The 57,671-nt window shown below is 39.3% G+C and carries 51 protein-coding genes (2 of these 51 running past the window's edge); 27 read left to right on the top strand and 24 right to left on the bottom strand.

What is annotated here, in order from left to right; translation table 11 throughout:
* Positions 1–155, bottom strand: the 5' portion of a protein-coding gene (locus WAX86_RS15785) for a divalent metal cation transporter (protein WP_331434048.1). 1,114 nt of this gene lie to the left of the window's left edge; only the first 155 of its 1,269 coding nucleotides appear in the window; it begins with the start codon at positions 153–155; the stop codon falls past the left edge of the window.
* A gap of 270 nt (positions 156–425) precedes the next feature.
* Complete coding sequence (locus WAX86_RS15780; protein WP_341489650.1) at positions 426–1,184, bottom strand: DmsC/YnfH family molybdoenzyme membrane anchor subunit; 759 nt, start codon at positions 1,182–1,184, stop codon at positions 426–428.
* 329 nt (positions 1,185–1,513) lie between these two features.
* Here WAX86_RS15780 and rihA point away from each other — a divergent pair, with 329 nt between their 5' ends.
* Complete coding sequence (gene rihA / locus WAX86_RS15775; protein ID WP_138241425.1) at positions 1,514–2,452, top strand: pyrimidine-specific ribonucleoside hydrolase RihA; 939 nt, start codon at positions 1,514–1,516, stop codon at positions 2,450–2,452.
* Positions 2,453–2,559: 107 nt separating this feature from the next.
* On the opposite strand, the gene WAX86_RS15770 is transcribed toward rihA, so the two are convergent.
* Complete coding sequence (locus WAX86_RS15770; protein WP_148109198.1) at positions 2,560–4,275, bottom strand: NAD-dependent malic enzyme; 1,716 nt, start codon at positions 4,273–4,275, stop codon at positions 2,560–2,562.
* A 299-nt stretch (positions 4,276–4,574) separates the two neighbouring features.
* Here WAX86_RS15770 and WAX86_RS15765 point away from each other — a divergent pair, with 299 nt between their 5' ends.
* Positions 4,575–5,378, top strand: a complete 804-nt coding sequence (locus WAX86_RS15765; RefSeq protein ID WP_341489649.1) for a TOBE domain-containing protein — start codon at positions 4,575–4,577, stop codon at positions 5,376–5,378.
* Between the two features lie 10 nt (positions 5,379–5,388).
* Here the strand turns inward: WAX86_RS15765 and WAX86_RS15760 are convergent, their stop codons facing one another.
* Entirely contained in the window at positions 5,389–5,601 is a 213-nt protein-coding gene (locus WAX86_RS15760) for a hypothetical protein (RefSeq protein ID WP_141705720.1), read from the bottom strand.
* 399 nt (positions 5,602–6,000) lie between these two features.
* On the opposite strand from WAX86_RS15760, the gene rbsD reads away from it, so the two are divergent.
* The 6 genes from rbsD to WAX86_RS15730 all read left to right on the top strand — a co-directional run bounded on the left by rbsD (position 6,001) and on the right by WAX86_RS15730 (position 12,210).
* Complete coding sequence (rbsD, locus tag WAX86_RS15755; protein WP_341489648.1) at positions 6,001–6,420, top strand: D-ribose pyranase; 420 nt, start codon at positions 6,001–6,003, stop codon at positions 6,418–6,420.
* 58 nt (positions 6,421–6,478) lie between these two features.
* On the top strand, positions 6,479–7,984 hold the full coding sequence (rbsA, locus tag WAX86_RS15750; protein ID WP_341489647.1) for a ribose ABC transporter ATP-binding protein RbsA: 1,506 nt from the start codon (positions 6,479–6,481) through the stop codon (positions 7,982–7,984).
* Positions 7,981–8,967, top strand: a complete 987-nt coding sequence (rbsC, locus tag WAX86_RS15745) for a ribose ABC transporter permease (RefSeq protein ID WP_005304582.1) — start codon at positions 7,981–7,983, stop codon at positions 8,965–8,967. Before rbsA ends, rbsC begins: the two co-directional genes overlap by 4 nt.
* Positions 8,968–9,040: 73 nt before the next feature.
* Positions 9,041–9,919, top strand: coding sequence for a ribose ABC transporter substrate-binding protein RbsB (rbsB, locus tag WAX86_RS15740; protein ID WP_341489646.1), 879 nt, complete (start codon positions 9,041–9,043; stop codon positions 9,917–9,919).
* A gap of 179 nt (positions 9,920–10,098) precedes the next feature.
* Complete coding sequence (gene rbsK, locus WAX86_RS15735; protein ID WP_065171923.1) at positions 10,099–11,019, top strand: ribokinase; 921 nt, start codon at positions 10,099–10,101, stop codon at positions 11,017–11,019.
* Between the two features lie 186 nt (positions 11,020–11,205).
* Positions 11,206–12,210 (top strand): substrate-binding domain-containing protein, encoded by a 1,005-nt coding sequence (locus WAX86_RS15730; RefSeq protein WP_341489645.1) that lies wholly within the window; start codon positions 11,206–11,208, stop codon positions 12,208–12,210.
* A gap of 331 nt (positions 12,211–12,541) precedes the next feature.
* Here the strand turns inward: WAX86_RS15730 and WAX86_RS15725 are convergent, their stop codons facing one another.
* Positions 12,542–13,240, bottom strand: coding sequence for a GntR family transcriptional regulator (locus WAX86_RS15725; protein ID WP_081327227.1), 699 nt, complete (start codon positions 13,238–13,240; stop codon positions 12,542–12,544).
* Positions 13,241–13,613: 373 nt separating this feature from the next.
* Positions 13,614–14,732 carry a glycine cleavage system aminomethyltransferase GcvT gene (gene gcvT / locus WAX86_RS15720; RefSeq protein ID WP_341489644.1) on the bottom strand — a complete coding sequence of 373 codons (1,119 nt, stop codon included), beginning with the start codon at positions 14,730–14,732 and terminating at the stop codon, positions 13,614–13,616.
* 281 nt (positions 14,733–15,013) lie between these two features.
* Between gcvT and gcvH the strand changes: the two genes are divergently transcribed.
* Complete coding sequence (gene gcvH, locus WAX86_RS15715; RefSeq protein WP_036765525.1) at positions 15,014–15,397, top strand: glycine cleavage system protein GcvH; 384 nt, start codon at positions 15,014–15,016, stop codon at positions 15,395–15,397.
* 120 nt (positions 15,398–15,517) lie between these two features.
* On the top strand, positions 15,518–18,391 hold the full coding sequence (gene gcvP / locus WAX86_RS15710; RefSeq protein ID WP_341489643.1) for an aminomethyl-transferring glycine dehydrogenase: 2,874 nt from the start codon (positions 15,518–15,520) through the stop codon (positions 18,389–18,391).
* A 293-nt stretch (positions 18,392–18,684) separates the two neighbouring features.
* On the opposite strand, the gene WAX86_RS15705 is transcribed toward gcvP, so the two are convergent.
* Positions 18,685–20,334, bottom strand: coding sequence for an AAA family ATPase (locus WAX86_RS15705; protein WP_341489642.1), 1,650 nt, complete (start codon positions 20,332–20,334; stop codon positions 18,685–18,687).
* On the bottom strand, positions 20,331–21,419 hold the full coding sequence (locus WAX86_RS15700) for a DUF4297 domain-containing protein (RefSeq protein ID WP_341489641.1): 1,089 nt from the start codon (positions 21,417–21,419) through the stop codon (positions 20,331–20,333). The genes WAX86_RS15705 and WAX86_RS15700 overlap by 4 nt, the downstream gene beginning before the upstream one ends.
* Before the next feature lie 482 nt (positions 21,420–21,901).
* On the opposite strand from WAX86_RS15700, the gene WAX86_RS15695 reads away from it, so the two are divergent.
* A complete protein-coding gene (locus WAX86_RS15695) occupies positions 21,902–22,240 on the top strand; it encodes a cytosolic protein (RefSeq protein WP_341489640.1) in 339 nt (112 codons plus the stop codon).
* Positions 22,241–22,502: 262 nt separating this feature from the next.
* A complete protein-coding gene (locus tag WAX86_RS15690) occupies positions 22,503–22,769 on the top strand; it encodes a hypothetical protein (RefSeq protein ID WP_036765517.1) in 267 nt (88 codons plus the stop codon).
* A gap of 38 nt (positions 22,770–22,807) precedes the next feature.
* On the opposite strand, the gene WAX86_RS15685 is transcribed toward WAX86_RS15690, so the two are convergent.
* Entirely contained in the window at positions 22,808–23,179 is a 372-nt protein-coding gene (locus WAX86_RS15685) for an MmcQ/YjbR family DNA-binding protein (protein ID WP_138243026.1), read from the bottom strand.
* A 125-nt stretch (positions 23,180–23,304) separates the two neighbouring features.
* On the opposite strand from WAX86_RS15685, the gene ltaE reads away from it, so the two are divergent.
* Positions 23,305–24,309: a low-specificity L-threonine aldolase gene (ltaE, locus tag WAX86_RS15680; protein ID WP_341489639.1), complete on the top strand. Its 1,005-nt coding sequence runs from the start codon at positions 23,305–23,307 to the stop codon at positions 24,307–24,309.
* A gap of 93 nt (positions 24,310–24,402) precedes the next feature.
* Here the strand turns inward: ltaE and WAX86_RS15675 are convergent, their stop codons facing one another.
* Both WAX86_RS15675 and WAX86_RS15670 read right to left on the bottom strand, forming a co-directional pair.
* Complete coding sequence (locus WAX86_RS15675; RefSeq protein WP_115425978.1) at positions 24,403–24,852, bottom strand: NfeD family protein; 450 nt, start codon at positions 24,850–24,852, stop codon at positions 24,403–24,405.
* A 2-nt stretch (positions 24,853–24,854) separates the two neighbouring features.
* Positions 24,855–25,775 (bottom strand): SPFH domain-containing protein, encoded by a 921-nt coding sequence (locus WAX86_RS15670; protein ID WP_065171410.1) that lies wholly within the window; start codon positions 25,773–25,775, stop codon positions 24,855–24,857.
* 283 nt (positions 25,776–26,058) lie between these two features.
* Here WAX86_RS15670 and WAX86_RS15665 point away from each other — a divergent pair, with 283 nt between their 5' ends.
* From WAX86_RS15665 to WAX86_RS15655, 3 genes are all read left to right on the top strand, one after another.
* Positions 26,059–27,039, top strand: a complete 981-nt coding sequence (locus tag WAX86_RS15665) for an ElyC/SanA/YdcF family protein (protein WP_168443811.1) — start codon at positions 26,059–26,061, stop codon at positions 27,037–27,039.
* Positions 27,040–27,158: 119 nt separating this feature from the next.
* The gene (locus WAX86_RS15660) at positions 27,159–29,114 is read left to right on the top strand and encodes an alkyl/aryl-sulfatase (protein ID WP_272469336.1); all 1,956 of its coding nucleotides are present in this window, start codon (positions 27,159–27,161) and stop codon (positions 29,112–29,114) included.
* Positions 29,115–29,221: 107 nt separating this feature from the next.
* A complete protein-coding gene (locus WAX86_RS15655) occupies positions 29,222–30,127 on the top strand; it encodes a LysR family transcriptional regulator (protein ID WP_081282965.1) in 906 nt (301 codons plus the stop codon).
* A 145-nt stretch (positions 30,128–30,272) separates the two neighbouring features.
* Here the strand turns inward: WAX86_RS15655 and WAX86_RS15650 are convergent, their stop codons facing one another.
* On the bottom strand, positions 30,273–32,252 hold the full coding sequence (locus WAX86_RS15650) for an alkyl/aryl-sulfatase (RefSeq protein WP_106340588.1): 1,980 nt from the start codon (positions 32,250–32,252) through the stop codon (positions 30,273–30,275).
* A 287-nt stretch (positions 32,253–32,539) separates the two neighbouring features.
* Between WAX86_RS15650 and WAX86_RS15645 the strand changes: the two genes are divergently transcribed.
* From WAX86_RS15645 to WAX86_RS15635, 3 genes are all read left to right on the top strand, one after another.
* A complete protein-coding gene (locus WAX86_RS15645; RefSeq protein WP_068968664.1) occupies positions 32,540–32,857 on the top strand; it encodes a hypothetical protein in 318 nt (105 codons plus the stop codon).
* A 29-nt stretch (positions 32,858–32,886) separates the two neighbouring features.
* On the top strand, positions 32,887–33,216 hold the full coding sequence (locus tag WAX86_RS15640) for a hypothetical protein (RefSeq protein ID WP_138243057.1): 330 nt from the start codon (positions 32,887–32,889) through the stop codon (positions 33,214–33,216).
* Positions 33,217–33,286: 70 nt separating this feature from the next.
* Entirely contained in the window at positions 33,287–34,597 is a 1,311-nt protein-coding gene (locus tag WAX86_RS15635) for a DASH family cryptochrome (RefSeq protein ID WP_341489638.1), read from the top strand.
* 85 nt (positions 34,598–34,682) lie between these two features.
* On the opposite strand, the gene WAX86_RS15630 is transcribed toward WAX86_RS15635, so the two are convergent.
* Positions 34,683–36,086 carry a glycoside hydrolase family 1 protein gene (locus WAX86_RS15630; protein ID WP_115060492.1) on the bottom strand — a complete coding sequence of 468 codons (1,404 nt, stop codon included), beginning with the start codon at positions 36,084–36,086 and terminating at the stop codon, positions 34,683–34,685.
* A gap of 247 nt (positions 36,087–36,333) precedes the next feature.
* Here WAX86_RS15630 and WAX86_RS15625 point away from each other — a divergent pair, with 247 nt between their 5' ends.
* Complete coding sequence (locus tag WAX86_RS15625) at positions 36,334–37,932, top strand: sensor domain-containing diguanylate cyclase (protein ID WP_115060490.1); 1,599 nt, start codon at positions 36,334–36,336, stop codon at positions 37,930–37,932.
* 80 nt (positions 37,933–38,012) lie between these two features.
* On the opposite strand, the gene WAX86_RS15620 is transcribed toward WAX86_RS15625, so the two are convergent.
* Positions 38,013–39,701 carry a chitinase gene (locus WAX86_RS15620; RefSeq protein ID WP_341489637.1) on the bottom strand — a complete coding sequence of 563 codons (1,689 nt, stop codon included), beginning with the start codon at positions 39,699–39,701 and terminating at the stop codon, positions 38,013–38,015.
* A 282-nt stretch (positions 39,702–39,983) separates the two neighbouring features.
* Here WAX86_RS15620 and WAX86_RS15615 point away from each other — a divergent pair, with 282 nt between their 5' ends.
* Genes WAX86_RS15615 through ccoP form a run of 4 tightly spaced genes read left to right on the top strand, consistent with a single transcriptional unit; the run spans position 39,984 to position 44,571 of the window.
* A complete protein-coding gene (locus WAX86_RS15615; protein ID WP_341489636.1) occupies positions 39,984–40,307 on the top strand; it encodes a c-type cytochrome in 324 nt (107 codons plus the stop codon).
* Positions 40,308–40,342: 35 nt separating this feature from the next.
* Positions 40,343–41,755, top strand: coding sequence for a cytochrome-c oxidase, cbb3-type subunit I (gene ccoN / locus WAX86_RS15610; RefSeq protein ID WP_065171400.1), 1,413 nt, complete (start codon positions 40,343–40,345; stop codon positions 41,753–41,755).
* Between the two features lies 1 nt (position 41,756).
* On the top strand, positions 41,757–42,356 hold the full coding sequence (gene ccoO, locus WAX86_RS15605; RefSeq protein ID WP_065171399.1) for a cytochrome-c oxidase, cbb3-type subunit II: 600 nt from the start codon (positions 41,757–41,759) through the stop codon (positions 42,354–42,356).
* A gap of 10 nt (positions 42,357–42,366) precedes the next feature.
* Positions 42,367–44,571: a cytochrome-c oxidase, cbb3-type subunit III gene (gene ccoP / locus WAX86_RS15600; RefSeq protein ID WP_138241512.1), complete on the top strand. Its 2,205-nt coding sequence runs from the start codon at positions 42,367–42,369 to the stop codon at positions 44,569–44,571.
* Between the two features lie 4 nt (positions 44,572–44,575).
* Here the strand turns inward: ccoP and WAX86_RS15595 are convergent, their stop codons facing one another.
* The 6 genes from WAX86_RS15595 to yfcC form a co-directional block, all read right to left on the bottom strand.
* Complete coding sequence (locus WAX86_RS15595) at positions 44,576–45,307, bottom strand: sulfite exporter TauE/SafE family protein (RefSeq protein ID WP_065171397.1); 732 nt, start codon at positions 45,305–45,307, stop codon at positions 44,576–44,578.
* A gap of 256 nt (positions 45,308–45,563) precedes the next feature.
* Positions 45,564–46,466, bottom strand: coding sequence for a LysR family transcriptional regulator (locus WAX86_RS15590; RefSeq protein ID WP_238070845.1), 903 nt, complete (start codon positions 46,464–46,466; stop codon positions 45,564–45,566).
* 177 nt (positions 46,467–46,643) lie between these two features.
* Complete coding sequence (locus WAX86_RS15585) at positions 46,644–47,927, bottom strand: DEAD/DEAH box helicase (RefSeq protein WP_065171395.1); 1,284 nt, start codon at positions 47,925–47,927, stop codon at positions 46,644–46,646.
* 99 nt (positions 47,928–48,026) lie between these two features.
* Positions 48,027–50,693, bottom strand: a complete 2,667-nt coding sequence (locus tag WAX86_RS15580) for a molybdopterin-dependent oxidoreductase (RefSeq protein ID WP_341489635.1) — start codon at positions 50,691–50,693, stop codon at positions 48,027–48,029.
* Positions 50,694–51,020: 327 nt separating this feature from the next.
* The gene (locus WAX86_RS15575; RefSeq protein WP_107200354.1) at positions 51,021–52,034 is read right to left on the bottom strand and encodes a succinylglutamate desuccinylase/aspartoacylase family protein; all 1,014 of its coding nucleotides are present in this window, start codon (positions 52,032–52,034) and stop codon (positions 51,021–51,023) included.
* 74 nt (positions 52,035–52,108) lie between these two features.
* Positions 52,109–53,653 carry a putative basic amino acid antiporter YfcC gene (gene yfcC / locus WAX86_RS15570; RefSeq protein ID WP_080551764.1) on the bottom strand — a complete coding sequence of 515 codons (1,545 nt, stop codon included), beginning with the start codon at positions 53,651–53,653 and terminating at the stop codon, positions 52,109–52,111.
* Positions 53,654–54,022: 369 nt separating this feature from the next.
* Between yfcC and pcp the strand changes: the two genes are divergently transcribed.
* From pcp to WAX86_RS15555, 3 genes are all read left to right on the top strand, one after another.
* Complete coding sequence (pcp, locus tag WAX86_RS15565) at positions 54,023–54,661, top strand: pyroglutamyl-peptidase I (protein WP_237030446.1); 639 nt, start codon at positions 54,023–54,025, stop codon at positions 54,659–54,661.
* 163 nt (positions 54,662–54,824) lie between these two features.
* Positions 54,825–55,586, top strand: a complete 762-nt coding sequence (locus WAX86_RS15560; protein WP_115060476.1) for a hypothetical protein — start codon at positions 54,825–54,827, stop codon at positions 55,584–55,586.
* 101 nt (positions 55,587–55,687) lie between these two features.
* Complete coding sequence (locus WAX86_RS15555; protein ID WP_068968676.1) at positions 55,688–56,077, top strand: thiol-disulfide oxidoreductase DCC family protein; 390 nt, start codon at positions 55,688–55,690, stop codon at positions 56,075–56,077.
* Positions 56,078–56,312: 235 nt separating this feature from the next.
* On the opposite strand, the gene tatA is transcribed toward WAX86_RS15555, so the two are convergent.
* From tatA to WAX86_RS15535, 4 genes are all read right to left on the bottom strand, one after another.
* Positions 56,313–56,531, bottom strand: a complete 219-nt coding sequence (tatA, locus tag WAX86_RS15550; protein WP_036765495.1) for a twin-arginine translocase TatA/TatE family subunit — start codon at positions 56,529–56,531, stop codon at positions 56,313–56,315.
* Between the two features lie 41 nt (positions 56,532–56,572).
* Positions 56,573–56,851 carry a hypothetical protein gene (locus WAX86_RS15545; RefSeq protein ID WP_036765492.1) on the bottom strand — a complete coding sequence of 93 codons (279 nt, stop codon included), beginning with the start codon at positions 56,849–56,851 and terminating at the stop codon, positions 56,573–56,575.
* Positions 56,852–56,958: 107 nt separating this feature from the next.
* Complete coding sequence (locus WAX86_RS15540; RefSeq protein WP_069530441.1) at positions 56,959–57,654, bottom strand: response regulator; 696 nt, start codon at positions 57,652–57,654, stop codon at positions 56,959–56,961.
* A protein-coding gene (locus WAX86_RS15535) for an ATP-binding protein (RefSeq protein WP_341489634.1) crosses the window boundary here: on the bottom strand, positions 57,647–57,671 show its 3' end. 1,442 nt of this gene lie beyond the right edge of the window; the window shows 25 of its 1,467 coding nt (coding positions 1,443–1,467); its start codon lies beyond the right edge, outside the window; its stop codon occupies positions 57,647–57,649. Before WAX86_RS15535 ends, WAX86_RS15540 begins: the two co-directional genes overlap by 8 nt.

The raw sequence follows: 57,671 nt of genomic DNA, 5'->3' as shown, positions 1-57,671 counted from the left end.
GCTAACTGCCATCCATATATAGCCCCCGCTTTTGTTGATGCAACTAAATGAGAACCACCTATTGCAGCGGTTGCCGCCATAATGCCTGGACCTAAAGACTGTAAAAATGATTTGAAATTACTCTCGCTTTCCACTTCTCTTGCTATCGATTGCATACTTCATCCTTGAATAGTAATTATTGCAACAGTGTGCACAAAAAAATACTTCATGAAAAGAATGTGATCTTAAGCAACAAACAATATCGCTACGCAATATTAATGGGAAAGAATAATATTTCATTTTAGGTGTAAAAAATTAGAAATATCTAAAGACACTTGCAATAAAAAAATGAGAAAATAAATCAATTACTGATAATAAAAATAAAAAAAAGCCACCTTCAATTAAAGTAGCTTTCAATATAAAAATGGAACGCTATATTTAGATATTTAATACCCTACAGCAGCGCCATAAGAAGATAAAAAGATCAGAAAAATAGCAAATGCCATGACATTCCAAACAGGCTTAGATTTGGTTAACAAAGGCATAAACCAAACACCTACAGCCGCTATCAATAACCCAAGACTGATTACTTGAGCGACAAATGGACCGAGTTCGCCTTGGTTAGCTTGTGTAGCTAAATCACCCAATTGCGGTATACCCAATACTAAACATAGCAACGCAATGCCGGCACCAATAAACGGAAGCCATGTATTAAATTCGGTAACTTTATGTTCAGCTTTCACCAAAAGAGCATGTGCTAACAAGGCTCCGCCGCATAAAGTTGTGGCCACAAAATGCATCGCAACTAATAAATGGTTACTACGAAGTATAATACCAACAACAAAGTATGCGCATCCCATAAAAATCGCATAACTTAACAATATCTTACGCGCAGTATCATTTCCCATTAGCTGCTTTTCGGCAAACCAGTACGTTAATGCCAAGGCAAAAAAAGAAATCGCAAACAGTGTTTCTGTGCCAATCGGCTTTGCTACATAGGTTTGGGAGAACATCAATGTCACTTCACGAATCACTAATGAAGCAAATAAAAGGAACCAAAGTCCAGGTAACGTACGCTGAACACGATCATTTTGCCCAAAGCAGAGCTTACCGGTTAAGATCGCGCCACCTAAAAATAAAAATGCACCTATTGCTAATTGAGCTAGCACACTCGACAACAATAACGGCCAATCAGACCATAACATAACCTAATGCTCCTAAGGTTTGTTTTCTTAATTTATGCTAATGCCATTAGCGACTTTTTAATGCGGCGTATTGTGCCCAAATTCAAGCTAAATGAGAAGTTTTACCACCAAGGAAGTATTCTGTTAATGGTGCAATCTATACTCAAGTAGTGTCGAAATACCTAATCTAGTAAGTATGAGTGGCTGGTACACCAAGCAATGAATTTAAATATAGAGTGCTCAAAAAGACGTTATAGAAATAAAACCCTATGATGGGATTAACATAATCCTCTGTTTTTAAATGCTACATTGGAGATATTTATTACCATAATGGTTTAATGGAGAACCCTATGTCGTTACCTATTATTTGCGATTGCGATCCTGGTCATGATGATGCCATTGCTCTTATTTTAGCGTTAAGCCGTCACGAATTAGATGTTAAAGCCGTGACAACCAGTGCAGGCAATCAAACTCCAGATAAAACACTTAACAATGCGTTACGAATATTAACTCTGTTAAACCGTACTGATATTGAAGTTGCAGGTGGAGCTAAAAAGCCGTTATCACGAGATTTAATCATTGCTCCTGATGTCCATGGCGAGTCAGGATTAGATGGACCAGAACTCCCTGATGCTAAATGTAAAGCTTCATCACTTACTGCATTTGAATTAATAGCAAAAACCTTACAAGAATCTTCAGAACCAATAACTCTTGTTCCCACAGGCCCTTTGACCAACATCGCGATTTTTTTAAGCGCTTACCCTCATCTACACCGTAAAATTAAACAAATTGTTTTAATGGGAGGTGCGGCAGGTGTGGGGAATTGGTCTCCAGCGGCTGAGTTTAATATTTTTGTTGATCCAGAAGCTGCTGATATCGTATTTAAGTCTGGAATTCCAATTGTAATGTGTGGCTTAGATGTCACCCACCAAGCGCAAATTATGGATCAAGATATTGAGCGAATCCGTGCCATTCCAAATTCTATAGCTCAATGTGTCGCAGAATTACTCGACTTCTTTATGATTTATCATCGGAATCCAAAATGGGGGTTTGAAGGTGCCCCTTTGCATGACCCTTGTACGATCGCTTGGCTATTAAAACCTGAATTATTTGATGCCCAAGACTGTTATGTCAGTATTGAAACCCAAGGTGAACATACCCAAGGAATGACTGTCGTTGATCGCTATAACGTAACAGGTAAAAAGCCTAACGCTAAAGTGCTATTTGGTCTTAATCGAGAAGGTTTTGTCGATCTGCTAGTTGAGTCATTAGAACATTATAATAAATAGCACTACACCTCTTTTTCCCAAAGAATAAAATAGACCGATAAAAAGAACGCCGCTGTTATATTTCTAACAGCGGCGTATTAACTTATTAAGAGTAGATTAGAAAATAATTATACTCGACGATAAGGTAAATAAACGGGTTCCCACATTTGCTCCGCCAGTAAATGTTCGATATCTTGACCGCGCAAACAACTATTTGGATCCGTTGCTTGAATATGATTTAAGATCGCTTTTGCAACGGTAATAGAAACAGATTTCAAATCTCGGATATGAGGGTAAACACTGCCTTCGGCAAGATCATCTTCTGTAACACACTCAGCTAGTGCATAAGAAGCGGTTGTAAACATATCAAGAGTGATTTTTTGTGTCTTTGAAACAATGGATGCTAAACCAACCCCAGGGAAAATAAACACGTTATTTCCTTGGCCAATACGATACTCAAAACCATTATAAGTCACATTACCAAATGGACTACCTGTTGCAACAATCGCTTGTCCATCACTCCACTGATAAATATCTTCTGGTAGCGCTTCACAATTTGCCGTTGGATTAGATAGAGGGAAAATCATCGGACGAGGTGTATATTCCATCATCTTTTGAACATGCTCAGCTTTGAACGCCCCACCGATGCCACTGGTTCCAAGTAATACGGTTACCGGATAATTATTAAGAAGTTCGGTTAAGGTTACTTTACCCAATTCTTCCGTGTGCCAACCTTCCGCGATATCACGCGATTTTGCGTAGCGTTTCTTATACTCATCTAAGCCATCACGGTCTTCAAACACTAAACCTTGTGAATCTAGAATAAAGATCTTGTCTCGTGCCGCTTGATGGGTACAGCCCTCTTTTAATAAACCCGCATAAATTTGATCGGCAACACCTACGCCACCAGCCCCAGCGCCATATACAACGAAGGTTTGATCAACCAACGACTCCTTCTTCATACGGCATGCGCCAAGAACACCCGCAAGAACAACAGAACCAGTACCTTGGATATCATCATTAAATGAAGGTAATACATCTTCATAATCGCTGAGATTATCAAAAGCATTCGATTTACTGAAATCTTCCCATTGCAAAACTGCTTTCGGGAAATGACGTTTCACCTGTTTAACAAATCGTTTAATAAAGCGTTTATATTCTTCACCGCGTAGACGTTTACGAGGGATCCCTAAATACATAGGATCATTGAGCAACTCTTGATTATCCGTTCCAACATCTAAGGCAATAGGTAAACAGTGAGCAGGATGAATACCGGCACCTAAAGTATAAAGAGATAGCTTACCAATTGGGATCCCCATTCCCCCAACGCCTTGGTCGCCAATACCTAGAATACCTTGGCTATCTGTTACAACAATAATTTTGATCTCTTTACCAGAAAAATGACGAGCCATCTCTCCCATCTGACTGACATTGTCTTCGGTAACGTAAAGACCTCTAGCTTTTTGATAACGGTGGCTAAACTCCTGACACGCCTTGCCCACCGTTGGGGTATAAATAATAGGCGTCATCTCTTCAACATGTCGAGATAGTAGCGCATAGAAAAGTGTTTCATTACGATCTTGTAAGGCACGTAAAAAGAGATACTTCTCGATATCAGTAGAGGCACTGCGAAAACCGTCATAAACACGATTAAGCTGATCTTCAAACGTTTGAACACGAGGTGGTAATAACCCGTTTAACTGAAATGCCTCACGCTCTTCGTAAGTAAATGCGGTACTCTTATTGAGGGTTCTATCATTCAGTAACTCGGTGCCAGTGAGCGAAACAGGACGAAACGCATTGCCTTGTTCATCTTTCCATCTCAGGTATTTTCCAACGGTCATAACCACTCTCCATAATAGATTTATAATGACATTGAATTATTAAGCATAAAATAAATATGAAAACAGATACTTAACTTATCAAGTGGATTCAAATATCTCATCATATCCATTGGTATCACTTTCAGTGTCAGAAAAAAATCATAGACCTCTCATTGTAATAAAAATGTGACAACGACCGATTAACTCAGTTTCTCTTAAGCAAATCTGCTAATTCTTTAACCACACCGTTATTTCATTTTGGATCATAAGGTTATTCAGTCGTATAATGTGAAGTCTGTTAAAAATAATCGTGATCTACTATGTCAATGAAGCTTGATGCCCAACTAACCTTGTTTGAAAATGGCAAAACCTTTGCTAATCCTCGTCGAATTGCACTCCTAAAAGCAATCGCTCAAACAGGCTCCATTAGCCAAGGCGCTAAAGTTGCAGGATTAAGCTATAAAGCAGCATTCGATGCAGTAAAAGATATGAACTCTCGCCCAGAAGGACCTGTCATTCATAGTGAAAAAGGTGGCAAAGGTGGTGGCGGTGCAGAATTAACACGATTAGGACAGCGTGTTATTCAAATGTATGAACTGTTAGATAAAATTCAAGATATGGGCTTAAAAGCGCTCAGTGATGATAATGCCCCTCTTGATAGCTTACTGGGTGTAATGAGCCGATTCTCACTACAAACCAGTGCTCGAAATCAACTATTTGGTCATATATCCAAAGTCGATCGCTTTGATCTACATGATGTTGTCACCATTAAGTTAGATTCTATTCATCAAGTGATCGCAACCATTACTCACGGCAGTACAATCCGCTTACAATTAATGGAAGGCAAAGATGCTGTAGCCTTGATCAAAGGCCCTTCAATTGAAGTGTGTTTACCATCAGAAATAGAAGCTAAAGGCAAAGATTTTGATAATCAGCTACTTGGAACACTCATATCCTTTAGCCAAGACAAAGAATTTACCGAATTAGAGTTGGCATTAAGCAGTGATGTTACTGTATGTGCACTGGTCAAAAACCAACAATTGCCATCAACATCATTACAGATCGATATGCCTTTGTACGCCCTGTTTGCCTCAAGCCAAGTGACCATCGCAACTCTTTGTTAAATCACATTATTCAACGCATCTGCCAGTGAATGGCTGATACGTTTTTCCTTCTTGTACACACTGCGATAAATGCTGATAATCTTGATATTGCAAGGTTATCAGTACCATTACCATAAACAGCAACACCAATATAGCTATCACAGCGATACTGTTTTTCTTTATTCTCAACCCATAGAGGAAACATACTATGGATATAGGAATTATGGATAAAGAAATAAACCATAGGCTATGCATTGATACCGCCATTCCTGTAACTACATCCCTATCCTGACTCAAACCTGAACCGATCATACTGTTTTTGTTTTTTGGTTAGCAAAGATTTCGCCTCATATTTGCGTAAATTTACAGATAACTGACAGTTCATTAATTAAACAACGTTTTCAATTTAATTAAGTCGAATTCTGTAACTATTGAACTGTGATCACCTCCAAATAATTATTCTCCTTGGCAATATTGTTACCGATATTCATCACACTTTTTCTCTCTCTTTGCTGCAAACAATAACAGAAAAGATTACATTTCAGCCATCGAAACGTTTGCGTAATCGTTTCGATGGTGTTTTCTCAAACAGAAACATTCGCTGAAAACATCAAATAATAAAAACTCTACAAAAGGTTATCTCATGAAAAAGAGTGCGCTGATTAACTCTGAATTGTCTTACTTAGTTTCAACCTTAGGCCACACAGACGAAATTACGATTTGTGATGCGGGTTTGCCAATTCCTGAACCATCGCAACGTATCGACCTTGCACTTGTACCAGGAACGCCAAGTTTTATCGAAACCGTAAAAGCAATACTCTCTGAGATGCAAATTGAAGGTGTTGTACTGGCCCAAGAATTACCGCAGATCAATCCAACCGTACACGAAGCGTTAATTGCTTTAATTCGTGAAGAAGAAGCGCTATGTGGCAAACAAATCAAGGTTAATTACATCAGCCACGAAGCATTTAAACAGCAAACTCACGAGAGCAAAGCCGTTGTTCGTTCGGGTGAATGCACCCCTTATGCCAATGTCATCTTTCAATCTGGTGTTGTGTTTTAACGCCTAGGCTTAATCACAATCCAATTAAGCTCTGCGTTCAACAAGCAAGGGAATCATTATGACACAGCCAATTCTCGCTCTTGAAGGTATCGAAAAAGCCTTCCCTGGTGTAAAAGCTCTGGATAACGCCTGCCTCAATGTCTACCCCGGCAGAGTTATGGCATTAATGGGAGAAAACGGTGCGGGAAAATCCACTCTGATGAAGGTACTAACCGGTATTTATAGTAAAGATGCAGGCGAAGTACGTTATCAAGGAGCACCCATTCATTTTCATGGACCTCGCCATTCACAGGAAGCTGGGATCAGCATTATTCACCAAGAGCTGAACTTAATTCCTGAGTTAACCATTGCTGAAAATATCTTTCTAGGTCGAGAAAAAACCAACGTCTTTGGTGGCATCAAATGGGCAGAAATGTACCGTGAAGCAGATGCGCTACTCAAGCGTTTAAACGTTAAGCACAGCTCGCGTCAACTACTTGGTGAGTTAAGTCTTGGTGAACAACAAATGGTAGAAATTGCCAAAGCGTTGTCGTTTAAATCTCAAGTGATCATCATGGACGAACCAACAGATGCACTGACAGATACCGAGACAGAGTCGCTATTTAATGTGATTAATGAATTACGCAGTGAAGGTTGCGGCATTGTTTATATCTCCCATCGACTAAAAGAGATTTTTGAAATTTGTGACGATATTACCGTGCTTCGTGACGGTAAATTCATTGGTGAATGTCGTGTTGCTGACACCGATGAAGATGGTCTGATTGAAATGATGGTTGGCCGTCGTTTAGATGAGCAATATCCCCGTATTGCAGTAAAACATGGCACTACCTGTTTAGAAGTCAAAAACTTAACTGGCTCTGGTATTAATGATGTGAGCTTTACTCTAGATCGCGGTGAAATCTTAGGAATTTCCGGCCTTATGGGAGCTGGACGTACTGAACTGATGAAAGTGATTTACGGAGCACTCACCCGAGAAAGTGGAGATGTGATCCTAGATGGCAAGATTATTAACCCAATTTCACCACAAGATGGTTTAGCCAACGGTATTGCTTATATCTCCGAAGATCGTAAAGGCGATGGCTTAATTTTGGGCCTTTCAGTCAAAGAAAATATGTCGCTCTGTGCCCTAGAGCAACTGTCAAATGGTATCAAGATCGATCAACAACAAGAAGTTATTGCGGTCGAAGATTTCATTCGCTTATTTAATATTAAAACACCAACTCGAGATCAGATCATTGGTAATTTATCTGGCGGTAATCAGCAAAAAGTCGCCATTGCCAAGGGATTAATGACCAAGCCGAAAGTCTTAATCTTAGATGAACCAACTCGCGGGGTAGATGTTGGTGCGAAAAAAGAGATTTATCAATTAATTAACCAATTTAAAGCCGATGGTATGAGTATCATTTTAGTGTCCTCAGAAATGCCAGAAGTACTTGGCATGAGCGATCGCATTTTGGTGATGCATGAAGGTCGTATTAGCGGTGAATTTACCCCAGAAGAAGCCAACCAAGAAAAACTCTTAGCCTGTGCAGTAGGCAAACGTATTGATGAGGTAGCAGCATGAGCACCAAGACAATGAAAGCAGATAACGCTCAATCTAATTCCAATAAGCTGTTTACCAAAGAGTGGCTTATTGAACAAAAGTCGTTGATCGCCCTGATCTTCCTAATTGTGGTCGTTTCGTTTTTAAACCCCAACTTTTTTACTGTCGACAACATATTAAACATTCTGCGCCAAACCTCGGTTAACGCCATTATCGCAGTTGGTATGACCCTGGTTATTTTAACCGCAGGCATTGACCTCAGTGTGGGTTCAGTATTAGCTCTGTGTGGTGCTTTTGCTGCAACCTTAATTGCGATGGAAGTACCAGTTCTCATTGCCGTGCCTACTGCCCTATTAGCGGGTGCCATCTTAGGTGCTATTAGTGGTGTCATCATCGCAAAAGGTAAAGTGCAGGCCTTTATTGCCACACTGGTTACCATGACCTTATTACGTGGTGTCACCATGGTGTATACCGATGGTCGCCCTATCTCAACAGGTTTTACTGATGTAGCCGATAGCTTTGCTTGGTTTGGTACCGGTTATGCGATGGGAATTCCTGTGCCAATTTGGCTAATGGTGATTGTGTTTGCTGCTGCTTGGTACCTACTTAATCATACTCGTTTTGGCCGCTATGTTTATGCTCTTGGTGGTAACGAATCAGCGACTCGTCTATCAGGCATCAATGTAGATCGCGTAAAAATCGGGGTCTATGCAATCTGTGGTTTCCTCTCTGCGCTTGCCGGTATCATTATTACCTCTCGCCTATCTTCAGCTCAACCAACAGCTGGTATGGGCTACGAACTAGACGCGATTGCAGCGGTTGTTCTGGGTGGTACAAGCTTAGCTGGGGGTAAAGGTCGAATTATGGGCACACTTATCGGTGCACTGATTATCGGCTTCTTGAACAACGCTCTAAACCTACTCGATGTTTCATCTTACTACCAGATGATCGCAAAAGCGGTTGTCATCCTACTTGCAGTACTGGTAGATAACAAAAATAAGTAACCCACGACGTGAACACGGTAAGTCGTTAAATATTAAAGACTAGCGACTTACCGAACAGAAAAGGAATGATGTCATGAAAAAACTAGCAACGCTTATTTCAGCCGCCCTAATTTCAGCCTCTTTTAGCTCTACAGCATCAGCACAAGATACTATGGCTATGGTGGTTTCAACTCTTAACAACCCATTTTTTGTCACCATGAAAGATGGCGCTGAAGCAAAGGCGAAAGAGTTAGGCTATGAGTTGATCGTATTGGATTCACAAAATGACCCAAGTAAAGAACTATCTAACGTTGAAGATCTTACTGTTCGTGGTGTAAAAGCCATTTTGATTAACCCAACCGATTCTGACGCGGTATCAAATGCAATCCGTATCGCAAACCGCTCTAAAATCCCAGTCCTAACACTTGACCGTGGTGCTTCTCGTGGTGATGTTGTAAGTCATATTGCCTCGGATAACGTTGCTGGTGGTGAAATGGCGGGTAAGTTCATTATGGAAAAAGTGGGACAAAAAGCCAAAGTTATTCAGCTAGAAGGTATTGCAGGTACTTCTGCTGCACGTGAACGCGGTCAAGGTTTTATGGATGCAGTTAAGAAATACGGCATGGATCTTTTAGCAAGCCAGCCTGCCGATTTTGACCGAACTAAAGGTCTTAACGTTATGGAAAACATGTTAGCGGCTAACCCTGATGTACAAGCGGTATTTGCACAAAACGATGAAATGGCTCTTGGTGCCCTTCGTGCGATTCAAGCATCAGGTAAAAACGTATTAGTGGTTGGCTTTGATGGTACAGAAGACGGTATTGCCGCAACCAAACGCGGTAAACTTGGCGCAACTATTGCTCAACAGCCGGATCTAATTGGTTCTTTGGGTGTAGAAACCGCAGCCAAAGTGCTTAAAGGCGAAACAGTTGAGAAGAATATTCCTGTTCCATTGAAAGTTATCACTCAATAATCCATTACAATTAGGGCTTGTTTATGGCAGGCCCTAATAAAATCAATTAATTAGTAAAATATATAATTTAACTTTTTCTTAATCATGAAAAACTTAACTCATATATTTTCTATACTGATCCACCTCAACCCAATTACGGCGTTAGCGTGAAGAGTAATACTTCATTAAAAGGTTTTGATATGAATAAATTAGTTGTCTTAGGTAGTGTTAATGCTGATCACGTCCTTCAAGTTGCCTCTTTTCCTCGTCCGGGTGAGACACTACACGGTAACAGTTATGCGGTGATCCCTGGTGGCAAAGGCGCAAACCAAGCCGTAGCCGCTGCTCGATTAGGTGCCGACATTGCTTTTATTGCTTGTGTTGGTGATGATAGTTTCGGTCATTCAATGCGTGAAGCTTTTGCAACTGAAGGGATGAATGTTGAAGCGGTCATGATTGAAGAGAATATGCCAACAGGAATTGCCATGATTCAAGTGGCAGCAACGGGCGAAAATAGTATCTGTATTTCTGCTGAAGCTAACGGTTGCTTAACCGCTGAAAAACTGGCTCCTCACCATCACTTAATTGAGCAAGCAGATACCCTATTAATGCAGCTTGAAACCCCTCTTTGTGCTATTGAACAAGCAGCCAAAGTAGCCAAAGCAGCTGGAACAAAAGTAGTATTAAATCCGGCACCTGCAAAAGTACTATCCGATGAACTATTAGCTTGTGTTGATTTAATTACCCCAAATGAAACTGAAGCAGAAATTCTTACTGGCATTAAAGTTGTTGATATGGACTCAGCACAACAAGCCGCAGAAGCGCTACATGCAAAAGGCATTGAGCGTGTGATGATCACATTAGGTAGTAAAGGTGTTTGGATTAGCCAAAATGGTCATGGCGAACAAGTTGAAGGCTTCCGAGTCAAGGCTATTGACACCACAGCAGCTGGTGATACCTTCAATGGCGCATTACTTACAGCATTACAAGAAGAAATGCCACTTCGTGATGCTATTCGTTTTGCTCACGCAGCTGCGGCCCTATCAGTGACGCGCTTTGGTGCTCAAACATCAATACCAACCCGAGATGAAGTTGCATTATTTTTAACTCAACAAAACTAATCTCACCCCACAATGAAAAAGTAAACTTAGTAACCAAACCTTGCAAAGACAATGGATTAGCTTTATTTGCTAGGTTTGGTAACATCTTTTCATCTTCCAATTAATCAGCCTAATCATTCTTATAAAGATTAACCACAGACTTAAAGTGACAACGTCACCAGTTAGGCTCAACAGCAGGATATCACAATGGCAACAATCAAGGATGTGGCCAAATACGCTGGAGTATCCACTTCAACTGTCAGCCACGTATTAAATAAGACACGTTTTGTTAGCGAAGAGATTTCACAGCGCGTAATGGATGCTGTTGAAATTCTCAACTATGCCCCTTCTGCCCTTGCCCGAAGTTTAAAAGTCAACCAAACCAGCACCATCGGTATGTTGGTTACCACCTCTACCAATCCTTTTTTTGGTGAAGTCGTCAAAGGCGTTGAAAGGCGCTGCTACCAAAAAGGTTATAATCTTATTTTATGCAATACGGAAGGTGATACTGAACGTATGCATTCCAATGTTGATATGCTGCTACAAAAGCGTGTTGATGGCTTATTGATTATGTGCAGTGAAGTTGAGCCAAATGATTATGATCTGTTTGGCCGCCACAAGCCGATCCCAACCGTTATCATGGACTGGGGACCAACCAACTTTCCTAGCGATAAAATTCAAGATAATTCTCATCATGGTGGCTATTTAGCAACGCAGCATTTAATTGACCAAGGGCATACAGAAATTGGCTGTATTACGGGCCCCCTAGATAAAATGACTGCCCAGCAACGCCTATCGGGGTTCGTTCAAGCCATGGAAGAGAACCACCTATCCATTAAGAAAGAGTGGATTATTGAAGGAAACTTCGAATGTGACGGTGGAGAAGAAGCATTTGATAAACTAATTGTCCAAAAAAGCATACCAAGCGCCCTTTTTATCTGTAATGATATGATGGCTATGGGAGCAATCAGTTCAGCTTTTAAACATAAAATTCAAATACCCAATGACATGTCCATTATTGGCTACGATGATATAAAGTTAGCTCAATACATGACGCCTTCTCTAACCACCATTCATCAGCCAAAATACCGATTAGGGCAACAAGCCATTGATTTATTGCTTGATAATATTATTAATAAGCGAGTAGATAACAAGATAATACAATTGGAACCTACCCTTGTAATTCGAAATAGTACAGTCAAAAACAATTAATCTCTTTGTTATATATTAACTATTCTATCAATATATGACAAAGAGAGAACAATACCATAAATGCAAATACATGTTGTCAATTAAAGCATTGTTAATCGCATTTTATTGCTATATTTTAGAATAAAACAATTGATAGAGTTGTCTATTATGAGCAAAAATCAACAGAATAAGAAAAATATACCTTGGCTTCGTCATACTGTTACTGTTCTTATTTTATTTGTTTTATTTTATGTACTTTTCTATGTGGCGGGAGAATACTTATTCTAAGTTATTCACTTTATGTCCTTCCCAATAAAAAAGGCAACCTAATTATTAATCAGGCTGCCTTTTTTTAATTGGTTGGATTTAAAGCTTGCAAACTTCCAACCTGTTTAATCACTTGATAAAGCTTTTCGGTATGCTGTCGAACTAATTCACATGCGAGATCCAAGTTCCGATCTAGTACCGCCTTCATCATAGCCTCATGTTCACCATTATCATGGTATTGCGTTTCATGGGTAAACTTAGAGCCAAGAAGAAAATGACGGTAACGCTCTTGCTGGTCATAAATAGTGCTCATTAACCCCATGACAAACTCAGCGCCTTTGCATGATATAAGCGCCATATGAAAGTCCTTATGGCGACGTTCCCACAAAGTCAGGGTAAAATCTGGCGAGTTCGGATCCAAGCGGCTTAACTTATGGTATGTCGTTAAAATATTCAGTTCCCACTTTTCATCTCCGTGTTTCATCGCTTCACATAACGCCATATTTCCGATAGCTAAACGCGCTTTAATAATGCTTTTTAATTCATCTAAAGACACATCAGCGACCCAAAATCCCTTTTGCGGTTTTAAAATAACGTATTTTTGCCAAGAAAGCTGGACCATTGCTTCCCGTAACGGTGAACCGCCAACGTTATAACGCTGTTTAAGATCACTCAATATTAGTTTTTGCCCTGCTTCAAATTCGCCATTTAAAATATCATTTCTAATTTGATGCATGACACGATCACTGATCGTAGAAAAATTATCTTTCTCAAGGCTAGCCATTATTTCCTGAGTCTCATTATAATTGGTATTAATATAATATGAACGGATGATACACCTAAACCATAATTGGAACCAGCGTCACATTTTATTCTTATATTTATTCAACACATTTTATAAATATACACCGTCACGTTCAAGAAATAAACAAGCAATAATATGCTTTTATATACACAATTACATAGAAAAAAATACTTTCATAGAAAGCTTATTAAAAAATACACATTACAAACAAGAGTATTCTTAATTATTTAATTTATAAAATACAGATGTGGATCTTGAATATCTATCAAGATTCATTAAAAAAACAAAACAACTGATAAATGATATTTTACCCATAATGAATAAAAAGGGAACGAATGCTCCCTTTTATTTATTAACCTCGATAATAGTTCTGAGCGACGAATGGCATTTTTGTCACTTGTACAGGTATTTTTTTGCCTCTAACCAATGCCCACATTTCCATACCAATATCAGTATGCGCAATATCAACAAAAGCCATTAAAACGGGTTGAGCAATCGAAGGTCCATAAGTACCACTGGTTACTGTACCTATCACCTGATCGTTTTCATCAAGCAATTCAACACCTTCACGAACAGGAGCCTTAGTTAAACCAATTAAGCCGATACGCTTTTGAGCAATTTGCTTGGTCTTAATTTGTTCAAGGATCACATCAGCACCAGGGAACCCTCCTGCTCGTTCACCGCCTAAACGACGAATCGGACTGATAGCCCACAATAGGCTGGCTTCAACTGGGGTGGTTGATGATGTCAGGTCATGACCATAGAGGCAAAGTCCACACTCTAAACGTAAAGAATCTCGCGCCCCTAACCCGATCCACTCCACTTCTTCAAACTCTACGAGATGGCGCGCAATCTCTTCTACTTTATTATTCGGCACTGAGATTTCAAATCCATCTTCTCCAGTATAACCAGAGCGACTCACAAAACACTCAACACCTAATAAATCTAAACGGCAAGCATCCATAAAGACCATATCAGAAACAGCAGGATTTAGTTGAGCCAATACTGCCGCAGCTTTTGGTCCTTGCAGAGCTAACAGAGCACGATCTTCTAAAACTTCAAGAGTGACACTTGGCGCAAGATGCTGCTTTAATCGCTCAATATCTTGATGTTTACAAGCGGCATTAACGACCAAATATAAGCAGTCGCCACAATTTGTAACCATAAGATCATCTTCGATCCCTCCTTGCTCGTTAGTAAATAAAGCGTATCGCTGCTTACCAACTGGCAGATCAATAATATCTACAGGGACTAATTTTTCTAACTCTTTCGCTGCCTCTTCACCAATTAAGCGTATTTGTCCCATATGGGAAACATCAAATAAACCCGCCTTCTCACGACAGTGCAAATGTTCTTTTTTGACACCTAAAGGATATTGAACTGGCATTTCATAACCGGCAAAAGGAACCATCTTGGCCCCTGCTTCTTTATGCATGTTATTTAATGGCGTCATTAACAAGCTTTCCGTCATCACTTTATCTCCTTTTATTTGCACTCTCTTACGAGCTATTTTTTGCTTAATTGTAAACAAACTAAGGTTCTGGTTACCGATTACGCACTATTCGATTCATCTATATTTTAAGCTTAGATAGTGATTAAACCGCTAAAGGTAAACGGTTGCTATAGTGATTTATTAGAAAAGTGCCCAACGTATCATTCTTTATATTTTTTCATTGCGCCTGATATATCCTCTCGGTATGTTACGTTGATGTTAGAACGATAATCACAGTTGTAGTCGAAAAGGAGTCATACATGGAAAAGACACTTAAGTTCACCAACAGTCATGAGTGGGTTTTAGATAATGGCGATGGAACCGTTACGATTGGAATCTCAGACCACGCCCAAGGATTACTTGGTGATGTTGTATTTGTGGACCTTCCAGAAGTCGGCGATACCATAGATGCAGGCGAAACATTTTCTCTTGTTGAATCCGTAAAAGCAGCATCAGATATTTATGCCCCTATTACTGGTGAAATCCTTGAAATTAATGAAGAACTCGGCGATAGCCCAGAGCTTGTAAATGATGAGCCCTATGAAGGCGGTTGGATTGCTAAAGTGAAACTTACTGACCCAAGTGAACTTGACGCACTGATTGATGGTGAATCTTACTTAGCAACGCTAGCAGAAGAAGCATAAATCAAATTCACGCCACTGTTCTAAATTGATTGAGCCAGTGGCGTATACCCAAGCAATCTCACATGGTTGGGTTTCGTGTTTCTTATCGATCTTTGATTATCTATCATAGGAAGAAAGTTTATGTCTCTGCTCACCACCTTCACTGATCATAATACCTTTGTAAATCGTCACAATGGCCCAACCTTAGAACAACAACAAACGATGTTAGCAGCCATTGGCGTTGATAATTTAGATCAGCTGATCGATCAAACGGTTCCAGCCAATATTCGACTTCCGCAACCGTTGCAGTTGCCTAAAGCGATAAATGAAGAAATGTTGCTGCAACAGTTAAAACATATCGCACAAAAGAATATTATTAACAAAAGCTATATCGGCCAAGGTTACTACAACACTTATACCCCAAGTGTTATTTTACGCAATATCCTCGAAAATCCAGGATGGTATACCGCTTATACCCCCTATCAGCCAGAAATATCTCAAGGTCGATTAGAATCCTTACTTAACTATCAGCAAATGGTCATGGATTTAACTGGGATGGATCTGGCCAATGCCTCTTTACTTGATGAATCCACAGCCGCTGCTGAAGCGATGATGTTGTGTAAGCGTGCGAGCAAAAATAAGAGCTCTGCGTTTTTTGTTTCCACTGAAGTGCATCCACAAACGCTTGATGTGATTCGAACCCGAGCTAAATTTGTCGGTATTGAAGTGATAACGGGTAACCTTGAACAACTTGATGACAGTGAGGTGTTCGGAGCGCTGCTGCAATACCCAGGTTCTAGTGGTGAGATCCACGATTTAACTGCCATTATAGCTAATGCTCATGCGAAGAAGACTTTAGTTGCTGTTGCCTCTGATCTATTAGCATTAACGCTATTAACGCCACCGGGAGAAATGGGGGCTGATGTAGTTGTTGGTAGTGCGCAACGTTTTGGTGTTCCAATGGGATTTGGAGGACCTCATGCGGGCTTTATGGCAACTCAAGATAAACACAAGCGCACTATGCCTGGGCGAGTTATCGGCGTATCAAAAGACAGTCAAGGTAACCAAGCGCTACGTATGGCAATGCAAACTCGTGAGCAGCATATCCGCCGTGAAAAAGCGACCTCTAACATTTGTACTGCCCAAGCTTTACTTGCCAATATGGCTGCTTTCTACGCGATGTATCACGGCCCTGAAGGTCTGAAAAATATTGCTCGTCGAGTTCATCACTTTACGGCAATTTTAGCCGCTGGAATTCGTGATGTTGGTTTTGAGCGTAAAAACTATTACTTCTTCGATACCCTAACCGTTCACACTCTTAATCATACTGAAGTTATCTATCAAAAAGCACAACAACAAGGGCTTAATCTGCGCTTAGTGGATTCAGAAACCCTTGCTATCAGTCTTGATGAGACCACAACTTTAAATGATGTTGAACAGTTATTGCAGCTTTTTGATGGCAATACTACTCAACTGTCTTTTTACAGTGAGCAAGTAGAACAAAACGAATTTTCTGCAATTCCTCCAAGTTGTTTACGTCATTCTACTTACCTGACTCATCCTGTGTTTAATTCTTATCATAGTGAAACTCAAATGATGCGTTATATGAAGCATCTTGAGAATAAAGACTATTCGCTCACACACGGAATGATCCCATTAGGCAGCTGTACGATGAAACTCAATGCAGCAACGGAGATGATCCCGATTACTTGGCCTGAGTTTGGTCAATTACACCCTTTTGCGCCACAAGAGCAAAGCCAAGGCTATCAAGAGTTGACTCAATCTTTAGCGGCCATGTTGTGTGAAATTACAGGTTATGATGCTTTTTCTTTACAACCAAACTCTGGCGCTCAAGGTGAATATGCAGGTCTTGTTGCAATTCAACGCTACCATGAAGCCAATAGTGATGGGCATCGTAATGTTTGTTTGATCCCAAGCTCAGCCCATGGCACAAACCCTGCCTCTGCTGCCATGGTTTCAATGAAAGTTGTGGTTGTTAAGTGTGACCATTTAGGCAACATAGATATTGTTGATCTTAAAGATAAAATTGAACAACACCGCGATAATCTGTCCTGCATTATGATCACCTACCCATCAACGCATGGTGTTTATGAAGAAGGTGTCCGTGAGGTATGTGAACTGGTTCACCAAGCTGGCGGTCAAGTTTATCTTGATGGCGCAAATATGAATGCACAGGTTGGCTTAACGTCACCAGGGTACATTGGCTCAGATGTCTCGCACCTAAACCTTCATAAAACCTTCTGTATTCCTCATGGTGGCGGTGGTCCAGGTATGGGGCCAATAGGTGTTAAATCTCATCTCGCTCCTTTTGTTCCTGGGCATATTATTACGGCATCGTCTCACAATGATCCTCAATATGCGGTCTCAGGCGCACCATTAGGTTCGGCATCAATATTACCTATTTCTTATGCTTACATTGCGATGATGGGTGAAGCAGGACTGACAGAAGCCACTAAACTTGCGATATTAAATGCAAATTATGTGAAGGCGAAACTCAGCCCTTATTACTCGATTTTATATCAAGGTAAACAAGGACATATTGCCCATGAGTGTATTATTGATATTCGTCCGATTAAAGAGTCATCTGGTATCAGCGAAGAAGATATTGCTAAACGTCTGATGGATTATGGTTTCCATGCTCCAACCATGTCTTTCCCTGTGGCTGGTACGTTGATGGTTGAGCCAACAGAATCTGAAGATCTAGCAGAGTTGGATCGTTTCTGTGATGCGATGATTGCTATCCGCCATGAAATAGAGCAAGTGGAAAACGGTACATGGCCTTTACAAGATAATCCATTGGTCAATGCCCCACATACTCAGTTTGATCTGATGGCAGAGCAATGGACTCATCCATACAGTCGTGAATTGGCTTGCTTCCCTGCCAAGCACAGCCGCTACAGTAAGTATTGGCCAACAGTAAATCGTGTTGATAATGTGTTTGGGGATAGAAATTTGATTTGTTCTTGCCCGGCTATGGAGAGTTACGAAGAGTGATTTTATTAGCAAAAATAGCTAGTTAAGTTGATTACTCTTTAATAATTTAAAAGCGAACTTTTGGGGTTCGCTTTTTTCTTGGATTGGAAATGATAAGTCGCTTGGTGATCACATATGAGTTAGCTGGATAACTTATATATGGACAATTCCGAGTTACAACGTCCACAGTACTCTAAAGCTTTGGATTACTTTAGATATCACAACTGCGATCAAGTTGCAGGACAAGCAGTGAAAAGTATTAATAAACCGATATAAAACACCCCCACTACTCAATGGAAGTGGAGGGTAAGTTATTATGAAAATGCAACTTGCTGATATAGCGGCATTATCTGTTCATAAACTTCATCATACAAGTTTGACTTCAATAAACTGTACTTGTCGGTCATTGTCAATGTTTGGAATTCATCAGTGTCTCGCTCAACGGAGACAGAGCCGATAATCAACTGATTTTTATCAGATAAACCATCAATGCACAAATCAAATAGCTTTTTAGTTGTGTTCTTGTCTGGGTCTTGTTGTTTTGGTGAATCAATTACAACTGGGAGCATAGGTATCGTTGATTTCTCTTCCATCGTTTTTAGAAGAGCGTAGTGATACGCTAGAATTGCTCTAGGTCCACGGCTTCCTGTTTCACTTTTTGTAATATTTCCGTACTGAAGAATCGTCCCCAATACAGGGTCTTGAATTCCTAATTCTGTTTGAGCATATTTCAAATACTCTTTGAACATATCATTAATTTCTTGAGTGCGCTTTTTATCAGTAAATTCAGATATATTCTCGGTAAGAGTGTTCTTAGTTGCATTGAGTTTACCCATTTTTTCATGCAGTTCTTTTATCTGCTCATCGAATGTAAACTCAACTTGTTTGCTAGCCTGAGATTTAATGATGTCTTGTAACGTCAATTCTTCTTTAACTTCCTGCAGCATTGCCTTTAGTTCAGAACTTAGTTTCTGAGCATTTCTAAGTTCCTCTTTGATATTGACAATCTTTTCATCATAAACTGATTTATTTTCATATAATTCAGGTATGATTTGCAGTAACTTTTCCCTATTTGCAAGAACGGTATATTTGGCATCTAGCCCTGCCGATGAAGAAAGTGAGTCAACATCATTATCTTCAAGCTGTCGCTTGCATTCCTCTATCTCAAATACAATCTCGTCCCGATGAGAAAGTAACTCTATCAGCTTTATTCTGTATTCAGTTTCTTCCTGGTGAAGGTTCTGGCATTTACTTAGAAAGCGTTCCAGTAACACTTCATAGTATTCAATATCTACATCAAACAATACTCTGCCGAATGAAGCTTCAAATCGTTTTTTTGCTGCTTCTAGTGCTTTTAGCGTTGCGAGTATCTCATCAAGATCAAGGTTAATTAAATTCATCTCACCTTGTAATTTGTAATATTCTTTCGGCTTAACTCCTGCATGAAAGTGAAGTATATTCTTCTGCCAATCGGTATACATAGCTAGATTACTAAATGAGTCTAAAACTTTTCCCCAACCGTTGTCTTGGTCAATATAGAAAGGCAAGTAGAGGCTAGCTGGTTGAGCTTGCGCTTGTATAGCTGTTTTCTTTACAACCAATTCTAAGTTGAAGTCAAAAATATCACGTACAATCTCAGCTATATCTGAACGCGAGTTAGACGTAACTATGTGCCTTTGTCCTTCTGTAAGATCAAAGATAGAAATACGCTTGTTATGGCGAATAAAGGCATAATCACGATTTTTAACATGAATGATTACTTTTGATATAAAGTTATCGCTTTTCCATTTCTTATCAAGGCGAATATCAGCTCCCAGAGTATGATATAAGCTCTTGATGAAGCTAGATTTACCTGTATCATTTTCACCGGATATAATATTCACACTTGGAGAGAACTCAAAATAGAACCCTTTCTTATCGCGAAGAGATAATATATGAACACTTTTGAAGTAGATGCTTTTCATTTCTCACCTCCCTCTAACAACTGTTGTATTATTGAATAGACAACGATACATTCTTTCTTCCCTGACTTTAGTGTCATTGTATAATCCGGACAGTTCGCATCAATATTGATAATTGTTTTAGTAATATACAATTTTAGGTCTTTATCTATTTCGATTTGATTATAAAGACTGATTGCATGCTCTAAATATACACTTGATGGTGTTTTTCTGTTCTTATTCAGATCGATACAGACTTGTGAAAACGATGCCTTTAGCTGTATAAGTTGCAGTGCGCTTTTGCTCAAATCCCTAAAAACAGGCTCTGCCATTTCCCAGTCAGGCTTCATGTTGTTAGTAGTATTAATTGATTCAATTACATCATTAAATGCTTTTGATGAAAAACCTTTTCGGGAGACCAAATCCATAAAGTTGGCAATATCTGCCGATTTGTATTTCGATTTTTGTCTACACTCAGACTCAAGTAAGGTTGCTAATGCGTTAGCATTCAATGTAGTGCTTTCACCATATTTTTTTCCGAGGAAATCACATAGTTTTCCTTTTAGATGTATCATATGATCATCTAGGCTGAGGGAAGACTGAACAAACTTTAAAGTGGATAAATCAATATGTTCATCCTCTAACCCAACTTGTTCTTTGATTGCTTGTTTGAACTTCTCTTGGTCTGCACTTCCTATGCTGTTTATATCAAAACAGGTCTTTCCTCCTGCTTTAGCATAGAAGTTGAACGAAGCATTAGTTACAAACAGTAACTTGGGTGCATAGGTTGAAAAATTTTTCTGATGTAAGAACAGTTTACCAATGATTGATATTGGTTTTTTCTCTGTGCTCTTTTGTAAATTATGAACAGTCCAATTTGACTCTCTGGTCTTAACTTGAGCAAAGGTCAAATTTTGAGGGTTATCTTCACAATCTAAAATGAGTACGTCATCATGATATTCAAAAATAAACACATAGTCTTTTCCATCTAGTTCGTATTCCAACATCTGTGACAGTGCCCAACAGGTTTGGTAATCAAAACCTCTTTGTGCAATTTCACCGCCTCTTTCAGACTGTGGAATACTGATCAAAGCTTCAGCTAAACCCATAAACTCCCTTACGCTTCACTACATCGACTATACGCAATCAAACAGGTATACAATTTGGGGCGTATAATAGCACTATATCTGTCACAAAAGTACACTTCAAAGTTATTAAGGCACTGTTTTTATAACTAATTTTGATATATTCGAGGTTTATCTTGCGTAGATGGATATAAAGCTGTCAGCTTGGGTGATATTTATATGGTGTTTCTCAATTTTTGGCTTGAGCTAACGGTAGTGGCTCACTGAATTTGGTCACGTAGTTAGATTATAAAAAATAAGTCAAATTAAGCTATGGTGATGTATGTGTTGAATCGGTCGAAACACATTTTGGGGCAAAAGCGAGTTAGCAGATAAGCTAACTCGTATCGGTGAAAAACCTAGTTCGCCCCCAAAGAACCTAAAATCCCCCCCTATCAACTAAATCTCGACTACACACAGCCCTTGATAGTGATAGAATCCTCCCATCAGAATTACCGAGAAAATCTATGTTTATCCATCATGTAAACGACATCGACTGGCTGGTGATTACAGCTTTTGAAGAACTGAAAACGTTATTTATTGAAGATGCTGGCTCGATCCCCTCTTGCTTCTCTATTGCCAGCGAATTGAGCCTGATTGATCAAGCTAAGCGAACTTATGGATATTTACCGACACTCAGTGGCGTAATCACCGATACAGGCACATTTCAAAGCCCAAATAACGCAAAAGACTTGACCCCACAGCTTGCCTGCCTAGTTGAGGGGCGTGGTCGAGTATTTATCTACCATGGTGGATTTGTCGCTTTTGTGGATGATGAGCAAACCTTTATTACCCAAATAGGCTAAAACATATCTGTGGCTTTACCCTATTAACGTTTGACGAACTATTAAGTAAATTGCAGAAACCGAATTAAGCAGTTAAAGCCTCTCATCGGCCACAAAGGACATGATTAAAGCGAGCCACTCATATAAGGTTCGCTTTTTATATTTCAACGAGTCAACTCACAGATAGTTATACATTTCCCTTCCCGTTTATCGATCAACGTCACAAACTTCAATCCTTATAGGTATAACATTTAACTATCGGTTATAGCCTAAGGAGCAAATCATGGTTATTAATCACTCGACGAAGTTACCAACACATCAACCTAATACCTTTTTTATGGCATTAAAGGGGGTTTGGAACTTTGCAGTGGCATATGTTGCGTTAAGTAGTTGTATTTATATTCTTTACGGCGCAGTCACTAAAGACTTGTGGGGGTTAGGGAATTATAACAACCTTATTATTGCGATAATCATCCCAGTATTGTGCCTAATTGAATTGAAATTTGGTGTGATCAGTTCTAGCGTAGCAAAAATCTTTACCAAAAAATGAGATACCCAAGAACGAAAGATAACTTAGGTATTCTCTCTTCACTGGTTTTCTGCTGAGTGGGCGATTTCAGCTTGAACTCGCTTGCTCAAACCTGCAAAAACTAAGCGATACGATTCTGTTAAATAGTATTTTAGATCATCGTCCAAAGTACCAGAGGTCTCAATCTGCTGAATCCACTTCATACCTCGGCTAGCAAAATAAGGCGCAGGTTGATAGCCATCCACATGACACAGAAAAGCAAAGTTTCGCTCTGAAGCTTTAAAGCTAAACCCAGGCGATCCGTTTTTTGTGGTGCTACCAATAGCAAAAACTTTTCCACCAACCTTCCAGACATGAGACTGATTCCACTGCACAACATAAGTCGTTGCCGTTAGCTCACGACAAAAACGATTAAACTCATCAAATGTCATAAATTCACCAACATCAAATAAATCAAAAGCAACAATTTACTAATATGAACTAAGTTAGATTCTTGTTGTTCGATTGTAACCAAGATAATCTAAGAAAATTGAGCCATTTCGCAAGGAATTTTACCATGGATTTTCGTTCCGATACCGTAACACAACCTACCCCTGCTATGCGTGAAGCAATGTTCTCAGCCCCTGTTGGTGATGATGTATATGGCGATGACCCAACAGTTAATGAATTAGAAGCATTTGCCGCTAATTTAGCAGGGTTTGAAGCAGCATTATTTACTACATCAGGAACCCAAGCGAACTTACTTGGCATTATGTCTCATTGCGACCGTGGAGATGAATACCTTTGTGGTCAACAGGCTCACAACTATCGATATGAAGCAGGCGGTGCTGCGGTTTTAGGTTCTATCCAACCCCAGCCTATTGAAAATAATCCAGACGGTACTTTACCTTTCGATAAACTCGCCGCAGCCATCAAACCTGATGATTTCCATTTTGCTCGAACTAAACTCCTCTCGTTAGAAAATACCATTAATGGCAAAGTGCTACCTTTAGCTTATTTGGCCCAGGCTAGAGAATTTACTCAGCAACACAACTTACAGTTACACCTTGATGGCGCTAGAGTATTGAATGCCGCTGTCGCTCTTGATGTTCCTGTAAAAGAAATTGCTCAATACTTTGATTCTATGACCATTTGCTTATCTAAGGGTCTGTCGGCACCTGTCGGATCACTTTTACTCGGCAGTAAAGAATTCATTGCAAAAGCTCGTCGTATAAGAAAAATGCTAGGCGGTGGCATGCGTCAGGCGGGTATTTTAGCTGCGGCGGGTAAACTGGCGTTAACAGAACAAGTTAAGCAACTTTCGGTCGATCATGATAACGCAAAATATCTGGCTCAAGAGCTATCACAGTTATCAGGTTTCCACGTCAAACCAGAGCTTGTTCAAACCAATATTGTCTTTGCTAAACTTGATGAAAATATTGATATTTCGCTTATCGCTAACCAGCTAAAAGAGAGTGGCATTTTAGTTTCACCTAGTAACCCTATTCGATTTGTGACTCACAAAGATATTAGCCGCGATAATATTACGACACTGATTACTCAACTAAAGTCTGTTCTATAATTTTACTTTGAACAACGAATAAAGGCCCTTAAGCTCATCGAACTTAGGGGCCTTATTGTCTACGTATTTCTATTACTCATTTTGATTGTCTATCTAACAAGCTTTCACAACCAAAATAATACCTTCAACATCAATAACAACTATTTGGGTGCCTGCGGGTAGATCTTCATTACAACGAACAGCCCAAGTTGTGTCACCCAAATTTACACGTCCACTACCACTAACGAGAGCTTCTTGTAGTATTGTAGTTTGACCAATAAGTTGTTCATTGCGTTGATTTAATGTGCGTAGCTTGTCGTCTTTTTTATCCTGCTTATGCTGATAACGCCACCACAGCCAAGTTGTAAATAACGAAATAACAGCAAAACTCACCCACTGTAGCGACCAAGAGATAGGTAACAGAAAGGTAAGAACGCTCACAACTATGGCTGAGATTCCAAGCCACAACAGATACCCTGCAGTCCCTAGTAGTTCCAACAATAATAAAACCAGTCCAAATACCAGCCAATGCCATGGATTCATTTGGCTAAGCAGGTCAATCATCATTATTTACCTTTATCTTTACTCGACAGAAGTTCTGCAATACCAGCAACAGATCCCATTAGCCCCGTAGTTTCAAGTGGCATCATAATCACTTTATTGTTTTCTGATTTACCTATGGTTTTCAGAGCTTCGGTATAACCTTGTGCAACAAAGTAATTCACGGCATTCACATCACCTTTAGCAATAGCTTCAGATACCATACTGGTTGCTTTTGCTTCCGCTTCTGCCGCTCTTTCACGAGCCTCTGCCTGAAGTATAGCAGCCTGCTTTTCACCCTCGGCTTTTAAGATCTCAGATTGCTTTTGACCTTCAGCTCGTAAAATCTGAGCTTGACGCACACCTTCAGCTTCTAAAATTTCTGCACGCTTATTACGTTCTGCTTTCATTTGAGCATTCATCGCCGCGGTCAGATCTGCTGGTGGCTGAACATCACGAATCTCAATACGAGTTACCTTAATACCCCATGGATTTGTCGCTTGATCGACAATCGTTAATAAACGTCCATTGATTGTATCGCGCTGAGACAACATTTCATCAAGTTCCATTGAACCTAACACGGTACGAATATTAGTTAAGGTAAGATTGCGAATAGCAGACTCAAGATCACTAACTTCATACGCGGCTTTTGCAGCATCAAACACTTGAATAAAACAAACCGCATCAATAGTGACATTCGCATTATCTCGGCTGATCACTTCTTGGGCTGGAATATCAAGAACTTGTTCCATCATATTGACCTTTCTGCCAATTTTATCAACAAAAGGAACAATAATATTAAGACCAGGTCTTAGTGTTTTTGTATAACGACCAAAACGCTCTACCGTCCACTGGTGTCCTTGAGTTACTGTTTTAACAGCCGAACCAATTAACACGATAACGACAACAACGAGTACCGCTATTGTTATTAATGAATCGTATGGCATTCCTTTTCTCCTTATTCATTACTAATTGGAATACAATACATCAGAAAAAGATTCATAAGCAGAAGTTTTTTTGCAATTATGTCTTTGATCTCAAAGTCAACAGAAAACTATGTTGTATTTATCTTAGCTTACAAATATAAGTCGATTAATTTATGGTTATGACAGATTTTTTCTTAACCTATATTTAGATCTCAGGAATAGTAAAGAAGTACGAATATTTCGTTGCTTTCATTAATTAAACTTGTATTCTAAATCTACTGAAGTATTAATGTGTGTCATATTCATGGAAAGAACCTTAGCATTAGAAAACGCCTTTACAGCCTTCAAGAGTTCAAATCGGACTGATTATCAAGTGAATGGTCAATTAACAAATAATATAGATGCCGCCATTCTTTATTTAAAACAACATCTTGAACAATATCCCAATGATCACTACGCCGCTTTAACCCTCGGAAATCTTTATACTTTTCAAGGAAGATACTTAGCAGCCTTTTCGATTTGGCAACCCCTTAGTAACTTACCTAAAGTTGCTCATAATGCAAAAATAATGAATATTGCGTGCTTTTATTTGGCAACATGGCATCACTATAAAGATGAATTATTTGAAAGTGAATATTACAGTCAACTGCTTCATAAATATGCTCCAAAGCGATCACAGCATTTTGATTTATTGATACATACCTTACACCACTGCCTGTCTCTTCCCATCCAATACAACCTACCAAATAGTAATTTAAATAATCACGCAATTATTGTTTTAGGCCACCAGCTAAATCCTGATGGGACCTTGTCCGACTTTGCAAAAGATAGACTAAAAATTGCAATTAAATTAAAAAAGAAAATAACCAATAGTCTGATCTTTCTTACCGGAGGGCGAGCGCAAAACGGTATGAGTGAAGCGCAAGCTATGAAGCAATGGTTACAAGAACGCGGTATTGATCATTCTGATATTGTGTTAGAAGAACAGTCTCGTAATACAATAGAAAATGCACAATATACCATACCTCTTCTTCATCAGTATGCTATCGAGTCAGCAACAATAATCAGTAACTCAATTCATGTTCATCGAGCTTTGCTTGCTTTTTCACTATCGAATAATAAGCAGGAAAATTCCGCTATCGAATGGCAACATGTTGCGGTAAAGGATGGCTTACTTGCCAATAACATGATTGACGAAGAGACTAAACGTAATTGCTATATAGATGCCCTACGCTGCTTAGACCTTCCAGCATTTTATTGTCCACCTGAAATGATTTCAGTCTAAAACCTATTTATAACAGCTCCTTTTGTTGGGGCTGTTATAAACTTGAGAAAAAAATTCGCATTATTTCAACCTACTGTCTAATTTTTATATGAAACCAGACTCAACAAGGATGAAATACAATGCGGTATACCCTCATCGCCCTATTAGGAATAATGACTGTATTTAACAGTTATGCTCAAGAATCGAAGCCTGCCAGCGAGGCCACAAAAGCGGCAAATCAACAAGTTCAAGACAGCCTTCCATTTTCAAATAAACAAGATTTTGAAGATGCCCAAAAAGGTTTTATCGCCAAAGAAGAGCCATTAACGATTAAAGATGCGAAAGGCAATGTCGTCTGGGATCTAGAAGAGTACAAAAAATACATTGGGTTAGATAAAGCGGCTCCAGATACTGTAAACCCAAGCCTGTGGCGTAATGCTCAACTTAATATGATTAATGGCCTATTTAAAGTCACTGATGGTATCTACCAAATCCGAGGCTATGATCTATCTAATATTACTTTTATTGAAGGTAAAACAGGTTGGATCGTATTTGACCCTCTAATTTCCCAAGAAACAGCAAAAGCGGCTCTCGATTTTATCAATAAAGAGCTCGGGGAAAGACCGGTTGTTGCGATCATTTACAGTCATAGTCACATTGATCATTTCGGTGGCGTCAAAGGATTAGTCACTGATAAAGATGTTGAAGACGGTAAAGTCGTTGTTATTGCATCAGATGGTTTTACTGAACATGCAGTTTCTGAAAATGTCATCGCTGGTAATGCCATGGGGCGCAGAGCAATATATATGTATGGCGCCTTGTTACCAAGAAATGCATCTGGTGGTGTTAATGGTGGTTTAGGGCAAACCACATCAACCGGAATGGCCACTCTCATTAAGCCAACAGATCTTATTAAAGAAACCGGTGAAGTAAGAACCATTGATGGCGTCAAAATGGTATTCCAATTTACACCAGGTACAGAAGCCCCAACTGAAATTAATACTTGGTTCCCTGAGAAAAAAGCATTATGGATGGCAGAGAATAGTACCAATACCATGCACAACATTTTAACGCTTCGAGGCGCACAAGTACGCGATGCTTTAAAATGGGCAACCTATCTAAACGAAACCATTGAATTATGGGGCAATGAAGTTGAAGTTAAGTTTCAAAGCCATCACTGGCCAATGTGGGGTGAGAAACGTATTGTTGACTATCTTAAAAAACAGCGTGATATCTACAAATATATCCATGACCAATCCGTTCGTTTGATGAATCAGGGGTATGTTGGCTCTGAGATATCAGAAATGATCACTCTTCCTTCTGAATTAGAAAATAACTGGAGTACTCGAGGTTATTACGGCACATTACGCCATAACAGTCGTGCTGTTTATCAACGCTATATGGGCTGGTATACAGGTAACCCGTCAGATCTTAATAATCTACCTCCAGTCGATGCTGCTAAAAAGTACGTTGAGTACATGGGTGGTGAACAAGCAGTAATCGATAAGGCGCAAAAAGATTTTGATAAAGGCAATTATCGCTGGGTAGCAGAGGTTCTTAAACAAGCTGTTTTCGCCTCACCTGATAATGCAAAAGCAAAAGCTCTACTGGCTGATACATACGAACAGTTAGGCTATCAAGCTGAGTCTGGTCCATGGCGCTCGGTATATCTACAAGGAGCTTATGAGTTACGTAATGGTGTTCCTACATCAGGTGGAACTCAAACAGCAACACCAGATATTATTAAAAATATGCCTCCTGAGATGTACTTTGATTACCTAGCAATAAGGCTAAACCCAGAAAAAGCGGCAGGTAAAAACTTTATTATTAACGTTGACTTTACTGACCTAAAAGAAGAGTACACGCTTTATGTAGAAAATTCGGTATTAAACTACAGCAACAAAATTAATAAAGAACCCAATGTCTCACTTTCATTAACCAAAGCAACGCTAGATAAAATCCAGTTAGGTGAAATAACTATTGAACAAGCCATTAAAAACGGCGACGTTAAACTAACTGGAGATAAAGCGGTACTAGAAGATTTTGTCGGTATGCTGGATACCTTCAATTTCTGGTTCAATGTAGTGACACCTTAATCGTCATATCACATATTTAACAACTCTAACTATCAAGCCCAATGTTCTCATTTGCATTGGGCTTTATTTTGTTAGAATCAAACAATCATTTGCTATGGATTGCCGATATGCCGTTATCAAAAAAGGTCGACCTCAATTTATTAAGGGTATTTATTTCTGCTTATCAGACTCAATCCGTCACCAAAACAGCAGAGCAACTCGACTTAACACAGTCAGCGGTGAGTAATGCCCTCAACCGATTAAAGGATAACTTGGGGAATGAGCTTTTTACTCGAACCGGGCGTGGAATTAAAGCGACTCGATTTGCTCAAGAACTATTTCAACAAATTGAACCTTCATACCTCACTTTGGAAACGGTCTTACAAGGCTTACATAAATTTGATCCTGTCGAGTCATATCGAACCTTTTATGTTTATTGCAATGAAGCCATTTTCCATTCGTTGAGACAACGGCTAGATACCGCTATTCATGACACAAATATCAGTGTTGTGTTACAAGAACTGCCACCTAATGAAGAACTCATTTATGAAGATTTAAGGCTCGAGAAAGTAGACTTGGTCATTGATATTGCAGCGCCAAACAGTTCACAATTTCAGTCACAAGTTGTTCAACAAGATCATCTATGTTGTGTTGTTAGCCAACAGCATCCAAGGCTCACCAAAGACCAAGTAACTAAAGAACAATATTTACTTGAACGTCATGCAATTATGAACATGCGCCGCTTTAACCTACTTTTTATTGATTGGCTAGTTAGTGATGTATTACCACCGCGGAAAATCTACAGTGAGCACAACTCATTACTCAGTATGTTATCAGCCCTTACTTACAGTGACGCTGTAGCCGTTGTACCAGAATCAATTGCGGTACAATACAAAGATATATTTAAACTTCGTATGATCTCATTTCCTTTCGAAACTAAATCATTTGATTCTCATCTGATATGGCTCAAAAAGATGGAGACAAACCCTGCCAATATATGGCTAAGACAACTTATTACAGACATTTTTAGATAAAAACGAGATAAAAAAACGGTACTGTTATTACCCAGTACCGTTGTGACCACAAGGACAGTAAAATCAAATAGCAGCTTTGGATCTGATTTTGTCTTTTATGTTCTAAATAAACTCAAACACTGTGTCTTTATATTTGAAACTTAACTTATGGCGTTACGACACCAAATTTAGGGTCAAAAGTATCAAAGATTTGCATAAACTGAGTAAAGCCTTTTGGATCTGATACTTTGAACTGCCCTTTCTTTATGGCTGTTTTTAAATCCAACTGATGTGTGACCAAATCAACAAATGTATCGCGAGAAAACTCAATCGTCATTGTTGGATTATCTAACTGGCGACCTTTGTATGTTTTTAGTACCGAGTTAGACAGTAACAGAGCATATTCGCCATCCGCTTCTTTATCTCCTACTACCTTTAAATTAATCGCCATATCCAGCCCTTTCGCCTGTTCAGGTTTCACTCGAACAGCTAAAGATTCTAAAGCAGAATATACTGGCATATTGGATGCGATAGCCGTGGTATCTGGCGTTGGAGCTGGTTGGAAACCATGACGGAGTTCTTTTGCACCAACAAGATAATAGTTACGCCAAGGACCTGACTCTGCTTGATAGCCTAACTGTTCCATTGCATCTGCTTCCAAATAACGTGCCGTACTGTTATCTGGATTTGAGAACGTCACATTGTTAAGTAATGTCACAGCCCAACGGTATTCACCTTTACTGATCGCTTTCTTAGCAATCTCAATCACTTTTTCATCACCACCAATGGCTTCAACATACTTTGCAGCCTGCTGCTCTGGCGGTAATGGGTTTAGGTTCGCAGGATTTCCATCCCACCATGCACCAAAATAAAAGTCGTACGTTGCACGAGCATTATGTGACACCGTGCCGTAATAGCCTCGGTTGTACCACTCTTTACCTAAAGAATCTGGCAGCGTGATGGATGCGGAGATTTCATTTGGGGTATAGCCTTGATTTGCCAAACGTAACGTCTGATCGTGCACATATTTGTACATATCACGCGTCTTTTCTAGCTGATTGACAATATTACTCGTCCCCCATGTTGGCCAATGGTGAGAGGCAATCATAATGTCAGATTTTTTAGCAAACAGATCGAGAGTTTCATCGATATAACCGGCCCATGCGTTAGCATCACGAGTTCGAGCACCTCTCAAGGTTGAAATATTATGTATGGTATGGGTCATTACTTCAGATGCCATTAACACCCGTTTTTGCGGAAAATAGAAAATAAATTCAGCAGGCGCTTCTGAACCATTTGCCATCTGAAACTCAATTTCAACCCCGTCTATATTATGAGTTTCACCTGTTTTAACTACTTCCAGATTTTCTTCAACAATACCTGGCTTACCTGTTGAGGTTGTTTTACCTAATCCCCCATCAACTTTACCTTGAGGACCAGCTTCAACCATATTGCCATACATGAAGCTTGCACGACGACTCATGGTGTTACCTGCTAATACATTTTCTGATACTGAGTGTTCAAAAAAACCTTCGGGAGCTACTATTTCAACCTTACCTTGGTCTACCGCCTCTTTCGTTGTAACTCCCCATACACCACCAAAATGGTCGATATGGGAGTGAGTAAATATAATCGCGGTAACAGGTAAATCTTCCACATGCTCTGTTAATAACTTAAGACCCGCAGCGGCAGTTTCCTCAGAAATTAGAGGATCAATAACTATCCAGCCATGCTCACCCCGAACAAAAGTCATTACAGAGAGATCAAAACCTCTAACTTGGTACATACCATCAGTGACTTTAAACAACCCATGGATATTATTCAGCTCTGCCATTCTACGCAGTGATGGGTTAACGGTATCTAAAACCTGATCAGAATTAACAAATTCAAACTTGGCAAAATCCCACACTACATTGCCATTTTTATCTTTAATTGTTTTATCTGGCCAGGTAGCAATAAAGCCTTTACTGGCTGCTGTAAAATCCTCTTTATTATCGAAATTTAGGTATTGTTTTAACTCATTATTTTTTTCGATAGTAAATGATGATGCAGGTTTGCTGTCGGCTGTAACGGTATAGCTTGTGGTTCCGGCATAAGATACTGAGCTTATAATAACAAGTGATAACGGTAGGAGACGTAATTTCATAGCAACCTCTTAAAGAGTCAAATGTGAGTAAGGTGTGATCGCCTTATCGCGTTGAAACCATATTAAGAAATTGATGATATTCAATCATTAGCGTAGACCTAGTATCAGATATTTATAATATTAATATCTGATACGATTGTGAGAAAACTTAACCGCTTTAATAGCGAAAATAGCCTCACAACGATTTGTTCAATCAAACTTAACCCCTCCTTAAAAATTGTGCGATGTTCTAAACGCTTTCAACCTCTTATAGTGAGAAAAAAGAGAAAGATTAGAGTTTATAAGTTATGAATTATGTCTTCGAAGATAATCGTCATTTGCGTAAGTTTTTTCATCAACATCCCGATTATCAAGCCATCATTTATCAAGATGTCGCTCACCGTCTCACCCGGCTAATAGAAGAAAATAGCCCCAAAATTAAGATGGTTAAACAATTTAAACATCTTGGATTAAAAATTTACGAATATAAGATTATTTGTGATAAATCATTAACTTGTCGTGTTGCATATACTTTAGATAAAGAAACAATTACTGTTTTTTTTATTAGTGAGACCATCATAAAAAATCAGTTCTGCCAATTACTAGGAAAGACCGAATTGGTTTAGTCGGTGAATAAAACTCAAGGAGTATTTTTATGGCGCTAATTCCAATGGGTCAAGTGATCCATAAGATTGAATATCAACTAAAAAATATGGCGATACAAGAAGCCATTGAAGTAAAAACATACAAAAAAGATCGAGGTTTTATTCTGCACAGAAGTAGCGATCAGGAATTTACTCTCGTTCAATTTGGCTATCAAAATCAAACAATAACAGCAGTAAAAAATGAGATAAAAAAAGCGTGTAAAAAGGCGCTCAAAGTCGAGTTCCCTCGTAGTAATCAAGCTTGGGTCCAGTACTATCAAGGGGTAGAAGATCCCACTAATATAAAGCCACACCATCAGCCACAAATGGCGTTGTTTTAATTGTTTTACTGAATTCTGCCTCTTAATCTGGCTTGGGTATATAGTTAAAGATAGTCAGAGGAGAGTGCAGATGAAGACAGGACTGTATTTATTTCAAAACGATCTACGCTTACACGATAATTTAGCGCTATTAAACGCCACGACACAATGTGATCGGCTACTACTCGTTTACTGTTTACCTTATCATCAGGCTAACCGTTATCCTTATCACATTCACAATTATGGTGCACTGCGATTACAGTTTCTGCTTCAATCCTTGCATCAACTTCATCAGCAGTTGCAAGACCTAGAACAAGAGTTACTGGTTTTTCTTGAACACCCTCTTCATATTTTACCTCAGTTGATCAGCCAATATGATATTCATACCATCATCAGTAGCGAACAAGTTGGATATTATGAAAATCAAACATGGCAAACATTAAACCAGCGCTATCCGTATATTGAATTTAAGCAGTGGCCGACCCACACCTTACTTCACAAGGAACAATTGCCGTTCGACCTTAATAAATTACCATCAACATTTTCTCAATTTCGTCGGCAAGTTGAACATATCGAATTAACACCGCTAACATCCTATATATCCAATCTACCACCATCACCAAATAAAATTGCTCACATTTCAATCTTAGACAGTTTCATTAGTCATCCTAAACCTTCAGATTTTATCGGTGGAGAAGCTACCGCAATATCACATCTCACGGCATATTTTAAATCTGATAAAGCAAGTCGTTATAAAGAAACTCGAAATGAACTGGATGGTTGGGATTATTCAACAAAATTTTCACCATGGTTGGCGCAAGGTTGCTTATCAGCCAAACGGGTAATTTATGAGTTAAACCAATACCATCATCAGGTTGAGGAAACACCGTCCAGTCAATGGATAAAATTCGAACTATTGTGGCGTGAATATTTTCAATGGTATGCCCATCATCATCAACAGAAAATATTCCAATTTAAAGGGATTAAATCATCATCGCCCCACACCAGTTTTTATCCAGAACGTTTCAAACGCTGGTGTGAAAGTAATACACCATACCCACTTGTTAACGCTTTAATGCGTCAGTTAATTACTACTGGATATATGTCGAACCGAGGAAGACAGATTGTAGCTAGCTGCTTGGTTAATGAATTAGAACTGGACTGGCGCTATGGTGCAGCCTTTTTTGAACAACACCTTATTGATTATGATATCGCGAGTAATTGGGGCAATTGGCAATATCTTGCAGGCGTTGGGGCAGACCCAAGAGGAAATCGTCATTTTAACTTAGATAAGCAGACGGAATTGTTCGATCCTCAAGGTCAATTTATAACCAAATGGGATGGAAATAATCACGATGGCAAGATAGATTCAGTAGATGCGGCAGACTGGCCAATTTATTAATCGTAATCATGCTGAAGTAAGTCAATTAACAAAGCAGGTAAGGAATAACCAAACCTGCTTTTTTACCTCTTTAAGTCTTACAACTTTAGACTGTTAGAGATTGACCGTGAGTGGCGATAACTTGCTGATACCAATAGAAACTCTTCTTACGAATTCGAGTTAGACTACCTGAGCCATCATTATGACGGTCGACATAAATAAACCCATATCGTTTACTCATTTCAGCCGTTGAGTTTGCAACTAAATCGATCGGCCCCCAACAGGTAAAGCCCATTAAATCCACACCATCAGCAACGGCTTCTCGTGCTTGAACTAAGTGATCGTTTAAATACTGAATACGATAATCATCAAGGATTTCACCATCGCTTGTCATTTGATCATGAGCACCTAGCCCATTCTCAACAATAAAGAGTGGTTTTTGATAGCGATCCCATAAGAAATTAAGCAAATAACGCAGTCCTTTTGGATCGATTAACCAACCCCATTCACTTTTTTCAAGGTAGGGATTAGGGACACTAGCAACAATATTACCTGTCTCTTTCTGCTTAGGATCTGCGCTTGCACAACCACTCGCGTAATAACTAAAGGAAACAAAATCGACACTGGCGTTCGCTAACAGCTCAAGATCACCCTCTTCTATCTCAAGTTGGATGTCATTTTCACGAAAATATCGCAACATATAGCCAGGGTAACGACCGCGAACCTGAACATCACCAAAAAATAGCCACTTATTATTTTCGTGCATTGCAGCAATTACATCATCAGGGGTACATGTTAATGGATAGTTCATAGCACCAAGTAGCATATTACCAATTTTGGCATTGGGAATAATTTGATGGCACAGATTAACTGCTTTGGCATTGGCTAATAGTTGATGATGAATGGCTTGGTAGATTTGTTGTTCTGTCGAATCTTCGGCTAATCCCACACCCGTAAATGGTGCATGTAATGACATATTAATCTCATTAAATGTCAGCCAAAGTTTAACTTTATTTTTATAGCGTTCAAAAACGGTTCGAGCGTAACGTTCAAAAAAATCAATTAAACGACGATCAGCCCATCCCCCATATTGCTCGGTCAAATACATTGGCATTTCATAGTGCGACAACGTAACAAATGGTTGAATATCGTGTTTAGCTAACTCATCGAAAATACGGTCATAGTACGCTAATCCTAACTCATTTGGCTCTAACTCATCACCATTAGGAAAGATTCGTGTCCATGCAATCGATAATCGCAGTGTAGTAAAACCCATTTCCTTAAAAAGGCTAATGTCTTCAGGATAACGATGATAAAAATCAATAGCGATATCTTTAATGCCAGAAGTTCGCTCTGAACGAGGTTGATGAGGACTTAATATCCCTTTTGGTAGCATATCCGAAGTCGAAAGCCCCTTACCATCTTGGTTATAAGCTCCTTCTACTTGGTTTGCAGCGATAGCTCCACCCCATAAAAAATGAGGAGGAAAACCTAAAGTTTGTGTCGTCATCACCAATTTACTCTTCTAACAAAATAAAATATACAGCCTTGATCATTACATAATTTTCACCCGAGACTATGACAAACATCTCACATTTACAACGAGTTACAAAATATTTATCGAACAACGATTTTTAATTTAGTGTCATTCGTAACCCACTATATCGGATTCGTCTAAGTTATAAATTTTAATTAATTTTTAAAACTTCAATTATTTTTGTACTATTACAATTCAAATAATATTTAAGATCTCTTACATGGCTTTACGCTACACCATTAAATCGAATAAAAAGACACTCATTCCTAGTTTTGTGTGCTTATGCATTCTTTTTGCTACAGCATTAGTTGGATACATTTTTCATACGGTATACCAACAAAACCATATAAATAATTTTAAAAATTTAGTTACCCATCAAACTTATTTATTACAAAACCAAATTGAAAACGATTTACAGTTTATGGGGTCTATGGCTAACTTTCTTGAAGCGAGTTCTAATGCTAATTGGCACAACTTTGAGTTATTCGCTCAGCCTATTATTCATAATTCTAAAGGGTTGATGGCTCTTCAATTACAACAAAGAGTCTCTTCATCACACATTAATCAGTTTACTCAAGACCATCAATTCTTAGGTAAACCTATCACACCATATACTTTGGATAATGGTCGAGTACTTTCATTTAATGATGTGAAAAAAGATCAAACTCTCTTTATTACAACCAAAGTTTATCCAGTTAACAAAGAAAATCTATCTGTTATTGGTTTTTATTCTGTAGGGGATAGAACCCGCCTAATATTGAATAATATATCTCATTCACGAAAAGCCAATATTTCTGACCGTGTTAGATTATTACAAGATAAACACTCATTTATTACCCATCTTAAAGCCCCGTTAAAGGGAAAAGATAACCTAGAACAAGTAATTCCAGATAAAATCAGATTATCCTCACCTAAAAGAGGAATGCTAATTTACTATCCTGTATTTCAACACAACGAAATGACGGCAGTTGTGATAGGAGTCGTTGATGTTACGATTTATTTAAAGACATTGATTACTCAAGCAATAGAAAATCATCATAGTGCGATCCAAATCATTGATACTGGATATGGAGCCAATGATTCCCCTGTGCTCTATCAAAGTTCTAATTGGAACCATACTGATGGTGTAGAAATCACAACCCAAATCAGTTATCCAAACCGTTCCTGGTTGATGCATTTTAAACAAAATACTGATTTCGATATAAATGAATATTGGATCTTAGGGGCGATTTTCATTGTGGGATTGGTTATTGCGTTACTTGCAAGCTTAGTGACTTATCAGCAACTTAGTCAAAACCAACGACTACAATACGCATTAACCGAACGAACCAAAGAGCTGGAGTTTTTAGTCAATCATGATAGCTTAACCCGACTATTAAACCGTCGTGCTTTTCGATTAACACTCCCCTTATGGATAGAGAGTAAACAATTTACTTTAGTCGGTTTTGATATTGATAAATTTAAGTCTATCAATGATACATATGGTCATATTGCTGGTGATGAAGCATTAATACATGTCACACAACTCGTGCAAGGCTTACTCCAAAAACATGAGCAATTTTACCGCCTAGGTGGTGATGAATTTGCTATATTGATGCCAGAAACTGACACAACAAAAATTTATGAAGTATTAAATAGAGTGCGCTCTGCCGTTGAACACTCACCTTTAATATATCAAGGAGCTAAAATTTACTGCACCTTGAGTATTGGGGCGGTAGTACATTCCGACCAAGAAGCTGAAGCTTTGATTTATCAATCAGATCTTCAAATGTATAAAAGCAAACAGCACGGTCGAAATCGTATTTCAATTACGCATTAACTCGTAAAAAGAAAGCCACATTTCAATTTGGTTGTGTGGCTTTTTTGATTACTTATTTGAAATGAGTTACTGATTTCAAATTAAATCACTTGCCACGGATCACCTTTATCTGGCTGATTTCCCTGACTCCACCACTTAGCTTGATAATTTTTTCCATTATAAGAAACTTTATCGCCGCCAACGTACACACTTGATGAATCCCAAGTCGGTAGCGTAGTTGTTGGTGGTTCAGATGGATCTGTCGGAGGCACAACTACTGGTGGTTCAGGATCTGTTGGGCCAGTATCGTCACCCGAAATATCTTTTATGTATTTCCATGGGCCACCAGCATCAGGTCTATCGCCTTGGGTCCACCATTTGGCTTGATACAATTTGCCATTATGGCTAACTTCATTACCACCGACGTAAACTTTACTAGCCTCCCATGCAGGTACAGTTGAAACCGGAGGATCAGTTGGATCGGTTGTTCCACCACCATTCCCATCACCGCCATCAATTTCATCTACTATGCGAACTGCTGGCCAATTTGCATGAGAACCATAAAAGTTTGTCACACACTTCTCATAATCACCTGGTGTAAGTGCAGAATATGCTGTTTGATAACCGACTAGCTCACACTCAAAAGAGACACCGCCTGGGCGATCTGAGTGATATTTCCAACTCGCTTCCCAGTTAGTATAAAGCACATCTTTAGCGCCATTTAAATTGATGCTGCCATAAGGTGTTTGCTGCCAGCAGGTATTTTTTTCATCTGATTCAATTGGAATTTGATAATGAGATGATAAACCTTCCCAATAGCGAATACGGTTAACAGGTTGTCCTTTGTCTTTATTCTGTTCACCACACTCAATACCGCCATTTATCACATTAATGGTAGTACCAAAACCGTAACCTATACCTGCATCTAACTCGCGTTCAGACGGTACCCATGTGCGATCAATAACATGAAGCATGGCCGGTTTTGGAGCTTGAGGGGTTAAAAAGAACCAAATTGCTGAGGCTAAATTTAACCAAGAATCAGCAACTAAAGCAGGATTTTTCAGTAAGACAGTCGCATCACCATCAAACATCACTTCAGAAAATGCGCCATAATTAAAATGATAAGAAAGTTGTTTTGCGCCACGTCCAAAGTAGCCTTGTCCCTTCTCACAAGGCCAACGTTTATTTTGCCAATCATTTTGACCACATCCCGTCGTGTAACCTTCTTGGCCTTCAGACCAACCCATTTCACGGACATGGACAAGGGCTTGTTGCCACTCTTCAAGACCAAGAGGATTATCCCACGCATTATCTTTATCGATATGCCCCCCTGTTTCCTGAGCAAAATGAGCAAAAGCAGTCATAAGAGATTTTTTACAAATAGCATCTGAATCTCGTCCATCAGTGTACTCGCCACAAAATGCAGGGAATTTACCAATTGCACGTAAGAATCGAGTATAAGTATATTCAGGAGCCGCCATCCCAGTTAAAAAGTCCCACTCATACTCAGGGAAAACACGTTCAGCTCTTTTTACGTTATCTGGATTCGAATCGAGCCCTGGCAGAATCGCCTCAACCACATTATTAGAAGTCGTCTGTAGTGCCTTCGCCCAAACGGCGTACATTGGGTCGGCTGTTTTACTCTCTTCTGCCGCCTGTATATCTGATTTTGGAATAATATACCCACCAGGATTTTCAGGATCTGGCTCTATTGTCAAAGCTTGAGTTGATAGGGAACCTAAGATTAATGCACTAGAGATCACACATGCTATTGGTCTTAATTTACTCATAATGTTTCCTTGTATTAGGAGTACTTTTTTATTTGAGTAAATTTATAGAGCTGAAATACCACAAGCACAATTTTGCCATTTGTTATTCTGGATCAATCTCAATATTTAGTAACATAATCATTACAAGCTTGCATGAAAATCCCACATCGAAATGTTCTATCTTATGCATAACCTTTTTTATTTATCATTTCACAACAATAGAAAACCCACCATATTGTTCTAAATTTAAATAAGTCGTTAACAATATTTTGCCGAATGCGTTGACCTAAGACAGGAGTCAATATGAGATTTTATCTATCCATCTTCATTCCATTATGCTTTTTCTTCTCAAATGTTGTTATTGCAGATATAGACCAAAGCCAATTTACTGTTGGTCAGCAAAAAGCAGCGGTCTGTATGACCTGTCATGGAGCAGACGGCATTTCAACTATTGATACCTACCCCAATCTTAAAAATCAAAAAATTCAATATATGGTGGCGGCACTTAAAGCCTATCAAGAAAAACAACGAACGGGAGGCCTTGCTATTTTAATGTATGCCCAAGCGGATGCCCTTAGTGAGCAAGATATGCTGGATATCTCATACTACTTTCACTACGCCAAATAGCGCCATCGCACAATCTTTATTCTTTAGGAGGGAAGATGGATACGACTCACTATGATACAAAAGTTGTTCGATATTTTATTATCAGCAGCCTCGCATGGGGAGTCATTGCCATGTTAATTGGCGTGCTTCTTGCGGCACAACTCTATTGGCCAGCCTTAAATTTTAACTCTGAATACATTCAATTTGGTCGTTTACGTCCACTTCATACTAATGGCGTTATTTTTGGTTTTACCGTTAATTTGTTAATGGCGACATCACTCTATATTGTGCAAAAAACCTGTCGAGTCCCGCTGTTTAATCACAGCCTATCATGGTTTGTCTTTTGGGGCTGGCAGTTAATCTTAGTCTTAGCGCTTATCACGCTTCCTCTAGGCTTTACCACCTCAAAAGAATATGCAGAGCTAGAATGGCCTATCGATATCCTCATTGCTGTAGTCTGGGTCATGTACGCTATTTTATTTTTCATGACCATCGCGCGCCGCCAAGAACCTCATATTTTTGTCGCTAACTGGTTTTTTGGTGCGTTTATTATTGTTATTGCCATGATCTTTGTCGTCAACAACCTCGAGCTTCCAGTTTCTATGTGGAAGTCATACTCTGTCTATGCTGGTGCGCAAGATGCCATCGTACAATGGTGGTGGGGACATAATGCGGTCGGTTTTCTATTAACCGCAGGAGTCATCGGCATGAACTACTATTTTATTCCCAAAGTCTCTGAGCGTCCGATTTACTCATACCGCTTATCTGTTGTGCATTTTTGGGGATTAGTCGGATTTTATACTTGGGCAGGAACCCACCATCTTATTTATTCCTCGGTACCAGATTGGGTGCAAAACGTCGGTATTATCATGTCCCTCATCTTGTGGCTACCCTCTTGGGGCGGCGCTTTTAATAGTTTTATGACTCTACTATCGAATAAAGAAAAGCTAAAGCATGATTACATTATGTGGTTCTTCTTTTCTGCTATAGCTTATTATTGTCTTGCTACCTTTGAGGGCCCATTATTAGCAATCCGCTGGTTTAATATGATTGCTCATAATACCGACTGGGTTATTGGTCACGTCCATTCCGGTGCATTAGGTTGGGTGGGAATGTCTGCCATTGCGGTTTTTTACTATTTTATTCCGCGCCTTTGGCAGCGTGATTACATCTGGTCTAATCGGTTGGTTAAATGGCATTTTTGGTTGGCTCACCTCGGTATCGCACTTTATGCCATTGCTCTTTGGATTGCAGGAATTGGCGAAGGTTACATGTGGCTTAAACAAGAACCGAATGGAGCACTAAGTTACAGTTTTGTTGAGGTGATGAATTTTAGTAAGCCTTGGCTGCTGATGAGATTTATTGGCGGTGCACTCTTTGTTTTCGGCCTGCTATTAATGGTCTATAACCTCTATCGCACATTAACAGGCCCTAAATCTCGCCCTGTCTATGATAGTCAGGAGGCTTAACATGGCAAAGTTAAACGCAGACTTTACTCAATCGGTTATCATTCTTATTCTATCAACTGTACTTGTCGCCAGCTTTTCTCTTCTAGTATGGGTAGTGCCTTTCTTTTTTAATACCGAACAACTAAAAGCAGAATCTACAGCTAAACCTTTAACCGCCCTCCAAGTTGCAGGTCGCGATATTTATATTAGTGAAGGCTGTCATACCTGCCATACTATGATGGTTCGCCCCCTACCTGCTGAGGTAATGCGTTACGGTAAATACAGCAAAGAAAGTGATGATATTTACGAACATCCTAATTTATGGGGTTCAAAACGCACAGGCCCTGATCTTACTAATTTAGGCCGTAAGTACTCCGATCAATGGCATGCTATTCACTTGAAAAATCCACGCCATGTTGTGCCTAGTTCTATTATGCCCGCTTATCCTTGGCTATTTCATAAAACACTCTCGGGAGATGACATTGAGGCCAAGCTGCATGCACTGCAAACACTAGGAGTTCCTTACTCTGAGAATGAAATATCTCAAGCTCGTCTTGCAATTAAAGGTAAAACTCATGCTGAAGCATTAATTGCCTACCTACAAAGTCTCGGTGTTGAGTAAGGAGTAACTCATGAATGCGTTTTGGAATACTTGGGTAATCGCTTTAACCGTATTATTTCTCGCTATCATGGTCGGAGTTATTCTGTTCTATTGGCAAAAACGTGCCAGTTCCGATCCGCATAGAACCCTAGATACGTTCGATGGTATTCAAGAAAATGATGGTGCGGTTCCTAAACTCTTATTTGTTGCGTACTTAATCTCTATCATCCTGACATTGGGATATTTTGTTCTCTATCCAGGTCTTGGTAACTGGCCTGGTCTTATGCATTGGAGTTCAACCAGCCAAGCAACTGTACCATCACAAACTACTCTAGAAGCACAATATCAGGAGGCTAAACTTAGCGCCGCTTCCCCACTTGAGGCATTAAGTCAAAATGCAACCATCGTAAACACGGGCCAATCTTTATTTCAGACTCATTGTGCCGCTTGCCATGGCGATCAAGGTCAAGGACAAAAGCATTTTCCTAATCTTCTTGATAATTATTGGCTCTATGGCGGTACGGATCAGGACATATTACACTCCATTAAGCAGGGACGTAACGGTGTAATGGCAGGTTGGGAGAATATTTTAACATCAGAACAAATTACCCATGTTTCCCAATATATTGCCTCATTAGAACCTGAACGCGTAGTTAACGCCCCAGAAGTTAATTTTGAGTTAGGTTCGGCAATTTACACTGAAAATTGTGTTGCTTGCCATGGTGAAAAAGCACAAGGAAATCCGATATTAGGAGCTCCAAATTTAGCCGATAATATATGGCTGCATGGAGGCTCTATTGATGAAATAAAGCATACTATCCGCCAAGGCTTAAACAACGTGATGCCTGCATTCCAAAGTCAACTTAACCCACTTGAAATTTCAGCCATTGCAGCCTACGTTAAATATGAAAACAAACTACACATTGAAAGAAAACAATCACTTGATCCAGACTTGATTGCAAAAGGTCGGTATCTTGCTCTAGCAGGAGATTGTATCGCCTGTCATACTAGTGAAGGCGGACAGCCTTTTGGTGGTGGACTCGGCTTTGTTACCCCATTTGGAACTTTATATTCAACCAATATTTCAACCCACCCCGATTACGGTATCGGTGATTATACCTATCAAGACTTTTACGATTCTCTGCATAAAGGGAAAGGGAAAAATGGCTATCTTTATCCTGCTATGCCCTACTCATCTTATCAATACGTTACAGAAGAAGACACCAGAGCCATTTGGACTTATTTGCAATCTATAGCCTCGGTTAATACGGTCAATACAGAAAACAAGATGATTTTCCCAAGTAACATTCGTCTTGGGTTACTGGCTTGGAATATCGCATTTTTAGATACAAGTCCGCTGGAATATCCAAGTTATCGTCCTGCTACCTGGAAAAGAGGCAAATATCTCACTATGGGGTTAGGTCATTGTAGCGAATGCCATACACCACGAAATATTGCTCAAGCCCTAGAACCTAAAAAACTATTTCAAGGTAATTTAATCGATGGTTGGCAAGCCCCTGATATTACAGCGGAACAACTGTATGAAACAGGCTGGAATATCGTTTCTCTTACCGATTTTTTAAAAACTGGGCATTCTGAAAAAGGTACTGCATTTGGCGGAATGGCTGAGGTGGTTAAGAATAGTACCCGTCATTTAACAAGGCAAGATGTGGAAGCCATTGCAGAATATCTCATTGCAGGAGATAAATACAACGAAATAGAGCCCCATATTGTTCCCATTATTCCACCTGGATTTGGAGATTTAGCCAACCGACCTGTAACTCAAACAATCAATGAAATCGACGATTCACTTAACGTTGCTTCTGATACCAAAACAGGCATTGAAACGCTCGATATTCAAAACCACGAAGAAGCCATGTATAACCTTTATGCTCAAACTTGTGGCGCGTGTCATGGCCCTGATGGCAAAGGTCGTGCGGGTATCGCTCCTGCTTTGCTAAACAATGGCATCATTATGCATAAAGATCCTTACGATACCATTGCCGTTGCCATTCGCGGATTAATGCCAAGTTATATGAATCGAGGCACTAATTTTATGCCAATGAGTAGCTTTGACACCGTTTTAAGTGATGCTCAGTTGGCACAATTGCTCACTTTTGTTAGGAATCGATTAGGAGGACGCACCGTTATTATTACCGCCAAAGATGTCACAAATGTTCGTAAAGAACTCGAAAAATCAGGCTATATTGGTGCTATCCATCAACCTATGGAGTGATTCATCATAAAAAATGAAACAGATGCATTCCACGAGATAAAGAAACAAAAGCAGAGACAGAACATAGAATCAATACCGAGTTATGCACTAGACGTTTCTTTATTTTATGTCGAACTTGATATGCCAGTAGTGTTGCCATAATTGGAGCGGGTAACAACAACACACTATTATGGAAATCTTGATAAGAGAAGTTGCCTGATAGATGCAGTGCAATCAGAGAAATAACTCCGGTTATGGCAAAGAAAGCGGCTAAATTCGCACGGATTTTTTCAGGCTCTTCATTTTGTAGCAAAATCGCTAAAGGTGGCCCACCAATTCCAGTCGCCGTTCCCATCACACCAGAAACAAAGCCAGCAATAAGCATATTGACGGGAGTTGGTGAAAGTTTCCATTTACCTAGGCTGAGCACAACTGCGATTAAAATCGTAACCCCAAGCATAATAGCCAACTGATCTGCCGTTACAATCATTAAAATATATGCCGCTAATACGGTTCCCGGTAACCGCCCTATAAATGCAGAGAGCAACATTCTGGGTTCAAAATAAGAACGATATTGATACCAAACAATCAGTGACATGCTCATGCCAAGAAAGATCACGGCACTTGGCATAAGTTTAGGTTCTAACACTAAAATAAATGGCCCCACCAGCACACCCATACCAAACCCTATTGAGCTTTGAACGAAGCAACCTAATGTAAAAATGACGAGGCATGCTAAAAATATTGATGAGTCCATAAACCAAACTTAAATATCATACAAATTATTTGAATAATGGTATTTGAACATATTTGGTTTGATATTGTATATACAACAGATAAAAAAATAGCCTCGGGCTAGGAGGCTGAAATCAGAAGACGATCGTTCAAAAAGTCGAATCCTATGACTTTCCGAACGAAACAATGCGGGTTAATAATACTTAAAATACGGACGTTTCCGAGATATTCTTTTTATTTTTGCGTAAAAAGATCCGCAATAAATTTACAATACGCCATTATCGAAAAGCATGTACATCTTTTAATTGTTCAACTAAATAAGCCACAGCATCTGGATGAGTTACACCTTTTCGTTGTGTTAAATGAAATTCCGTTTTATAAGCCGTATTAGGTATATCTAGCTTAACTAACTCTCCTCTTTGTACCCAAAGCTCTGCAAAATGCTCGGGTAAATGACCAATGTAATCACTTGAAAGTAATAAAAGCGCGGTCATTTCCATGTTCGAAGTGTAAGCAAAAACCTCACAGCCGAAATCTCTCACAGGCGTAATTTTATGCTCAGTAGCACGATCAACAACAGCATAAGGCTTTAGGGAATCTAAAGTAAATGGCTGTTTTTGTTTTAGAATAGGATGCTCAGCACGACAATATAACGATTGGTACTCACTGAAGATCTCAATATATTCCAATCCATCACGACGAATTTCAGATGAGGTAATAGCGACATCCAATTCTTTAGCCAACAATAGTTCTTCAATTTTCAGTGTATCTTCAACTCGACTATCAATTTTTGCTAAAGGAAATTCTTGTCTTAACCGTTCTAAAGCTCGGGTTAATAAACAATCTGGATTAGTTACGACACAATCGATCATGGCAAAGCGGATATAGCCTTGAGACTGCATTTGAAGATCTTGAATATTGACTTCAAAATCACGGATATGGGTAAATAAGGTTTCAACAAACTGGTAAAACTGCTTTCCTTCAAGAGTTAGCTTAAACCCTTTACGTCCACGTTGACATAAAGTCATACCCAGTTGACGTTCAAGGCTAGCCATATTAGTACTAATTGTGGACTGTTGAGTTCCTAATTTCTCTTGAGCTTGAGAAAAACCACCACAATCAACAATCACTTTAAATAAGTGCAGTACTTTTAAATCCAATTTATTGATATCTCTTACCATGGTTTTATTACCTGTAGATTCCATGGAGATGCAAAATAATACTTTGTACAGAAAGTCTCAACTAAATATATAAAATTAGTAACAAAAATTGAGAAAAAGAGGCAAAATGCATAGGAAATCAACAAAGAACGCATTCATAATCTAAATGCGCTCTTGTAGCATTATGGGTTTTATTTATTATTCAGGCTTGCTTTTTTGTGGCTTGTTGCGTTTATTGTGGCGACGAGTTCGGTTATGAGGAATCGCTTTTTTACCTTCTTTTGGCGCAGCTCCACCGTCACGCAAATGTTTAGGTTTATAATTCAAAATAGAAACAGGCACTGGTTTACGTGGTTCAAAACCATCAACGACTCGACGTTCTAATAGGTGACCTAAACGGCTTTCAATCATGCACAAGTTTTTGAAATTGTCTTTTGATACAAATGAAATCGCTTCACCTGATGCACCAGCACGACCTGTACGACCAATTCGGTGAATATATTCTTCTGCTGGGTATGGCAAATCGTAGTTAATCACGCGTTTTAGGTTATCAATATCAATACCACGAGCAGCGACACCTGTTGCTACCATCAGCTTTAATTGGCCTGACTTAAAATCTTCTAATAACTGAGAACGTACTGCTTGGCTACGACCACTATGGAAAGCTTCTGCGTATATATCACGCTTTGCTAATTGTTCAACAAGCTTAGCGGCACCATGTTTAGTCTCAATAAAAATAAGAGCCTGATCCCAATCATTTTCTTTAATCATATGACTGAGTAGCGATGACTTCATATCTTTATCAACGGTCACTAACCATTGTTCAATTTTAGAAGCCGCTGCGTTACCTTTTGAAATTTCTGATAATTCAATCGGATTTTCAATCGCAGTTCTTGCTAACTCTCGCACTTGACGAGTCATGGTTGCAGAAAACAGTAATTGTTGGCAGTCTAATGGCAGACGATCCATAACTTTATTGATCGCTTCAATAAAGCCCATGTCCAGCATACGGTCAGCTTCATCAAGAACAACCGTCTCTACTTCATCCAAGTGAATTGCACGTTGAGTACACATATCCAGTAGACGACCTGGAGTTGCAACTAAAATATCAACTCCTTCAATCAATGCCTGTTTTTGATGCTTATATTCAACACCACCAAACATAGCTAACGTTTTAATATTAAGATGCTTACTGTACTTTTCGATATTTTCTGCAACTTGAGCGACCAATTCACGTGTTGGCGCAAGAATTAGACCTCGCACTCGCTTAGGACGGACTTTAACTCCGTCATTAAAACGTTCTAGCATTGGCAGTACAAAGCTGGCGGTTTTACCAGTACCTGTTTGCGCAGCAGCTAATACGTCTTTTCCCAAGAGAATCACAGGAATAGCCTTATTCTGAATTGGGGTTGGCTCGTTATAGCCCAGTTCAGTAACCGCTTGAACGATAGGATCTGATAATCCCAACTTAGAAAATGACATAGTGTATCTCGAGAAATATAGAAAGGGACGGCAAGATAACAAAAAAACTCGCTATAGCCAATTAGCGATAGCGAGTTATTAAGGTCTATTTAGAAATCTTTACGCTTTTGCGGCATGTTTATAAAGGAAATCTAAAACTTCTTTTTTCTCTTGTTCATTCAAACCAGCACGAGGGAACATACTTTGCGTAATACCATCCCACTGTCCTTTAGTGTGTGATGCAGGATCTGGTGCGGTGTGACACATGGTACAACGTTCGTAAAAGATCTTTTCTCCAATACTTTGTTGCGGTTTATTTGACACACTTGAATGCATAAATTTATTAATACGCTCAGGAATATTCAAGGTGGCTAAGCTCATCATCATTTGACAATCACTTTCCGCTACGATGTGTGGTGGCTCATACGCTTGGTTTGGTGAACATGGATTTGTACACTTTTTATAGTATGCAAGGCACGTATTTGCACTGGTTCCTTGGCTTAAACCACCACAAGAACGATCCGATGTGATCACGTTAATTTGACCGCTATTACAACGACCTAATTTATCCAATTGCATCCATGCGCCTTCATGTAAGCAAGCCACGCCGCGATGAAGATCTTTGGCTAAACGGGCACCACACAACAAGGCTCCACGGCCATTATAAAGTTCAACTAGATCACCATCAGCAATACCTTGAGCCTTGGCATCTTCTTCGTTGATTAATAAGAACTGTCGCCCATCAACACATTCATAACTATTAGTGTCAGCATTGGCCATTTGTGAGTGTAAACGCATCCATGGGTGCGGACTTAAAATATGCAACTGACCTTTATCAGCATTACCTAAATACTCAAATGGCTGCATGAAGGTAGGAACCGGAGGACAATCCCAAATATTCATATCCGCAATAGCTTGGCTATACAGCTCTATTTTTCCTGACGGTGTGTGAAGTGGGTTTTTCTTAGGGTCATCATAGAAAGCACCATGACGCTGCCAATAATCTGCTGATTTAGGTACAGGTAAATGAGTTACTCCATCTTTCCAGAACTGATCGAACGGTTTGAGTTTTCCTGCGGTAGAGTTTGCATAAGCTTCTTTGATCAAGCCCATCATATCTTTACCTGTCGTATACTGCTGCTCAACCCCAAACAGTTTCGCTAAACGGCGGAAAATTTCAAAATCATCTAAGCTCTCGCCATAAGGCTCAATCACCTGCTGCATCGCATAGACTTTATCATTACTATAAGTACCGCCAGAGGTAATATCAACTCGCTCTAATGCTGTTGTTGCTGGCAATACAATATCGGCATAACGGGCAGAAGCGCACCACCAAGTATCCTGACAGACATAGGTTTCTACTTTCTTATTCATCGCATCTAATAGTGCGTTTAGGTTTTGCTGGTGTGAGAATAAGTTATTACCTGAGTTATAGATCATAGTCACATCAGGGAACGTCAGTGTTTGACCATTATAAGTAAACGCTTTACCTGGGTGTTTCAACATTTCCGCTTGTAACACCACCGGACATCCCGCGCTGACTGCATTATGACCTTGACCAATCGTTACTGGTAGAGCCGCACCTGATTGAGGCATACCGCCATTACCGTAGTGCCAACTAAAGCCAAAGCCCTCACCTGGTTTACCAATTTTACCAGCCATCGCAGCAAAGTTGATAATAGCCCAGTGAACCATTTCACCATGATCGGCACGTTGTAATGCCCAGCCAGCAGCAATTTGCGTTTTCTTATTCTTAAAGAGTTCAGCTAATTGTTTGATTTGTTCGGCACTGATCCCTGTTATCATTGCCGCCCATTCTGGAGTCTTCGGAATACCGTCTTTCGTACCCAATAGATATTCAACATACTGAGGGTAACCGACGGTATATTTATTTACATACGCTTCATCAACCAAGTTTTTATCATGGAGGTGATAAGCCATTGCATTAAATAGCGCAGTATCGGTTCCTGGTGTAATTGAGATCCATTCGCTACCTAAATTTTCATCAGTGGTGGTTCGTTGCGGGTTAATGGAGATGAATTTGATCCCTTTCTTTTTCCATTCAAGCCAGTGACTTTGCATTTGATGATCTGCAACTCGGAATTCAACCCGGTTTGTTTTCCACGGATCGGCACCCACTAAAACAAACACCTCGGTATTTTTCTCAATAACAGGCCAAGCAGTCTGAGGTGAATACACTTCCATATCACCAACAATGTGCGGCAGAATAACCGTTGATGCGCCAGCTGAATAGTCACCGATAGTTGTACTACAACCGCCAATTAAGTTAAAAAAGCGACCTTGTACCACAGGAGGTCGTAATAGCCCGGTATTAGACCAACCATCATAAGATGAGTCAAAGATGCCCTGATTACCTTTCGTTTCAATGGTATGTAAAATCGCATTCGCCGTTAATTGCAAAGCGGTTTCCCAACTAACACGAACAAACGGTTCTTTACCCCGTAATTCAGGTTTAGTGTTTCCGCCTAAATTTTCTAAATACGATTTACGTACCATTGGATACTGGATACGAGTTTTATTATAAGTACGACTTAATAGCCCTTTTAACAGCATTTCAGTAGGAAGAGGATCAATCTCTTTTCTTGGCTGAATACCAACTAATACCCCTTTTTTTACGACGGCATAAAATGGTCCCCAATGCGAAGCGCTTGGAATCAAAACGGTATCGTCGGCAAAGGCATAATCCAGTGGAAATAAAGTAAGGCCATTTGCTGCAATAGCGGTAGCAATAGCCGACTTTAGGAATGAACGGCGAGAAACGTCCATAGTAGCTCCTATCTATCTTTGTTATTTTCGGCTCATCCTACTCCTGGTTAAAACCCTATAAAAAGTAGTATTAATTCAATCAATGTTTTTATAAATCATTCATTAAATATAGAAATCATTAATGTAAATAAAAAAAACCATATAAAACATATTAATAGAATAATAACCCTTAACTAATTGATAGTGTTATCAAAATAAAAACCAATGTAGATATCGTTTATTATGGTTAAATCCAATATTAACTATATTTACAAACATAGTATTTATTAATGGATTATAAATAAAAGCACTCAATAATAATTGAATGCTTGTAGTTAAATAAACTGTTCAATGAATTAAACGAACTACGAGAGAACCCACTTCGCGCAATGATTCAATATTAAAGCTTAGTACAATCCCTTCTTTGGGTGCGTAATAACGATGAGCTTCTTGCCCAAAAATATCATATTGAATGGCGACTAACTGTTCTGCTTCAACTTTCTCTAATAATGTCACTTGAGGAATAATAAAGCCACCGGTCAGAGCCCGAATTGAAGTCACCTCTTTTCCTTCAATCAATGCTGATCTTATCGGTTCTTCTCGTTCTTCTGTTACGGCAATATTATACAGCTCTAATACTCGCCAAATCCCATTCACTGCCCGTTCAATAAACTCTAACTCAGTGATACGACCACATCCAACTTCAATGGTAATCGATGGAATTTGATGTTGATTCCATACCGTTTCTAATACCCCTTCTGCACCAGGATCATCCAAAATCACATCAGGCTCTATCAATCGAGCCATCGTAACCGCATCAGACAGTCGATAATCAGCAAAAACGTAAAGAGGATAACAGGTTCCAGATGTTTGAGTATGCAGATCAATGGCTAAATCTGCATTAGGATGTAATAAATGAGACCATATTGCAGCTAAATATTGTTCTGCTGCATTCCCATTTTTATTACCAGGAAAGTAGCGGTTTAAATTTATCGAAGAGAGATCCAAATCAGAACTAAAAAAATCTCGATGGTGATGTAAGACGCCAGATAAATTAACAACAGGAGCGACAACAACAGTTCCTTGGATATTTTCAATATTTTCTTGTAATTCTCGAATACATTGTTGAGCCGATAATATCCCATTAAATTCATCACCATGAACTCCAGCGGTAATACATAAACGCTTACCTTTTTTCGCTCCCTTAAAGACCCATACTGGCAATAGGTTATTTTGTGCTAAAGCATTAGAAGATGCACTAAACCAAAACTGATGGCAACCTGCTGGTAAATCAGACACATTTAAATGAGATATAACAGGTATAGATTGAAGAGTATCCCCTGTATATATTGTTTGAGCCATAACAAATCCTTAAAACTGAAAAGGCGCACTGCTTTAGTACGCCTTTAAATTGAACAATAATATCCCTAAATGACTTATACAAAGCCTGCGAGATGAGCACTTATAACCACTATGCTGGCCGTCACGAAAAGCAACAGCATAAAACGCCAACAGAAACGAGCCCAATCACCCCAGTCGATACGACATACACCAAGTGTTGCCATTAACGGCGCGGAAGTTGGCACAATCACATTGGTAAAACCATCGCCTAACTGGAATGCAAGAACACTCACTTGACGAGAAATACCAGCAATATCACCAAGAGGAGCTAATAAAGGCATAGTTAGCGCAGCTTGGCCAGATCCCGATGTTACAAAGAAATTAAAAATAGATTGGAACAGATACATCATCCAAACAGCAGCCACATCAGGAATCCCACTGATTACACTGCCGGCACTATTTAGAATGCTATTGAGAACACTTGGCGTTGTTGCAGACCCATCACCCAAGATCAACAATACCCCTTTGGCACACCCCACTAATAGAGCAGGAGCAAGCATTGTTCCAGCCCCTTCTTTAAATGACGCAGCGATATCATTTAAGCGCATACCGTTTAGTTTGAATACAACCCCGATAATGCCTGCAATAAAGCCCATAGTGAAAAATTGAGAAGCGATTTCAGGAATATACCAAGCGTGAACAACCACGCCCCAAACTACCCATACTGTAGTAAAAACAACCGTTGCAATGACCAAGGTATAGCCAAGACACCAATCTGACTTTTGCACTTCCGCATTATGCTCTCGCATTGAAGCATCAGTACGGCGACTGTAAGAAAGCTCTGGGTTTTTCTTAATTCTCGCCGCATAACGCATGGTATAAAGCATACCCAGCAGAGTGAAACCAACCCACATTGGAATTCGAACTTCCATACCAGAAAGAACCGGAATCCCTGCAATACCTTGCGCGATTGCGACTGAGAACGGATTCATCCAAGATGTTGCGAAACCAATTTGAGTCGCAATATAGGTCACCATTACGGTGGTAATGCCGTCATAGCCTAATCGCAGCATCAAGGGAGCAATGATCATCGCAAAGGCAATCGCCTCTTCTCCCATACCAAACACGGCACCACCGAGAGAAAACAGCAAAAATAAGGTTGGAATAAAAAAGCGATCATTGCCCTTTGTCTTATCAATAAGAACCAAAATGCCGTTATCAATGGCTCCCGTTCGCATCACAACGCCGAACGCACCGCCAATAACCAACATAAACATGATAACGCCAATGGCAGAACCCCATTTACTGCCAGAAACCAAGCCCTCAAAGACAAAGTTCATTAAGCCAATGCCACCACCAGAGGCAAAAAAGCCGACTGAATTATAAACAGGCTCACCTTGATCGTTTAATGCGACTTTGAATGACTCAGGGTCAACAACCGAACGTGTTTTTTCAACACCATCGACAACATAACTGATTTCTTGTTGAGTAAAACTTCCTGCGGGAATGAGGTAGGTTAGAACAGTTGCGAATACACCGACTAAAAAGATAAGAATAAAGGTATCAGGTATTTGCCATTGTTTTTTCTTTGATCCAGTAGATCCTTTTTCGTTTGATACGGCTTGCAAAATATAATCCATTATTATCAGTAAAAACTGTATAATATATCACCTATTTTGCTTTAAAATGCAATTGCTATTTGTTGGAAATTTTAACAATATCTCTTTTTATAACAGTTAGTTGCCTTATCAATTATTCCTATTTGAGATGCTTTTTGGATATTAATTCATTTTCTATTCTTGAATTTATGTAATGCCATTTGATTTAGAAAATAAGATCGGGAGAAATTCAAAAATCTATTACACTCTCACCCGCTATGATAAGTGCAATATGCCGATTCAATGCAATAAACGCATCATGATTTTTTTAAGCTACATGTTATCTCGCGTTAATCTATACCCAACTTTTATTCACAGACATAGTTTACGAACACTTATTAGGGAAGATCGATGAAAAAAGTGTTAATTACAGGATTTGAACCTTTTGGCGGAGCAAGCATAAATCCAGCACTTGAAGCGGTAAAACAACTAGAAGCAATCTCTTTTACTAATGCTACTGTTGTTACTTGCCAAGTTCCTGTTGCTCGTTTTAAAGCTATTGATACGGTTATCAGTGCTATTGAGTACCATCAACCTAACATTGTTATTACCGTTGGCCAAGCCGGTGGTAGAGCAGCAATAACTCCAGAACGAATTGCGATCAATGTTGATGACTTTCGAATTACAGATAATGATGGAAACCAACCAACGGATCAGCCAGTTATTGAACAGGGACCCGATGCCTATTTTAGCACCCTACCAATAAAAGCCATCACACAGGCTTTACAGCAACAAGGGATCCCATGTCAGGTCTCTAATACCGCAGGAACCTTTGTTTGCAATCATTTATTTTATGGTATTCAGCACTATCTTCGTGACTCAAACACAAAACATGGCTTTATTCATATCCCTTTACTTCCGGAGCAAGCACCAGCAGGTGATCAACCTAGCATGTCTTTAGATACCATTGTGTTAGGGCTAAAAATAGCCATTGAGGCAACAGTCAATAACGAACAAGACATTTCTGTTGGTGCCGGAACCATTTGTTAAAGCATCAATAAGACAGGTTTGAAACGACTACCAAAATAAGTAACAAGCATCTGATTTATGGTGTTAATTTTTGGTAGTCCTATCATCAATTTCAAGGAAAACCTCGCAAAATACTCAATCATGTTCCACACTTAAAGTGTACTAGCAGGATAGGAGTACGCTTATGTCTACAAGACTAAACGAAACCATCAGTTTAGAATTGCAGATTCAGTCGGCTGTCAGGGAGATGATAGCCTTTACTGAGCTCAGTAGTAAATCCAGCACCTATCAGGATCGTCTTCAAGGTGCTATTCACCATACTAAGATTCTGTTGACTCTAAGTCTGATGACCCGTGCTTTTTTTAGTGAAGCACAAAATACCGCTAACAAATTACTGAATATTGAGCAGCGATTTTATGATTTTGAGTACGTTATTCAGCGCTCAATAACTTCGTATACTTTATCGTGCCGTGATCCATCTTTACAGCAAGCAATCGCTCACAACAAAGCCAGTATGGTGAGTGAAGCTGAGATACTTAACTACCTTAGCCAGCCATTAAGTCTTGATGTAGAAAATATGATTGCGGCCCTTGCTACCAAGCACGTTAAAACTCTGGCGCTTGAATTTTCACTCCATGAAGACATTGATAATCAAATTGATGAGGCTTTTTGTCATACCCTAACCAGCTTATGGCTCGATCTTGGATTTTGCTTATCAGAAGATGCTACCTGCCGCTTGCTTGAACAGATCATTCATTCAAGAACTGGTACCATGTGTCTGCTATTTTTAAATATGACCGAACATCATCGAGAGCGAGAAGCCGTTAGATTGTATTTCGCTGAAATTGATAAATTTTATGCGGCTCTCACAGCCTCAGGACTAAAGCGCGGAATTAAGTTTTTAAACCACATAACCAAAAATCCAGATAGCGATGATAAAACTTAAATACTCTCAATATCTAAGTAATGATATCTTCATTGCTTAGGTTATATTCGTTGTAATGAGAAATATATACTCAGGAACGTCTAAGTTTAGCGAGAACAATCATGGCAAACTCAATTGTGATCTTCTACGATGGTCAATGCCCTCTTTGTCAAAAAGAAATGAATAAATTGGTGCGCTATGACAAGAGTGAGCAAATACATTTAGTCGATATTTTTTCAACTGAATTTGATGATTATCCAGCTATAGATAAACAGGAAGCGGCAGACATTATTCATGTTCTCCTACCAAACGGCGAATTACTCACCGGCTTAAATGCCCTTCATTATGCATGGCAAAGTGTAGGAAAAGGCTGGTTATATGCTCCAACTCGTTGGAAAGTATGGCGAAGTCTATGGGATAGACTTTATCTACTTTTCGCACAAAATCGCTATCGCGTATCGAAATGGTTAACAGGTAAAGAAAGATGTCATAACGGAGCATGTAAACGTTAGAGACTCTATAACTTTTATTACGTCAAAGAGGTTTTCTGAGGATATATCCACAACACAGATGACAGATATGGCATATAATGCTCGGGTAATCACAGCTACTTTAACTAGCTGATAGATTTTCCATTCAGATTTTGTCCCGCAATGATATTCACTGCGGGATTTTTTTTATCGCAATCAAAGTCTCTATTTCCATTGGTTGAACTCTGCTCTTACTCAACCAATGGTAACAAATAACTTAATCGATTTTATTTTCAACTCTGGTTTGAGTCTGTACTGTCTCTTCATTTTTAACCGTGGTTGCCTGAGTCGTCTCCGGCTCATCTCGCATAGCTTTTTGAAAGCTTTTTAGTGCATAGCCTAAATCACTGCCAACGGTTCTTAACTTTTTCGTACCGAAGACTAGAACACAAATAACGCCAATAATAAGCAATTGAGCAACACTAATACCACCCATCACAAACCTCTTTTATATTATTAAATAGTTACTTAATACAATTATCGTGCAGCTGCACTAGTATCAACGGGTTTAGATTCATAAATATCTTTTACAGCAGATAAGATAAAAACGGCCGAAAAAAACAGACTGATGTACCACTTAGCATAGAGAAAATCTGTTAGATGCTGTTCCAATACTAAATGAATTAGCGTGGATACTGAGACAACTTGGAGAAAAACAATAATACCTTGTTGCCAGCGTGGTTTCTGATAACAACTAAAACGCATCATAATTAAAAAGAAAATTACAGATGCACTTGTTGCAAGCCAAACACTCATAGTTTATGTCCCTTATAATGAATTAATTTCATCCTAGCGACTTTTATCTATGGATAATGTAAGTATTACTTAAGTGCATATAAATTTTTTATAAAGAGATTACCTATTTAGTCATCAGCAATTAAGCGATAGCCAACACCATTCTCAGTAATAATATGTTTAGGTTGAGCTGGGCAATACTCAATCTTATGTCGAAGTTGGGCTATATGAATTCGAACATAATGTGCATGCTCAGTATAATTTCCACCCCACACCTCTTTTAATATCTGCTTATGAGTAAGCACTTTCCCCATATTTTTAGCCATCAATAATAAGATCTTATACTCTTTAGGTGTTAACTTAATGGCTTCATCACCACGCATTACAGTTTGCATAACTAAGTCCATTGTTACATCACCAAACTGATAGCTGGTTACATCACTGGTTGGCGTCTGGGAAGTTAACCGTAATGCCACCCGAATACGAGCCAACAGTTCTTCACTACCAAAGGGTTTAGTTAGGTAATCGTTGGCTCCAGCATCAAGGGCTAAGACTTTATCGGTTTCTTTATCGCGTGCTGAAATCACAATTATTGGCGTTTCAGTCCAAGTTCTTAATTCTTTGGTAAAATCTAGTCCATCGGCATCGGGCAGACCTAAATCGAGTAAAATCAAATTAGGGCTCCAGGTTGCTATTTGTCGCAGGCCCTCTTGTGCTGTTTCAGCCGTTTTTACTTGGTAGCCGTGCCCTGTAGTTAAAATATCTAAGAAACGACGAATTGGCGCTTCATCTTCAATAATAAGAATTTTTATATCACTATTCATAAATATCCGTTAACTCA

This window comes from Photobacterium damselae subsp. damselae, assembly GCF_038086725.1.
In the GTDB taxonomy this organism is placed as follows: domain Bacteria; phylum Pseudomonadota; class Gammaproteobacteria; order Enterobacterales; family Vibrionaceae; genus Photobacterium; species Photobacterium damselae.
This window is presented reverse-complemented; position numbering and strand designations above follow the sequence as displayed.

Coding starts and splice junctions, on each gene's coding strand:
- WAX86_RS15595 (WP_065171397.1), bottom strand. CDS start 45,307: ATGGACTCATCAATATTTTTAGCATGCCTCGTCATTTTTACATTAGGT.
- WAX86_RS15675 (WP_115425978.1), bottom strand. CDS start 24,852: ATGATTGACCTGCTTAGCCAAATGAATCCATGGCATTGGCTGGTATTT.
- WAX86_RS15555 (WP_068968676.1), top strand. CDS start 55,688: ATGGCAAACTCAATTGTGATCTTCTACGATGGTCAATGCCCTCTTTGT.
- WAX86_RS15655 (WP_081282965.1), top strand. CDS start 29,222: ATGCCGTTATCAAAAAAGGTCGACCTCAATTTATTAAGGGTATTTATT.
- WAX86_RS15580 (WP_341489635.1), bottom strand. CDS start 50,693: ATGGACGTTTCTCGCCGTTCATTCCTAAAGTCGGCTATTGCTACCGCT.
- WAX86_RS15730 (WP_341489645.1), top strand. CDS start 11,206: ATGGCAACAATCAAGGATGTGGCCAAATACGCTGGAGTATCCACTTCA.
- WAX86_RS15645 (WP_068968664.1), top strand. CDS start 32,540: ATGAATTATGTCTTCGAAGATAATCGTCATTTGCGTAAGTTTTTTCAT.
- WAX86_RS15695 (WP_341489640.1), top strand. CDS start 21,902: ATGTTTATCCATCATGTAAACGACATCGACTGGCTGGTGATTACAGCT.
- WAX86_RS15670 (WP_065171410.1), bottom strand. CDS start 25,775: ATGCCATACGATTCATTAATAACAATAGCGGTACTCGTTGTTGTCGTT.
- rbsC (WP_005304582.1), top strand. CDS start 7,981: ATGAGCACCAAGACAATGAAAGCAGATAACGCTCAATCTAATTCCAAT.
- ccoO (WP_065171399.1), top strand. CDS start 41,757: ATGGCAAAGTTAAACGCAGACTTTACTCAATCGGTTATCATTCTTATT.
- WAX86_RS15635 (WP_341489638.1), top strand. CDS start 33,287: ATGAAGACAGGACTGTATTTATTTCAAAACGATCTACGCTTACACGAT.
- ccoN (WP_065171400.1), top strand. CDS start 40,343: ATGGATACGACTCACTATGATACAAAAGTTGTTCGATATTTTATTATC.
- yfcC (WP_080551764.1), bottom strand. CDS start 53,653: ATGGATTATATTTTGCAAGCCGTATCAAACGAAAAAGGATCTACTGGA.
- WAX86_RS15630 (WP_115060492.1), bottom strand. CDS start 36,086: ATGACGACACAAACTTTAGGTTTTCCTCCTCATTTTTTATGGGGTGGA.
- WAX86_RS15650 (WP_106340588.1), bottom strand. CDS start 32,252: ATGAAATTACGTCTCCTACCGTTATCACTTGTTATTATAAGCTCAGTA.
- pcp (WP_237030446.1), top strand. CDS start 54,023: ATGAAAAAAGTGTTAATTACAGGATTTGAACCTTTTGGCGGAGCAAGC.
- WAX86_RS15640 (WP_138243057.1), top strand. CDS start 32,887: ATGGCGCTAATTCCAATGGGTCAAGTGATCCATAAGATTGAATATCAA.
- WAX86_RS15590 (WP_238070845.1), bottom strand. CDS start 46,466: ATGGTAAGAGATATCAATAAATTGGATTTAAAAGTACTGCACTTATTT.
- gcvP (WP_341489643.1), top strand. CDS start 15,518: ATGTCTCTGCTCACCACCTTCACTGATCATAATACCTTTGTAAATCGT.
- WAX86_RS15585 (WP_065171395.1), bottom strand. CDS start 47,927: ATGTCATTTTCTAAGTTGGGATTATCAGATCCTATCGTTCAAGCGGTT.
- WAX86_RS15560 (WP_115060476.1), top strand. CDS start 54,825: ATGTCTACAAGACTAAACGAAACCATCAGTTTAGAATTGCAGATTCAG.
- WAX86_RS15615 (WP_341489636.1), top strand. CDS start 39,984: ATGAGATTTTATCTATCCATCTTCATTCCATTATGCTTTTTCTTCTCA.
- tatA (WP_036765495.1), bottom strand. CDS start 56,531: ATGGGTGGTATTAGTGTTGCTCAATTGCTTATTATTGGCGTTATTTGT.
- WAX86_RS15760 (WP_141705720.1), bottom strand. CDS start 5,601: ATGGTTTATTTCTTTATCCATAATTCCTATATCCATAGTATGTTTCCT.
- WAX86_RS15665 (WP_168443811.1), top strand. CDS start 26,059: ATGGAAAGAACCTTAGCATTAGAAAACGCCTTTACAGCCTTCAAGAGT.
- WAX86_RS15690 (WP_036765517.1), top strand. CDS start 22,503: ATGGTTATTAATCACTCGACGAAGTTACCAACACATCAACCTAATACC.
- WAX86_RS15725 (WP_081327227.1), bottom strand. CDS start 13,240: ATGGCTAGCCTTGAGAAAGATAATTTTTCTACGATCAGTGATCGTGTC.
- rbsA (WP_341489647.1), top strand. CDS start 6,479: ATGACACAGCCAATTCTCGCTCTTGAAGGTATCGAAAAAGCCTTCCCT.
- gcvT (WP_341489644.1), bottom strand. CDS start 14,732: ATGACGGAAAGCTTGTTAATGACGCCATTAAATAACATGCATAAAGAA.
- WAX86_RS15700 (WP_341489641.1), bottom strand. CDS start 21,419: ATGGGTTTAGCTGAAGCTTTGATCAGTATTCCACAGTCTGAAAGAGGC.
- ccoP (WP_138241512.1), top strand. CDS start 42,367: ATGAATGCGTTTTGGAATACTTGGGTAATCGCTTTAACCGTATTATTT.
- WAX86_RS15540 (WP_069530441.1), bottom strand. CDS start 57,654: ATGAATAGTGATATAAAAATTCTTATTATTGAAGATGAAGCGCCAATT.
- rbsK (WP_065171923.1), top strand. CDS start 10,099: ATGAATAAATTAGTTGTCTTAGGTAGTGTTAATGCTGATCACGTCCTT.
- rihA (WP_138241425.1), top strand. CDS start 1,514: ATGTCGTTACCTATTATTTGCGATTGCGATCCTGGTCATGATGATGCC.
- WAX86_RS15765 (WP_341489649.1), top strand. CDS start 4,575: ATGTCAATGAAGCTTGATGCCCAACTAACCTTGTTTGAAAATGGCAAA.
- WAX86_RS15545 (WP_036765492.1), bottom strand. CDS start 56,851: ATGAGTGTTTGGCTTGCAACAAGTGCATCTGTAATTTTCTTTTTAATT.
- WAX86_RS15685 (WP_138243026.1), bottom strand. CDS start 23,179: ATGACATTTGATGAGTTTAATCGTTTTTGTCGTGAGCTAACGGCAACG.
- WAX86_RS15620 (WP_341489637.1), bottom strand. CDS start 39,701: ATGAGTAAATTAAGACCAATAGCATGTGTGATCTCTAGTGCATTAATC.
- WAX86_RS15660 (WP_272469336.1), top strand. CDS start 27,159: ATGCGGTATACCCTCATCGCCCTATTAGGAATAATGACTGTATTTAAC.
- WAX86_RS15625 (WP_115060490.1), top strand. CDS start 36,334: ATGGCTTTACGCTACACCATTAAATCGAATAAAAAGACACTCATTCCT.
- WAX86_RS15780 (WP_341489650.1), bottom strand. CDS start 1,184: ATGTTATGGTCTGATTGGCCGTTATTGTTGTCGAGTGTGCTAGCTCAA.
- rbsD (WP_341489648.1), top strand. CDS start 6,001: ATGAAAAAGAGTGCGCTGATTAACTCTGAATTGTCTTACTTAGTTTCA.
- ltaE (WP_341489639.1), top strand. CDS start 23,305: ATGGATTTTCGTTCCGATACCGTAACACAACCTACCCCTGCTATGCGT.
- WAX86_RS15770 (WP_148109198.1), bottom strand. CDS start 4,275: ATGACCGTTGGAAAATACCTGAGATGGAAAGATGAACAAGGCAATGCG.
- WAX86_RS15575 (WP_107200354.1), bottom strand. CDS start 52,034: ATGGCTCAAACAATATATACAGGGGATACTCTTCAATCTATACCTGTT.
- rbsB (WP_341489646.1), top strand. CDS start 9,041: ATGAAAAAACTAGCAACGCTTATTTCAGCCGCCCTAATTTCAGCCTCT.
- gcvH (WP_036765525.1), top strand. CDS start 15,014: ATGGAAAAGACACTTAAGTTCACCAACAGTCATGAGTGGGTTTTAGAT.
- WAX86_RS15705 (WP_341489642.1), bottom strand. CDS start 20,334: ATGAAAAGCATCTACTTCAAAAGTGTTCATATATTATCTCTTCGCGAT.